Genomic DNA, 55,037 nt, shown 5'->3' with positions numbered 1-55,037 from the left:
ACAGCCCGAGGCCGGGTCGAACTTCACCCTGACGACCCACGTCGAGAACGTCGCCGCGGGCGATGGCAGCGTGTTCGTCGAGAGCGTCGAGGTCCGCGAGACCCGGGGCGGCGAGAAGGTCGTCGCCGACGAGCCCGACAGGCGGCTCTGGTCGGGCGGGCACCTCCGGAACAACCAGTCGATGGAGCTCGACCGGGCCGGCGACCACACCCTCTACGTCCACGTGACGTTCAGGAACGAGGACGGCAACGACTACCAGGTGGTCCACCCGGTCGACGTCACGGTGTACGACCCCCACCCGCTGCTGTCGGTCGCGACCGAGCCGACCGTCTCGGGCGGCCAGACGACGCTGAACGTCTCGCTGACCAACGGCATCGACGAGCGCATCCGGAACGTCGAGCTCCGGCTGACCAGCGACGAGGTGACGGTCGAGGACAACCGCCGGAGCCTCGCCCGGCTCGCCGCGACGACGACCGAGACGTTCGCCTTCGACGTGACCGGCGACACCGGCGGGACCGCCAACCTGACCGCCGCCCTGGAGTACACGACCGCCAACGGGACCCACCGGTCGGTCAGCCGGCGCCTGACGCCGACGTTCACCGAGCTGTCGAACCCCGGCGCCGTCAACCTCACTGGCGTCTCGGTCACCCGGCGGGGCCGGACGCTCCAGGTGACCGGGAGCGCGAGCAACGTCGGCACGACCGACGTGCTGAGCGCGGTCGTCGGCGTCGGGTCGAACGCCGACGTCGGCCCGGGCCAGTCGACCGCCGAGTACTTCGTCGGCGAGATCCCCGCCAGCGACTTCAGCTCGTTCAAGGTCCGGGCCCGGTTGACCGCGAACGCCTCGACGGTGACGATCCCGCTGCGGGTCACCTACATCGTCGACGGCGTGCGGCGGGTCCGGACGGTCCCGATCGAGTACGACGTGCCCGAGACCGCCCCGGAGCAGCCCGCGAACTCGAGCTCCGGCCCGCCGCTGGCGCTGCTCGGCGTCGGCCTGGTCGCGGTGGTCGCGCTCGCGGCCGGCTGGAGGTGGGTCCGCGGTGACTGACGACGGTTCCGTGACCGCCCGAACGGGCGCGGACGACGGGGCCGCTCCAGACGGCGACGCCGCCGACGACGGGGCCGCCCCCGAGCCCGAGTCCGATAACGGACCCGCCCCCGACGCCGAGGCGGGCGACGGGGACGGCGAGGCCGTCATCCGGGCGCGCAACCTGGTCAAGGAGTACGACTCGGGCGAGGGCGTGCTCCGGGCGCTGAAGGGCATCGACCTCGCGGTCCGGGCCGGCGAGTTCGTCGCCGTCGTCGGTCCCAGCGGGAGCGGCAAGTCGACGCTGCTCAACCAGCTCGGGCTGCTCGACACCCCGACCGAGGGCACCGTCACGGTCGAGGGCACGGCCATCGGCGGGCTCTCGGTCGCCGAGCGGACCCGGCTCCGCAAGCGAACGGTCGGGTTCGTGTTCCAGGACTTCTTCCTCATCCCGACGCTGTCGGCGGTCGAGAACGTCAAGGTGCCCCGGCTGCTGGACGGCGATCGGGCCGAGACCCACCGCCGGGCCACCGAACTGCTCGAGCGGGTCGGGCTGGGCGACCGGGTCGGCCACCTGCCCGGCGAGCTGTCGGGCGGCCAGAAGCAGCGGGTGGCGGTCGCGCGGTCGCTGATCAACGACCCCGGCCTCCTGCTGGCCGACGAGCCGACCGGGAACCTCGACCGGGACACCGGCTCGCAGGTGCTCGCGGAGTTCGGCCGCATCACCGACGAGGGCGTGGCGGTCGTCGCGGTCACCCACGACGAACAGGTCACCGAGTTCGCCGACCGGACGGTCGAGCTCGTCGACGGGGAGCTGACATGACCGACGGGACGCACGCATGATGGACTGGCTGTTCGAGCGGTTCCCGCTGGCGATGCTGGCCCGCCGGAACCTCTCGCGGGCCAGGACCCGGTCGGCGCTCGCGATGCTGGGCGTCGTCATCGGCGTGGTCGCCATCTCGTCGCTGGGCGTGTTCGGCGTCGCCTTCAAGCTCTCGTTCCTCCAGGGCGCGTCGTTCGGCAAGACCGTGCTCGTCGTGCCCGGCGAGGACGCCGGCGGGCTGCTCTCGCCGAACCAGGTCTCGAAGGTGAAGGCCAACGTCGAGGGCGACGACGCCGTGTACGGGCTGAAACAGCGCGAGGAGGAGTTCGAGCACCTCCGGACGTCCGGTACCGTCTCGGTCTACGGGATGGAAGAGCCCACGCGGTTCGTCTCGGCGGCGCGGGGGTCGATACCCGACCCCTGGCGCGAGCAGGTGGTGGTCGGCCACGACACCGCCGAGGACTACGACGTCGGCCCCGGCGACAGCATCCGGCTCGGCAACCGGTCCTACCGGGTCGCGGCGGTGCTGGCGGACCAGCCCCGCGCCGGGGCGCTCCGCAGCCTCGACACCGGGATCCTCGTGCCCATCAGCACGTTCGACGGCGAGGGGTACACCCAGGTCCACGTCCGGACCGACTCGCCCAACGAGGCCAACGAGACCGCGATGCTGCTGCGCGAGCGCCTGGGCTTCGGCCGCGAGGAGCGGTATCGCATCATCGACTTCAGGGAGACCATCCGGCAGTTCAACCGGCAGATGTCGACCATCAACCTGTTCCTGCTGGGCGTGGGCGGCATCTCGCTGCTGGTGGCGGGCATCTCCATCCTGAACGTCCAGCTGATGAGCGTCATCGAGCGCCGCGAGGAGATCGGCGTGCTCCGGGCGGTCGGCTACGGCCGGTTCGACATCCTCCGGCTGATGCTCGGGGAGTCGACCCTGCTCGGGGTGGTCGGCGCCGTCATCGGCGCGGGCCTGAGCGTCGGGCTCGGCCTGCTCATCAACCAGCAACTGCTGGGCGACCCGTTCGCGTTCACCGCCGCCGGCATCCGGTACATCGGGATCGGGTTCGCCTTCGGCGTCGGCGCGGCGGTGCTCAGCGGCATCTACCCCGCGTGGAAGGCCGCCAACGAGCGCCCGGTCGAGGCGCTCCGGGACTGAGTCGGCCGCCGCGGCGGGACCGAGCGTCCGGCCGGGCGCCCGTTCCCGGCCGTTCGACGAGGAGGCGGGCGCAACGAGGAGGCGAGCGTGGACTCCGCCCGCGCTCGCCGGACCGGACGACCGACCCGACACTGAATCAGTTTCTGTGTACGCCATGCGTGGAAACCGTGGATAAACTATTTACGACTATTTCCCATGCGTTCTCGTATGACGGCCGGACCACCCATCGACGAACTCCACTACGACGACGCACCGAGCGTGGACGCGGTGCCGGGACCGAACTCGACGCGGCTGCTGGAGAAGCAGCGGGAGATCGACAGCAGCGCGGTCGCCTACCCCGAGGACATCCCCGTCGCCTTCGAGGAGGGCAAGGGCGCGACCGTGCGGGACGTCGACGGCAACACCTTCATCGACATGTTCGCGGGCATCGGCGTGCTGAACGTGGGCCACACCAACCCCTACGTGCTGGAGGCGGTCCACGAGCAGGCCGACAAGCTGGTCCACACCGTCGACTTCCCGACGGAGGCCCGCCTGGAGCTCATCGAGAAGCTCGACGAGATCGCGCCCGGGGCGCTCGCCGGGAACAACAAGGTCGTCTTCGGCGGCCCGACCGGGAGCGACGCCATCGAGGCGGCGATCAAGCTCGCGAAGTACAACTCCGGCGGCGACGGCCTCATCGCGTTCCGGGGCGCGTACCACGGCGCGACCAGCGGCGCGATGAGCCTCACCGGCAACAAGGGGTTCAAGGACAGCTACACGCCGCTGCTCGGCGACGTGGTCCACGCGCCGTACCCCGACCCGTTCGAGCAAGGGAAGGACCCCCGGGCCGCGGTCGACCGCGCGCTCGAGGAGGTCCAGGCCATCCTGGAGGACCCCTACGGCGGGCTGGCCAACCCCGCGGGCATCTTCGTCGAGCCCATCCAGGGCGAGGGCGGGGTCGTCGTGCCGCCGGAGGGGTTCCTGCGGGGGCTACGCGATCTGGCCGACGACAACGACGTGACGCTGGTCTTCGACGAGATCCAGAGCGGGCTGGGTCGCACCGGCCAGTGGTGGGCCAGCGAGTGGTACGACGTGACCCCCGACGCGATGACCTCGGCCAAGGCGCTGGGCGGGGTCGGCTTCCCGCTGTCGGCGACGATGTACCGCGAGGAGCTCGACACCTGGGGGTCGGGCGACCACGCCGGCACCTACCGCGGCCACGTCGTCGCGATGCGGGCCGGCACCCGCGCCATCGAGTACGTCCAGGAGCGCGACCTGCTGGCCCACGGCCGGGGAGTCGGCGAGTACATCCAGGACCGCCTCCGGGAGGTCGCCGCCGACACCGGCCGCATCGGCGAGGTCCGCGGTAAGGGGCTGTTCGTCGGCGCGCCGTTCGTCGACGCCGACGGGAACCCCGACGACGAGGCCGCAGACGCGGTCCAGCGGGGGTGCTACGAGCGCGGGGTCCTCGTCTGGAAGGCCGGCCGCCACGGCAACGTGCTCCGGCTGCTCCCGCCGCTCGTCATCACCGAGGAGCTGGCCGAGACGGCGATGGACGTGATCACGGACGTGATCCGCGACGTCGTCGCCGAACCGAAGCAGCGCGCCTGACACCGACACCCGGACTCCACAGCCACAGATGAGCCACACCGAGCGGATCGTCACCGACGAGGCACCGCGCAGCGACAACCCCTACTCGCAGGGCGTCCGGGCCGGCGACACCCTCCACGTCTCGGGGTACGGCCCGGTCGACCCCGGGACGGGCGAGGAGGTCGAGGGCGACGTGCGGGAACAGACCGAACGGGTGCTGGAGAACGTCGCCGCGGTCGTCGACGCGGCCGGCGGCGACGGCCTCGACGACGTGGTCAAGGTGACCGTCTACCTCACCGACCTCGACGACTACGACCGGGTCAACGAGGCCTACGGCGCGATGTTCCCCGGCGACCCGCCCGCGAGGGTCTGCGTCGAGGTGTCGCGGCTCCCCGGCGACGTGGCGGTCGAGATGGACGCCGTGGCGTACCTGGGCTGACCGACCCGGTCGCTCACTCGTTTTCCGTTCCGGCGTACGAGATGGGGCTCGCGTCGGCGGGGGTGTGAGGGCCTCGGGCGGGCCCCGGCGGGTCCCAGAGTTATGGGACGGGGGTCCGTAGGCGAGGTATGCGACTCGACGGCAAGACGGTGCTCGTCACGGGCGCCGCCTCCGGCATCGGCGAGGCGACCGCGAAACGCTGCGGCGAGTACGGCGCGCGGGTGATCGCGACGGACGTCGACGCGCCCGGCGCCGAGGACGTCGCGGAGACCATCCGCGAAGCGGACGGCGACGCGGAGGCCCACGAACTCGACGTGACCGAGCCCGACCAGGTCGCGAGCGTCATCGAGGCCGCCCACGAGGAGTACGGGCTGGACGGGCTGTTCAACAACGCCGGCGTGGGCCACCCGGGCGAGTTCATCGAGGACGTCGACGAGGGCGTCCGGGACTTCGTGATGGACGTCAACGTCAACGGCGTGTGGAACTGCTGTCACGCCGCGCTCCCGCTGCTGAAGGAGCAGGGTCACGGCTCCATCGTCAACATGTCCTCGATCGCGGGCAAGCTCGGGCTGCCCCGCCAGTCGGTGTACTCGCTGACGAAGGGCGCGGTGCTGAACTTCACCCGCGCGGCCGCCCAGGAGGCCGGGCCCCGCGGCGTCCGGGTGAACGCGGTCTGTCCCGGGTTCGTGGACACGCCGCTGACCGACCGGTACTTCGCGGGCCGGGACGACCCCGAGCGAGCCCGCGAGCGGATGGAAGAGCAGTACCCGCTCAAGCGGCTGGGCGAGCCCGAGGAGGTCGCGGACTGCGTCGCCTTCCTGCTGTCCGACCACGCGTCGTGGGTGACCGGCCACGGGCTGGTCGTCGACGGCGGCTACGAGAGCGGGTAGGCGGGCCAGCCCGTCGCGTCCGGCGGCTGGCGGAGCCGGAAGCGTCGGGCGGACGGTCTGCCGCCCGGTCGTTCCGTGGTCGCGCTCGGCTATCGGAGGGTCAGTCGTTGAGCTCCTCGACGCGCTGGTCGCGCTGCTCGGCCGCGGCGTACACCTCCTCGATGTACTCGGACATCTGCTCCTTCATGTCCGAGCGCAGCGAGGTGGCCGAGAAGTCGTCGGACTCCGAGAGCAGCCGGGCGAACGCCCGCAGCTCCTCGTCGGTGATCTCCTCGAAGTCGCCGAACTCCAGCTTGTCGATGACCTCGTCGACGTCGATCTGGCCCACCGGGTCGACGTTGAAGTCGACGGTCACCATCCGGTAGTCCGACCCCGCAAGCTCCTGCTCGGCCTTGTTGACGCCCTGGGCGAGCATGTGCTTGAACGGGGTGTAGTAGCCCATCGTCCCGAGGTGGAGGAACGCCAGCATGTCGGTGATGCCCCGGGTGTAGGCGTCGCGGGCGTCGGCGTCGGGGTCGAACACCGTCTCGCGGTCGCGGTCCTCGAGGTGCTCGAACAGGATGGTGAAGTCCAGGATGGCGTTGCGGACGCGCCGGCGGATGCGGTTGCGCTTCTGCTTCTTGGAGTGCTCGGTGTAGTCGGTCTTCCGACCGAGCAGGAACTCCCGGTCGCTGGGCGTGAGGATGCCCCGGCCGCGGTCGGCCGAGTAGGCCAGGCTCTCCTCGGCGTCGGGCTCGTCGGAGTGCTCTCCCATACACGGAATTCGTATACGTTTCGGATTAAGGATTACGGTAGACCGTCGATCGCCAGCGTAGCGGAGTCGGCCTCCGCAGCAGAGAGGCGGAAGCGCCGACGACGCGGCGAATCCCTCGGGTCACGGCCACCGCTCGTTCACAGTTAGCGTTTACAGTTGTTCGGACGTCGCACCGGGACGGGGTCGGCGAGCCGGTTCGACCGGCCGGTCGCTCGCCCGGCCGCCGGACTCGTTCCCTCCGTCACCGTTACCGAATTACCGTTTCAGTTGTCAACAGATAGCGTATTCAGTTCGAGATTGTAAACGTATTCTGTATCCGTCGACCCCAGTAATCGTAACGTTTATCACGATAATTAACGACAGCCGTGGTGTACGGCACCGCGCAACAGGGCACGAGTGTGACCATTCCATGAAACGCAGTAACCACGGCCAGAATCCGCGTGCGGGGACTCGATTACGAACGACGGAGCGTCCCGACGGTCCGTCCGCGCGGCGTTCCGACGACGGCGCCGCGAGGCGACAGGAGGGTGACCTGCGGCGGCGAGGTGGTGGCGCGTGAGCCAGTCCGACGACCTCGGCGCCGTGGACCGGTTCCGCGAGGAGCTCGACCCCGTCGTCTTCCTGTTCGGCGCGGGGCTGACGGTCGGCATCATCGCGCTGTACTTCATCAGCCCGGGACTGGTCCAGGAGGGCATCAGCGTCGGCAACTCGGTGATGAACCAGTACCTCAACTGGGCGCTGCTGGTCATCGTCTTCCTTGTCGTCGTCTTCCTGCTGTACCTCATCGTCGGCCCGTGGGGCAGCTTGAAGCTGGGCGACGAGTCGCCGGAGTACAGCTTCCTGTCGTTCTTCGCGATGCTGTACTCGGCCGGGTTCGCGGCCGGCGTCGTCTTCTGGGGGCCGACCGAGGCGCTGTACTACTACGACAACCCGTCGCCGCTGTTCGACGTCTCGGCCCGGTCGGCCGAGGCGATGACCATCGCGGTCCAGCAGACGCTGTTCCACTGGGCGCTCCCCCAGCTCGCGGTGTTCACCATCATGGGGATCGCCATCGGCTACTTCGCGTACAACTACGACGACGTCCCGCTCCGGGTCTCCTCGGCGCTCGCGCCGATCCTGGGCCGGGACAACCTCGACGGCGTCGCCGCGAAGGTCGTCGACGTCGTTGCCGTCTTCGCGACCATCGGCGGCGTGGCGACCTCGCTGGGATTCATCGGGAGCCAGTTCATCACCGGCCTCGACTACCAGTGGGGCATCAACCTCGGGGACACCGGCATCATCCTCGTCGTGACGGCGATGACCCTGCTGTTCACGGTGTCGATGGTGCTGGGCGTCAACCGGGGCATCCGCCGGCTCTCGAACTTCAACATGATCATGTTCGTCGCCCTCATGCTGGTGACGTTCGTGGTCGGCCCGTCGGTGTTCCTGATGCTGCTGGGGACCCAGGCGGTCGGCGGGATGATCACCGACTTCGTCTCGATGAGCCTGTTCACCGGCGCGGGCAACCCGTCCGCCACCGAGTGGATGAACAGCTGGACGGTGTTCTACTGGGCGTGGGCGCTGTCGTGGTCGCCGTTCGCGGGGCTGTTCATCGCCCGCATCTCGAAGGGCCGGACCGTCCGGGAGGTCGCGTTCACCGGCATCGTCGCGACCTCGGCGGCCACCATCCCGTGGTTCACCGTCGTCGGCGGGTCGGCGGTCTGGGCCCAGCACAACGGCGTCGCCGAGATCCTCGGCCCGGTCGGCGAGCACGGGGCGTCGGTCGCCGGCTTCGCGCTGTTCGACGCGTTCCCGTTCGGGTCGGTGCTGATGATCGCGTTCATGCTCCTGGTGACCACGTTCTTCATCACGTCGGCCGACTCCTCGACGCTCGCGGTGTCGATGATGACCACCGGCGGGAAGGCCCGGCCCTCGACCATCAACCGGGTGTTCTGGGGCGTGGTGCTCGGGATGACCGCCGCGATCCTGATGACGCTCGGCGGGGTCAGCGCGCTCCAGTCGGCCGCCATCATCACGGGCGCGCCGTTCGCGTTCGTCTGCCTGTTCGCGATGCTCGGGCTCATCCGGGAGTTCAGTTCGGACTACGGGCGGGTGCTGTTGCAGGACGAGACGACGCTGGTCGGGTCGACCGACCCCGACGAGACGGCGGCCTCGCCCAAGCAACCGGCGACCGACGACGACTGAGGCGGGAGGTCGCGACGAGACGCCGGCAGGACGCCCCGGCCGAGCCCCGGCGAGATTCGTCGTCCGCGCGGCCGACCTCGGCGGTCGACCGCCCGCCCCATAACAAGTTTTAATTGACGGTGCATACATTTTCTGTGTATGGATAGGGACACCGCGGAGCCCGACGCCGACGCGCTTCCCGGCCCCAACGCCGAGCAGTGGCTTGCGTTCCACCGCGAGCACGCCGCGCCGAGCGAGCACTCCCACGACTTCGTCTGGGACCTCTCGGCCGAGGCCGACGGCCCGTTCGTCACCGACGTCGACGGGAACGTCCTGCTGGACTTCACCTGCCACATCGGGGCCGCGCCGCTCGGCTACGACAACGAGAAGGTGCTGGGGAAGCTCCGGGAGTTCGACCTGCGCGAGCCGATGAAGATCGCGGGCCAGGACGTCTACTACGGGGCCGGCCCGGACCCCGAGTCGAGCGAGTTCCCCGGGTCGAGCCACCTGATGGAGAAGCTGACCGAGGTGTCGAGCCGCTACGGGATGGACACGGTGTTCCTCTCGAACTCCGGGGCCGAGGCGGTCGAGAACGCCATGAAGGTGACCTACGACCGGAACCCGACCGCCAAGTACGGGTTCGCGTTCGACGGGAGCTTCCACGGCCGGACGCTGGGCGCGCTCTCGGTCACGCGGTCGAACGAGGTGTACACCCGCCACTACCCGGAGGTCGCCGGCGTCCGGACCGTGCCGTTCTGCGACGACCGCGACCACGACCCCGCCGACGGGCCCTGCGACTGCGGGTTCTTCACGGGCCGGGGCTCGCAGCTCCGCGACGCGCTCCAGCCCGAGGGCGGCCACCTCAACCCCGACGAGATCGGCTTCCTGGTGCTGGAGCCGATCCAGGGCGTGGGCGGCTACCGCTTCCCGAACGAGGCGTTCGCGGCCGAGGTCGGCGCGGTCTGCGAGGAGTACGACATCCCGCTGGTCGTCGACGAGATCCAGTCGGGCGTGGGCCGGACCGGCGAGATGTGGGCCAGCGACCACTACGACTTCGAGCCCGACGTCATCGCCAGCGCGAAGGCGCTCCGGGTCGGCGCGACCGTCTCGCGGTCGGACGTCTTCCCCTCGGAGGCCAACCGGCTGGGCTCGACGTTCGGCGGCGGCGACCTCCTCGGGTCGATGATGGGCGCCTTCACGCTGGAGGCCATCGAGGAGCACGACCTGCTGGCCAACGCCACCGAGCGCGGCCGGCAGGCGAAGGAACTGCTCCGGGACGCCGCGGCCGACGCCGTGGTCGACGTCCGGGGCAAGGGGCTGATGCTGGCCGTGGAGTTCGACACCGGCGAGCGCCGCGACGCGGTGGTCGAGCAGGCGCTGAAGCGCGGGCTGCTCACCCTGGGCTGCGGCGCGAAGACGATCCGGCTGCTCCCGCCGCTCGACGTCACCGAGCGCGAGATCGAACTCGGCGTCGGCATCTTCAACGAGGCGGTCGAGGCGGCCGGGAAGCCGGCGTCGGTCGCGTAGTCACCCACCGCTCCGTTCTGTCGCGCCGGACGACGCTACTCCGACAAGTCGTCGCTCACAGGTCGTCGTCCGCGACCGCCACGCCGTCACGGCTATCGAGCGCGGTCAGCACCTCGCGGAGGTGGTCCGGCCCGGTTCCCGTCACCTCGACGGTGACGGGGGTGCGGTTCGGGTCGTCGGCCGCGGTCGGTCGCGCCCGCTCCAGTCCGGCCAGGTCGGCGCCCCGGTCCGCGACGGTCGCCGCGACCGCGTCGAGGCCGGCCGGCCAGTCGGCGACCGCGAGCCTGGCCTCGACGCGCCGACCCAGCGCCGAGAGGCCGGTCCGGACCAGGTCGGCGTGGTCGGCGAGGTCGACGTTCCCGCCCGAGACGACGAGGGCGACGTGTTCGTCCGTCACGTCGAGGTCGTCCGAGAGGATCGCGGCGAGCGGGACCGCGCCGGCCGCCTCGGCCACCGTCTTGGCGCGCTCGGCGAGCAGCGCGACCGCCGCGCTCGCCTCGCGGTCGCTGACCGAGACGACATCGTCCACGCGCTCGCGGGCGACGCCGAACGTCTTCGGGAGCATCCGGGTGTCGGCGATGCCCTCCGCGACGGTGTCGACGCCCGGGAGATCGCGGATCTCGCCGGCGTCGAGCGACGGCTTCGCGTGGGCCGCGCCCTCGGGCTGGACGCCGACGACGCGGACGTCCGGGTCGCGGTCCTTCAGGACCGTCGCGATGCCCGCGACGAGCCCACCGCCGCCGACGGCGACGACCGCGGTGTCCACCTCGGGGTACTGCTCGACCAGTTCGAGGCCGACGGTGCCCTGGCCGGCGATGACGTCGGCGTCGTCGAACGGGTGGACGAAGGTCGGCCCCGCCTCGTCGGCGAGCTCGAGCGCGCGCCGGTACGAGTCCTCGTAGATGTCGCCCTCGACCAGGACCTCGGCGCCGTACCCGCGGGTCGCCTCGATCTTGGCGGCGGGCGTCACCTCGGGCACCACGACGGTCGTCTCGACGTCCAGGAGCCGTCCGGCGAGCGCGACGCCCTGGGCGTGGTTGCCGGCGCTCGCGGTGACGACGCCCCGGTCGCGCTCGGCGGGAGACAGCTTGGCCATCCTGTTGTACGCGCCGCGGAGCTTGAACGACCCCGTGCGCTGGACGTTCTCCAGCTTGAGCCCGACGGAGGCGGCCCCGCTCCGCTCGGCGAACGTGGTCGAGCGGTCGAGCGGCGTCCGGTGGACGACGTCGGCCAGTCGCTCCCGGGCGGCCGCGACGTCCGCGACCGTGACCACCTCGTCGGCGCTCGGAATCTCGGCAGTTCCGGAGGTCATGGTCCGGTCAGTCGCGAGTCCGCGCCGGTCCGTCGGCGGCGACCGCGAGTATCGAGTCGGTCAGCACCGCGACCCCGTGGTCGAGGCTGCGCTCGTCGACGTCGAACCGCGGCGTGTGGTGGCTGGTCGGGTGGTCGGTCCCGACGATGAGATAGGAGGCCAGGCCGCCCTCCTCCTGGACGCGCTCCATCAGGAAGGTGGCGTCCTCGCTCGCGCCGAAGTCCGCGGTGGGGACCACCGTCTCGACGCCCTCGACCCGCTCCGCGACGGCGGCGACCACGTCGACGAGTTCGGGATCGCTGTCGGCGCGGGGCGACTCGCTGACGACGTCGAACTCCAGGTCGCAGCCGTGCATCTCGGCCGACTGCTCGAACACCCGCCGGAGCCGGCCCTTGGCGTACTCCATCAGCGCGGTGGTCTCCCCGCGGGCCTCCGCGGCCACGTCGGCCCGCTCGGCGATGACGTTGCTCGACGTGCCGGCCTCGGCCTTCCCGACGTTGACCCGGGTCATCCCGTCCTCGTGGCGCGCAATTCCGTAGGCGTTCTGGATGGCGGTCCCGAGCGCCTGCATCGCGTTGTCGCCGTCTTGCGGGGCCTTGCCGGCGTGGGCCGAGGTGCCCCGGATGGTGGCGTCGACGTGGCACATCGCCAGCGGGCGCTCGATGCCCGCGACCACCTCGCCGGTCGGGTGGTCGAGGCCGACGTGGACCGCGAACAGGTAGTCGAGGTCGTCGGCGAACCGGCTCTCGGCCATGGGGTGGCCGCCGCCGGACACCTCCTCGGCGGGCTGGAAGAAGACGACCAGCCGGCCCGCGAAGTCGCTGTCCTTGACCGCCTCGATGGTCGCCAGCCCCCACGTCATGTGGGCGTCGTGGCCGCAGGCGTGCATCGTCTCGCCGGTCTCCGAACGGAACCCCTCGGCCGCCGGGACGTGGTCGTCGCCGGTCGCCTCCTCGACGAACAGGCCGTCGATGTCCACGCGGAGGCCGATCGCGGGGGCAGTAGCGGGGTCGTCGGCGTCGCCCCCACCGTCACTGCGGTCGATGACGGCCACGACCCCGGTGTTCCCGCCGGCCATCTTCTCGAGCAGGTCGGGGTCGGCGCCCCGGTCGCGGGCGCGGTCGAGCCACTCGTCGAGCTCGTCGTCCTCGGGGACCGCCATCCGATCGTCGGGGTCGTACGCCTCGGGGCCGACCGCCAGCTCGTCCACTCCGATTCGTTCGAGCTCCTCGACGAGTCGGTGAGTCGTGTGGAACTCGCGCCACGCGGGCTCGGGGTAGCGGTGGAACTCGCGTCGGGTCTCGGCAAGTCGGTCGCGCACCGGTCGTGCCATGCGTGGCCCTGACACGCGCCAGCCACTTAGTTGTAAACGCTTTCCGTTAATAGCGACTACGAAAAGGATTAAGTCGGGCGGCGGCGACGAGTCGGACGACTCCGCGTCTCCGGGCCGAGGGCGTCCGCCGACCGCGCGGCGGACGGTCCGGCGGCACCGGGACGCGGGACCAACACCATGAGCGACCGACCAGACGTCGTCGTCCGCCGCGAGGGGACGGAAGGGCTGTCGATGGCATCGTACGCCGAGGAGCTGCGCGACCGGCTGCCGGACCGCCGGGTCGCGCACGCCCGGACCCCGGCCGAGGAGCGCGACCTCGTCGCCGACGCCCGGGTCGTCACCGGCATCACGGTCGAGGAGGAGCTGCTCGACGAGGCCGAGCGCCTGGAGCTGTTCGCGTGCACGTTCGCCGGCACCGACCACGTGCCGATGGACGCCCTCGCCGAGCGCGGCGTGGCCGTGACCAACGCCGGGGGCATCCACGCGCCCGGCATCGCCGAGCAGGCCATCGGGAACGTGCTGGCGTTCGCCCGGCGGCTCCACGAGGGGTGGCGCCGCAAGCGGAACCGCGAGTGGCGCCACTTCCAGTCGGGCGAGCTGACCGGCAGCACCGTCACGGTGGTCGGACTCGGCTCCATCGGGCAGGCCGTGGTCCAGCGCCTCCGGGGGTTCGAGGTCGAGACCATCGGGGTGCGCTACACCCCCGAGAAGGGCGGGCCGACCGACGAGGTGGTCGGCTTCGACGAGGACGCCATCCACGAGGCGTTCGCCCGGAGCCAGTACGTCATCGTCGCCTGCCCGCTGACCGACGCGACCCGCGGGCTGGTCGGCGAGGAGGAGTTCAAGACGCTGCCGCCCGAGGCCGTGGTGGTCAACACCGCCCGCGGCCCCATCGTGGACACCGACGCGCTGGTGGCGGCCCTGCGCTCGAACAAGATCCGGGGCGCGGCGCTCGACGTGACCGACCCCGAGCCCCTGCCCGAGGACCACCCGCTCTGGAACCTCGAGAACTGCCTCATCACGCCCCACACCGGCGGCCACACGCCGAAGCACTGGGAGCGGCTGGCCGACATCGTCGCCGAGAACGTCCGGCGGCTAGAATCGGGCGAGGAGCTGGAGAACCAGGTGCTCGCGCCGGGAGAGGACTGAAGAAGTCGAGGGTTCGGGCGGCCCCGACGGTCTCTACCTAGTGTTTCCTACGCCGTGAACAGTTCGCGCGGGAACTCCGCCAGGGTCTCGGCGCCCGAGGAGGTGACCTTGAACGTCTCGCTCAGCTCGACGCCGAAGTCGTCGAACCACAGCCCCGGGATCATGTGGAAGGTCATGTTCTCCTCGAGCACCGTCTCGTCGCCGGGCCGGAGGCTGGCGGTGTGCTCGCCCCAGTCCGGCGGGTAGCCCAGCCCCATCGAGTAGCCGATGCGGTCCTCCTTCTCGACGTCGTACTTCGCGATGGTCTCGCGCCACGCCCGCTCGACCTCTTCGGCCGTGACGCCCGGTTCGGCCGCGTCGAGCGCGGCCTCCAGCCCCTCGACCACGATGTCGGCGGTCTCCTGGATCTCACCGGGCGGGTCGCCCACGAAGGTGGTGCGGGCCAGCGGCGAGTGGTAGCGGTGCCGACAGCCCGACAGCTCGATGATGACCGGGTCGCCGTCCTCGAACGGGCGGTCGGTCCACGTGAGGTGGGGCGTCCCGGTGTGGTCGCCCGAGGGCATCAGCGGGACGATGGAGGGGTAGTCGCCGCCGTACTCGTCGGTCCCGTCGATGAGCGCCGAGTAGATGGCCTCGGCGGCCTCGTACTCGGGGACGCCCTCGCCGATGGCGTCGAGGCCCGCCCGCATCGCGTTCTCGGAGATGCGGGCGGCCTGCTCCATGTACTCCAGTTCCCGGTCGGACTTCTTCACCCGGACCCAGTTGACCAGCAGGGTGTGGTCCTCGAAGGTCGCCTCGGGGAGGTTCTCCCGGAGCCGGGTGTAGGACTTCGCGGTGAAGTAGTAGGCGTCCATCTCCAGCCCGATGCGGCCGTCGTCGACGCCCAGCTCCTCCAGCACGCCCGCGAGGTAGTCCATCGGGTGGAGGTCGTAGGGTGAGTGGACGTGGTCGTCGGAGTACGCCCGGATGCTGTCCTCGCCGAGGAACGTCGTGGCCCGGGCCCCGTTGGCGTCCATCTGGCGACCCACCCACACCGGCTCGTCGCGGTCGGGCGTGACGACCACGGCCTGGTGGACGTAGAACGACCAGCCGTCGTAGCCGGTGAGGTAGTTCATGTTCGCCGGGTCGGCGACCACGAGCGCGTCGAGCTCCTCCTCGCGCAGCCGCTCTTTCGTCCGGTCGATCCGCCGCTGGTACTCGCTGTCGTCGAAGATTTCCTGTGGCATGGCACCGACGCTCACGAGGAGTTCGACGGGGTGCCGGTTAACTTTTTTGTGTACCTTGGAAACGAATTGTGTGTACGTCCCCGGCCGGCGAGGCACCGAGCGGGCGCGACGGAATGCAGAGCACCGACGACGGCGCGATGTAGTCGACGGAAATTGGTCCGTCGACTCCTACGAACAACGATTAGCACACGATAGCTGCCGTTATGGTGGAGCAGACCAGTTAGTAGGTCGAGAGGTGAACGATGAACTCGACGCGACGACCCGACCGGACCGACGGATCGGACGACGACCTCGACGGACCGCCCGGTTCGGACCCCGCGGGCGACAGACCGATGTCGCTCGCGGAGATCCGCGACTCGTATGCCGAGTACGCCGACTGGATGGAGCGGTTCGACTGGTTCGACCGACTGCTCACCGGCCGCGCTCGCCGCCGGCAGTTCGGCGACGCCGCGGGCCGGGTGCTCGACGTCGCCTGCGGCACCGGGACGAACTTCCGGTACCTGCCGAGGACGGTCGAACTGGTCGGGGTCGACATCAGTCCCGAGATGCTGGCGAAGGCCGAGGCCCGGCTCGACCGCCTCGGGCGCGACGGGACGCTCCGGCGGATGGACGCCCAGCACTTGGCGTTCGACGACGACAGCTTCGACACCGTCGTCTCGGCGCTCTCGACCTGCACGTTCCCGGACCCGGTCGCCGCGCTCCGGGAGATGGAGCGGGTCTGCCGGCCCGACGGCCGGATACTGCTGGTCGAGCACGGCCGGAGCTCGGTCGGGCCCATCGCGCGCTTCCAGGACTGGCGGGCCGACGCCCACTACCGGCAGGCCGGCTGCCGGTGGAACCAGGAGCCGCTGGCGGTCGCCGAGCGCGCCGGACTGACGATCACCGAGGCCCGGACCGGGCCGCTCGGGATACTCACCGCGATCGAGGCCGACCCGTCGTGAGGGGCGGGAGCTTCGACAGTCGTCCGCCGACGCGGTCGAGGCCGCGCTGGCGGACAGCGGCCCAAGCGGGTGAGTAGCGCCCGCCGCGCGAAAGCGACGGACCCAAACCGCCGGGACGGCTACCGGAGTCCAATGGAACTCCGGTTTCTGGGCGGCGTCCGCGAGGTCGGGCGGAGCGCCATCCTCGTCAACGACCGCCTGCTGCTGGACTACGGGATGCTGACCGGCAACCCCCCGAAGTTCCCGGTCGATTCGCCCGACCCCGAGGCGGTGGTCGTCAGCCACGGCCACCTCGACCACGTCGGGGCGATTCCGTCGCTGCTGTCGGGCGACCGCCGGCCGCCCGTCCACTGGACGCCGCCGACCCGCGAACTCGCGCTCACCCTGGCCCGCGACACGCTCAAGCTCCACGGCGGGACCTACGACTGCCCGTTCACCGAGACCGAGGTCCGGCGGGTCACGCAGGTCTCGGAGACCCACGGCTACCGCGAGACGTTCGAGGCCGCGGGCCACGAGGTGACGTTCTACAACGCGGGCCACATCCCCGGCAGCGCCCACGTGCTGGTCGACGACGGCGAGACGCGGCTGCTCTACACCGCCGACTTCCACACGGATGATCAACGCCTCGTGGAGGGGTCGACCGCGCGGCCGGACGCCGACGTGGTGATCTGCGAGAGCACCTACTCGGACGTCGAGCACGAGCCTCGCGAGGACATCGAGCGGGCGTTCGCCGAGAGCGTCAGGACCACCCTCTGGGAGGGCGGGACGGTCGTCGTCCCGGCGTTCGCCATCGGCCGGACCCAGGAGATGCTGCTGGTCTGCGAGGCCCACGACGTCGACTGCTACGTCGACGGGATGGGAAAGGAGGTGACCCGGATGCTCCGGCGCCACCCCGAGTTCGTCCGGGACGCCGACGCGCTGAAGCGCGCGACGTCGAACGCTCGGTTCGTCACCGGGCGGGACGGCCAGCGGAGGCGCATCGCCGAGAAGAACACGGTGATCGTGACGACCAGCGGGATGCTCTCGGGCGGCCCGGCGATGACCTACGTGCCCGCCGTCCGGTCGAACCCGACCAACAAGGTCGCGCTCACGGGCTATCAGGTCGAGGGGACGCCGGGCCGCGAACTCCTCGACTCCGGCCGGGCGGAGCTCGACGGCCGAGTGATGCCAGTCAGCGCCCAAGTCGAGTGGTACGATTTCTCGGCTCACGCCGACCGCGAGGGACTCTTGGCGTTCATCGGGGAGTACGAGGACGACCAGATCCTCGTGAACCACGGCGACCGGTGCGCGGACTTCGCCGGAGAGCTCCGGGAGAAGGGGTACGAGGCGAGCGCCCCGGAGCACGACGAGACGGTCGTCGTGTAGGCACCGTGGCAGGGACGGACACGGAACGGACAGCATCCTGATTCGCCCGTCGAACCCTCACCGGAGATTCACGGAAGTAGTCACGATTCCTGGGTGACAAGACTTATCTCCCGAGCGTCTGGGGTTCGACGTACGGTCCCCATGTCAGTCATCGAATTAGACGGCCTCACAAAGCGCTTCGGCGACGTGACCGCCGTCGACGACCTCTCGTTCGCGGTCGAGGAGGGCGAGGTGTTCGGCTTCCTCGGCCCGAACGGCGCGGGCAAGTCGACGACCATCAACGCCATGCTCGACTTCACGAAACCCACCGGCGGGACGGTCCGGGTGTTCGGCCGCGACTCGCGGCGCGACTCGGTCGCGATCCGGCGGCGCTCGGGGCTCCTGCTGGAAGGGTACGGCGCGTACCCCCGGCTCACCGGCCGCGAGCACGTCGAGCACGCCATCGAGACCAAGGACGCCGACGACGACCCCGACGCGCTCCTCCACCGCGTCGGCCTCGAAGACGCGGCCGGCCGGCGGGCCGGCGGCTACTCGAAGGGGATGCGCCAGCGGATGGCGCTGGCGGTCGCGCTGGTCGGCGAGCCAGACCTGCTCGTGCTCGACGAACCCTCCACGGGGCTCGACCCCAACGGCGCCCGCACGCTCCGGGAGGTCGTCCTCGCGGAGGCCGAGCGCGGCGCCACCGTCTTCTTCTCGAGCCACATCCTCGAACAGGTCGACGCCGTGGCCGACCGCATCGCCATCCTGCTCGACGGGTCGCTCACGGCGGTCGGCGGGGTCGAGGAGCTCCGCCGCGAGCTGGGCGCCGGAACGACGCTGTCGGTCTGGGTGTCGCGCGTCCCCGACGCGCTGCTCGCGGACCTCCGGGCGCTCGACGGCGTCCGGGAGGTCGAGCCGCGGCACGGCCGCATCGAGGTGGCGTGCGACGGCGACGGCGCGACGAAGCTCCGCGCGCTCAACGCGGTGGCTGACGCGGGCGTCTTCGAGGACTTCGCGGTCGAGGAGGCGTCGCTGTCGGACGTCTTCTCGGAGTACACGGAGGGTCGGGCGTGAGCTACCGCGACGTCTGCCGGCGCGACCTCACGAGCGTCTACCGGTCGCGGACCGGGACGGCGGTGACCGCCATCGTCGCGCTCTCGACGGTGGTCGCGGTGGGGCTGTTCGCGCTGGCGGCCGACGTGGCCGCGCTGGCCGGCGTGGGCGCGCTGCTGACCGTCGCCGCGTTACTCGCGCTGGTCTTGCTCGGCAGCCCCAAGCAGATCGCCGGCGTGCTGGTCGGGTTCACGGCGCTGGCCGTGGCGCTGACGCTCGCGCTCTCCGAGCCCGCCCGCGGGGTCCGGCCGTCGATGTCGTTCGCGGTCGTCACCATCGGGAGCGCGCTCTCGTTCCTGCTCCCGCTGGTCGCGCTGGTCGGGAGCTACGCCGCGCTGGTCGGCGAGCGCGAGACCGGCAGCGTCCGGTTCCTGCTGGGCCTGCCCAACTCCCGGGACGACGCGTTCCTGGGCAAGTACCTCTCGCGGGCCGCGGTCGTGGTCGTCCCGCTGGTGGTCTGCCTGGCGCTGACGGGCGTCGTCGTCGCGCTCACCTTCGACGGCGGCTCGTTCCTCGGGATCGTCGGGCTCGCGGCCGTCTCGGTGCCCTACGCGCTGCTGTTCGTCGGCATCGGGCTGACCGCCTCGGCGTACGCCGACAACTCCAACCGGGCGGTGGCGGCGGTCATCGCGGCGTTCGCGGTGCTGCGCGCGGGGTGGCCGGCGTTCCAGTTCGTGCTGATGCAGGGCGTCGAGGACCCGTTCCCCCGGCCTGAGTGGTACTTCTGGATCGGCCGGCTCAACCCGATCAACGCCTACGTGAAGCTCACGACGCTGTTCGCGAACGTCGAGGGCAGCCACCCGCTCATCACGACCCCGTACGAGCCGCTGGCGTCCGCGGCGGTCGGCCACCCGTTCGCCGCGGTCGTGCTGCTGGGCTGGACGGCGCTCGCGCCGGTCGCCGGCGTGCTGTACTTCCGGGACCGGGACCTGCTCTGACGCGAGTCAGACCCTCCTCTCCGACTCGGAAGAGCGGACGTGTGAACCGAAAAGGGTCGTCCGGGTCGCGGTAGGCCGCGCGTATCCGATTGCGCAACTGTTCTCCCGTCAGTTCCGTCCCGAGGGCCCGGCATCCCGGCCAAACTGGTGGTGCCCGGAGTCCTCCCGACAGCCGTCGAAATCAGTACAGGGCATCGCGCTCGCGACGGAACCGCCCTTAGGTGGCAGCTAAGCGAGGCCGCAGCCTCCGGCTAATTCAGCGACGGCGTCTGGATCGGCGGGAGGGTCGCCGGCCCCACGGGCCGCCGGGTCGGTTAGGCGCCGAGTAGTCTTGGGGGACGAGCCCCGAGGGAGGACCCATGCTGGCTGCGCGCCACGAGGGCCGGGCGGAGCGTCCGCCGGCCCGGGGAAGGTCGGGGGACGGATTCGGGATGGAGATCGAGTCGCGGGCGGGACCGCCGGAGGTGGTCGCGTGAGTCGAGCGACCGCGGACGACCCCGACGCGGGCCCGGAGTACGAGGTGCGCCCCTACGAACCGGGCGACCGCGAGGCGTTCTGCGCGCTGTTCGAGCGCGTGCTCGGCGGCCGGGCCAGCGAGGCGTGGTTCGACTGGAAGTACCGGTCGAACCCGTACGTCGACCGGGTCCCGATACTCGTGGCCGAGACCGGCGGCGAGGTGGTCGGGGCCCGGGCGTTCCTCCCGCTCGCGCTCCGGGTCGAGGGCGAGGAGTACCTCGCCTTCCAGCCGTGCGACACCGTGGTCGCGCCCGACCACCGGCGCCGGGGGCTGTTCACCCGGATGACCGAGACCGCGCTCGACCGCTACGCCGACGCGGTCGACTGCTACTTCAACTTCCCGAACCGGTACTCGCTGCCCGGCAACCGGAAGCTCGGGTGGGCGGTCGTCGGCGAGCGGTCGACCCACTACCGGGTCCAGAACCCGGCGGCGTGGCTGTCCGACGCCGTCCCGGCCGCGGTTCCGGACCGGCTCGGCGACGCGGCGGCGACCGCCGGCCGCCGCGCGGCGGAGTCGTACTTCGCGGCCCGGAAGCGCCTCGCGTCGTCGCCATCGCCGCTGTCGGCGGCCCTGGGGACCGCGGGGGCCGCGGAGGCCGAGGCCGAATCGGGCGAGGAGATCGCCGTCCGGTGGCACGGCCGCGTCCCGCCCGAACTGCTCGCGTCGCTGGCCGACGCCGGGACGCCGCGCCGGATCCACGTCGCCCGCGACGAGCGGTTCTACCGCTGGCGGTTCGACAACCCGACCTGGACGTACGAGACGGTCGTGGCGTCGGCCGACGGCCCGGCCGCCGCCCTGGTCGTCGGCTCGCGGACCCGGCCGGACGGGACGCGCGTCGTCCAGCTCGCCGACGTCGTGCCACCGGCGGGGAGCCCCGAGCGCGACCGCGCGCTGGCGGCGCTGCTGCCCGCGGTGCTCGACGAGCACGCCGACGCCGACGTGGTACTCGCCGCGGGCGACGGCCTGCCCGAGTCGCTGCTGGCGGCCCACGGCTTCCGCAGCGACCGCCGGCCGCCGCTGTCGTGGGTCGCCACGCCGACGGTGCAGGTCGCCCGACCGGCAGGCGACGGGGGCGACTGGACGCTGGCGGGGCGGTCGCTCGCCGACCCGGCGGACTGGCAGCTCGCGCTCTGCGCGCGCGACAGCCACTGAGGACGTGTCGGCTCGCAGCCGGCGCTCGTCCCGTCAGAACCCTCAATAGGCCCCGAGGCGTAGCCCAGCCGACCGGATGACCCGCACGCTCGAACTCCCGAACGGCGAGACCGTCACCTCCGACGACGTGTTCCTCTACAACGGCTACCCCTACCGCGTCGCGTTCCCGGGCGGCGACGAGGCGCCCCGGAACGAGGACGCCGAGTACGAGTTCTGGCTCTCGCCGCTCCACTGGGGCGGCGGCGAGATGGACATCCCGTTCCGCGACCGGGAGGCGCTGGTCGAGCAGTGGGGCCCCGAGTCCCGGGGGACCCTGACCGCCCAGGAGTGGGAGGACTGGCTGACCGAGGCCCGCCACGACGACCGGTTCGGCGGCGACGAGCTCGACGCGCTGGCCCGCGAGCTCCCGACCGCGGGCGGCGGCGGTGGCGGCCTCGTGGCGCGGATCCGCCGGGCGCTCGGACGGTGACCTGAGAGGGCCGGGCCGCTGACTCGGGGGAACCGACCGCTGACTCGGGCGATCCCCACCGCTACTCGTCGAACAGCTCCTGGACCCGGGCCGCGACCGCCGAGCGGAACGCCTGGACGTCCACCGACGCCGACTCGCCGAACAGCAGGTGGTGCTCCTCGCGGGCGACCGCCTCGAAGGCGCGCTCGAAGACGGCGTCGAACGTCGCCCGCTGGCCCCGGTCGTCGAGGTCGGCAGCGACGCGCTCGACGCGCTCGGGGGTGACGAACCGCTCGGCCAGTTCCTCGGCGCGCTCCTCGGCATCCTCGGCGGACGGGTCGACCGGCGCGGATTCGTCCAGGTCGGCGACCTCGGGGTTCGGAATCACCGCGCGCCCGCCGGTCTTGTTCCGGACCACGACGCCCGCGGCGGGGCCGTCGTACCACGCCGACTCCGGGACGTCGTAGTCCCCGGGGTCGAAGTCGGCGGCCCGGACCTCCTTCGCGACGGCGTTGACCGGGTCGAGCCCGACCCGGTCGAAGACCTGCTCGACCGCGTCGGGCGGGAGGAACCGGTCGGCGTCCGCGTCCCAGACGTCGAACCCGAGGACCGCGGGGACGCGGTCCCAGTCGTAGTCGATGCGCCGACGGACGGTCGCCTCGCCGAAGAAGACGACCGACGCGGGGTCGTCGCGGGCGGCCCGGAGCGCCTCGCGGTCGAACGACGCCCGGACGCGCCGGACCGCGTGGCGGTAGGACGCGGGCATGTCGTCGGTGTCGTCGAACGTCCGGGTCCGGTCGCCGAACTCCAGCAGCCCCGACTCCCGGAGGCGAAAGCGGAGGTGGGCGCCGTCGACACGCTCCTGGAGCCAGAGGTGGCCCGACTCGAACAGGTCCGGCGGCGCGTCGGCGGCGCGGGGAACCTCGGGGTACCGCTTCATGGCCGGGGAGTTGTCGGCGATGGGAGGTAAGGGTTTGGCAGCGAGCGACAGACCGGGGCACCGTCACCTACGGACCGACCGGCAGCCACGTCAGCGTCCAGAGCGCGACCATCCCGACCACGATGGTCCAGAGCATGCTCTCGGTCCGCCAGGCGACGACCGCCGCGACCAGCCCCGCGAGCAGCCGCTCGTTGCCGGCGCCGAGCGCGAGCGCCCCGTCGAGGTAGACCAGCCGCGGCGCGACCAGCGCGGTCAGGACCGCGGCGGGCACGTACTGGAGCGCGAGTTCGACCCGGGGCGGGACGCGCTCGAGCCGGCCGAACAGCGCGATGAACGACAGCCGGATGGCGAACGTGCCGGCGCTGGCCGCCAGGACGACCAGCCAGAGCGACGCGTCGCCGAGCACCGTCTGGGTCACCGCAGGCTCACCTCCGCGAGCACGCCGGCGAGGATACCCCCGACCGCGGCGGCGAGGATGCCGACGTTGAACGGCAGGCCGAACCCCGCGACCGCGAGGACGCCGGCCGCCGCCGCGGCGACGTAGGACGGCCCGCCGTCGAGCGCCGGGAACAGCAGCCCCATGAACAGCAGCGGGATGGCGAAGTCGAGCTGCCAGCTCGCCGGGACCCGCGCGCCGAAGACGACGCCGACCAGGCTCGCGCCGACCCACGTCGCCCACAGCGGGAGCGCGGTCCCGAGGTAGTACCACCGGCCGTCGCCGGTCGGGTCGACGTCCGCGCGCCCCTCGAACCGGCCGACCGAGAGCGCGTAGGTCACGTCGAGCAGGAAGAACGCGACCACCAGCTTCCACCGGGTCGAGAGGTCCCGGAAGTGCGCGCCGAGCGACGCGCTGTACATCAGGTACCGGAGGTTCACGACCAGCGCGGTCGCGACGACCACCGCGACCGGCGCGCGCTGGTCGACGAGTTCGACCGCGGCGACCTGCGCGGCGCCGGCGAACAGCATCCCCGCGAACGCGGCGGCCTGGGCCGGGTCGAACCCCGCGCCGACCGTGGCGACGCCCGCGATGACCCCGAACGGGACGTTGGCGGGCAGCGCGGGCAGCACGTCCCGGACGCCGGCGCGGAACGCCGCGCGCGGCTCGCCGGACCCGGTCGCGGAGCCGGACATGCCCGTGGCTACGAGCGAGCGCCGATAAAGAAGTTGAGAAACCGGCCAACCGTTACGGGTGGTCCGGTTCGGTTGTCACGGGGGCGCCTGCGCAGTCGTTCCGGCGCCGGCCCGCTCAGTCGTCCTCGGGCTCGTCGTCGTCGGGCGCGCCGACCGGTTGGGCGTCAGTGGGCGGGTCGAACGCGAAGGTGCCGGGCGCGAACTCGGGGTTCACGGTCAGGTTCGTCAGCGTCGTCGTCCGTACCTTGTGTTCGAGGTAGACCGCGTCGTCGCCGTTGTCGTCGCGGATGCCGCCGGTGTCGTTCCGGGGGTCGCTGTACTCCGAGTACGCGGTGTCGAACCGCCGGACCGGCTTGTGTGCGACGTGCTTGAGCAGGATGCCGGTCTCGGTGTCGAACCAGTAGGTCTGCCGGGCGAAGTACGCCGTGGCGGTCGACTGGGGCCCGTTCGGGTGCTCCTTGGCGTCGAAGCTGACCACGTAGGCCTCGCGGCCGTTCACCGTCTCGGTGCCCTCGTAGGTCGCGTCGTTCTCGCGCAGCAGCGCCTCGGGGTCGCCCGCCCACCGGACCTCGTCCAGCGAGTAGTGCCGGCCGAAGTGGTCCTCGCCGTCGCGCTCGGTGTAGCGGTAGCGCTCGCCGGTCACGTTGTAGGTGACGTAGTGCTCGGCGGTCGCGACCTCGACCCGGCGGCGCTCGCCCTCGGAGAACGAGACGGTCCGGGAGCGCGATCGGGCGGTGTCGTTGCCGTACTGCACCGCCACGGTCTCGCTGCGGTTGCGCGAGATCGCGCTGCCGTTCGTCAGGGTGATCGTCGTCCCGTACGAGACGTTCGCGCGGTAGCCCTCGACGGACTGCCGGCGCTCCGCGACCCGGTCGAGGACCTCCCGGGCGGTGAGGTCGCCGGACGCGGTGTCATCGCCCGACGCGGTATCGTCGCCGGCGGTCGTGTCGCTCGTCGGCGCACTCGACCGGGGCGCGTCGGTCGTCGGACTGCCCGTCGTGTCCGTGGCGGACGGCGAGTCGCCGCCGGGGAGGCCGCCCACGCACCCGGCCGCGACCAGCAGGCACGCGAGGGCCGCGCTCGCGATGACCGACCGCGACGTCCGGTCAGACATCGGGGTCACCCCCGAGTCGGTCGCGCTGCCCCCGGTGTCCGGGGGTCGCTTCGCGTCGTCGATACTCGCTGCTCCGTGCTGGAGGGGACCAACGGGGCATACCTCGAACTTCGTTACAACTTGCTATTAGGTTTACCGTATGAATTCAGGGATGAAGAGAGGGAAACTACCGACGGACGGGCTCAGGCGTGGCGCTCGATGGCCCGCTCGAGGTCGTCGCGGACCGTCGCGACGTCGGCGTCCCGGACCGTCAGGCTGGTCTTCGACTCGTCGGTCTCGGCCATCTCGCTCAGGAGGCCGCCCCGGCGGTCGATCTCGACGAACAGGGTGAGCTCGTCGGCGCTCTCGCGGGCGACCAGTTCGACCTCGTCGAGGTCGCCGCGGAAGGGGCCCGACTGGGGTCGGAACTCGAACTCCTGGACGAACCGGTGGCCCGAGCCGTACCGGCCGTAGGGGTCGGCCTCGCACTCGGCCGACCGGAACGAGAAGCCCAGCTCCTCCATCGCGTCGAAGACGGCCTGGAGCCGCGGGGTCGGCTGCACGTCGAGGTAGTCCTTGTCCTCGGGATCGACCGCCCAGTCGATGTCGAGCTCGGTCTCGACCCAGACGTCGATGTTCCCGAGCGTGGCGGGCGTCCCGTAAGGGATCTCGATCTGGACCGACCGGGTCTCCTCCTGGTCGGGCTCGACGGTCAGCCCCTCGGTCAGGGTGAACCGATCGACGTCGGTCTCCCGGTACCCCTCCTCGGTGGCGTACCGGGTCTCGAGCTCGAAGCGGATGGCGCCGACCTCCTGCTCGGCCGACCCGCCGCTGACGTGGACTTCCGCGTCGACTGTTTCGCCGGGCGTTACGGTCGTGGAGGACAGGACGGTATCGACGGTGGCGCTGCCGATACCGACGCTCGCGAGGACTTTCTTCATGGTCCGGCTGACACGTCTCGCGGGACCGTTGAGTACTTTTGGGTCTGCCGACATCTCTGTCCGAGCGATCGGCCGACTGGATTCTCGAAGTAAGCAGTTCGGCGCGTGCCGGCGCGACCTCGTGTCGCGCCAGGCGTGCGAGGTCTTCGGGAACGAAGCGACCGAAGGCTCGTCGGAGCTCGTCTCCGACGGTGGACGAGCGAACGCAGTGAGCGAGGAGGCTGGGGAGGAGTGAGATCCGCGGCCGCAGTGCGGAGCCGTGCGGTACATTTGTGACGGCAGTAGCTAGCTTCTCACCGTCGTTCCACTTCATCCGACAAGGATAGACATTCGATTTGGCAGTACAGGGACCGGTTTAAACACGTAGTCGCGCATCTTCAGATACAAATACCGCGCCCGGACACACTCCCGGTAATGAGCTACGACCCCGACCCGTTCACCGTCGCCGTCAAGGACAGCGCGCGGGACGAGAACCGGGCGGTCCGGCGGCTCGTCCGGGCCGAGGGCGACCGCCTCGACTTCGACTCGGAGGCCGCGGCCCACCGGCGCGCCCGGGAGCTGTCGGCCGACGGCGACGCCGCGGTCAAGGTCCAGCGGGCCGCCCCGCAGGACCCCGACGACGTCGACGGCTACCTCGTCGGGTGGCCCGACCGCCGGACCCGGACCCCCGAGGGGACGCCGACCGAGGGGCTGACGTTCGACACCGAGGCCAACCAGTACGGCGCGCTCGGGGAGGCGCTGGTCTGCACGCCCGCGGTCAATCCGCCGCTGCTCACCCACTTCGCGCGGGTCGACGCGGACCTGCCCACGGAGGGAGTCGACGACGACCGCCTCCGGGTCGAGCTCGACACCGACCCCGAGCCGGTGGTCGTCCGGTCGGACCGGCGGTGGGAGCCCGACTGCCGGGCGGTGGTCCGGCTGGGCCCGGACCGGCCCGTCCTCACCGAGTACTGGTGCGAGGTCAAGGCCGGCGACGGCTCGTTCGAGCGCAGCCAGCGCGCGGCGATGCGGGCGAAGGCCCGCGAGGCGACCGTGCTCAAGATCCGAGTCGACCTCGACGACCTGCCGGAGAGCTACACCGCGTGGGTCCGGCGGGTCGAGCCCGAGGACGGCGACGGCGAGGAGCTGACCTACCGGGTCAACAGCGAGCTCGGCGACTTCGCGTAGTCGGGCGACCATCGGGAACGGCGATGCGACCGCGGAGGGGCGATGCTCGCGGTCACGTCCCGTCGAGGACCTCGACCGCGACCTCGTTCCGGCGCATGAACGGCGGGGTCCAGGGGTCGTCGTACCGGAGGACCTCCGGCCGACCGCGGGCGTCGAGGTCCCGTGCGTCGAGCGCGTCGCGCAGCTCCCGGAGGTTGCGCTCGATCCGGTCGTCGGTCGCGTACCACGAGAACGCCCGGACCGCGAGCGTCCGCGGCGGTTCGACCACGAGCCGGACCCGCGGGTCGGTGGGCGTCGGGGCGGTGCCGGGCGAGTACTCCGCCGGGAGGTAGAACGCCATGGTGACGCTGCCGCCGCCCGCGCCGGCCCCCGAGTCGGTGCGGACCGGGGCGGTCATCGACACGCGTTCGCCCCCGGACAGCGCGGTCCGGACCGGCGCTGTCATCGACACCGCGGAACCCCCGCTCCGGGCGTCGGTGGTCACGGGCGCGGTCATCGAGAGCTCCTCGTCGGTCGCGTTCTCGCCCGAGATGTACCGGAAGAGCCGCCCGAAGGCGGTGCGCTCGTCGTCGGCGGTCGTCTCCACCAGGACCGTCCGGGGGTAGCGCCGGAGTTCGACGCCGTCGAACGCCTCGACGGTCTCGTATGGGACGCGCTCGGTCGTGCGGTCGACGTAGAGCCCCCAGCCGACCCACGCCGCGAGGAGCCCGCCGACGCCGGCGAGCAGTCCGAGGCGACCTCGTCGCCTCGGAGACGCGAGCGGCGACGCCGCGAGCAGCCGGTTGGTTCCCTCTCGCATGGGTCGGGTACGGCGTCCGGAGTGAAAAGTTCGGGCCTCGGGGTCGCGCCGGACGGTGCGGACTCGACGGTAGCCGAATCCGGCCCGCCGGCCCCGGACGGCCGGCAAGTCTGGGGGAGCGGGCGCGGCGTTCGACTGCGTGCCGGACGCCGCACTTCGACGTATTTTTAGGCAACGTCCCCTTTCTGACCCGTATGGCAGACTTTCAGGTCGTCGTCGCGGACCCCGACTCCGGGACGACCTACCAGCGCGACGTTGACGGACAGGACGCCAACCGGTTCCTCGGCATGTCCATCGGCGAGGAGGTCGACGGCGGCGCGGTCGGCCTCGACGGCTACACGGTCGAGATCACCGGCGGCTCCGACGACGCCGGCCGCCCGATGCGCGGCGACGTCGCCGGGCCGAACCTCAAGGAGGTCCTGCTCGAGGGCGGCGTCGGCTACGAGCCGGCCCGGGACGGCGAGCGCAAGCGCGTGACCGTCCGCGGCGGCGAGGTCAGCGACGCGACGGCCCAGCTCAACGTCAAGATCACCGAGCGCGGCGACCAGTCGGTCGAGGAGCTGCTCGGCGAGGGCGGCGACGGCGAGGACGAGGAGTAGCGCGGGACCCCGTCCCGCGGAGAAGGAGCGCGAGGCCACGGCCCGCGGAACGGCGCGGGACGACCGCAGGCGTTTTCTCTCTCAGACGAGTACCACCGGACAGCTCTCGCCATGGCCGACCGCATCTCCAGCGACCACCCCTCGCTGACGACAGTCCGCGCGACGCTCGTCCGGAGCGGCGGGCTCGACCGCCCGAAGGTCGAGATTCCCACCGAGGACGTCGACGCCGACGCCTTCCCGGACGGCGAGCTCGTCCGGGTCGTCGCCGACGACACCGAGTACCGCGCCCGCATCGAGTCGCCGCTGACCGGCGAGGGCCGAGAGCTCCGGGGACTGTACGAGTCGCCGTCGCTCGCGCGCAACCCCGAGGACGGCGAGAACCACCTCTCGGCGTGGGTCGAGGGGACCGGCATCGAGTTCGGCCAGTCGGTGCTGGTCGACGTCATCGAGCCGGGGTTCAAGTACGGGCTGCGCGAGCCCGGTCGGCGGGTCTTCTACGAGGCCACCGAGTCGCCCGACGAGGGCCTGGCCGACATCGCCCGCCAGCTCGACGAGTAGGCGGGCCGACGACGCCGCCTCGCGGCTCCAATCGGGGGCTCGGGGCCGGGACCGAGTACCAAGACTTTTTGCCCGGAACGTCGCGTTCGTACGCATGAGCGAGGACGCCGAGGAGCGCGACGAGCCGGTCGCCGACGAGACGACCCCCGAAGACGTCGACGAAGCGGAGCTCGAGGAGCTGGCCGAGGAGGACCCGGCCGCGGCGTTCGAGCGGGCGAGCCAGATCCCCGGCACCCACCTCCGGGCCGCGGAGTTCTGGGAGGACATCCTCGGGGACATGGAGGCGACCGCCGCCGAGTACGAGGCCGAGGGGTGGGAGACGCTCCAGCTCCACCCCGGCGACGTGACCGCGCTCGCGCCGACGGAGAGCGACGACCGGTTCGGGCTCGACGTGCTGGTCCCCGACGACGAGTTCGCCGAGCTCGAGGCGCTGGTCGAGGGCGAGGTGAGCTTCGACTCCTACGAGGCGTTCCGGGCGACCGCCGACGCGCTGGTGCTGCTGGTGGTCGCGATGGAGGACCCCGACGCCGAGGTGGCGGTGCTCTACCCCGCCTACTACGACGCCCAGGACGCCCAGGAGATGCTCCAGGCGGCCGAGCGCGTCGGGGGGATGCGGACCTACGTCCGGACGCTGAGCGAGGAGCAGGTCGAGTTCACCCACGGGGAGCCGGCGAACTTCGCGCCCGAGGCCCACGAGGGCGACGCCGACGAGTAGGTGCGGACGGGGACGCCCCGGCGGGAGACGGCGGTCGGCGCCATCGGACCGGACCGCCGTCGGCCGACGGACCGAAAGGGGCGGCCGCCGAACCCCCGCCGGGATGTCAGGAGCGGACGTCGACTCGCCGACGGAGATCACCGACACCATCGAGCGGCCCGACCGCGGGCGGGTCCGCCGGGCGCTGTTCGACCTCAAGCGGTGGTTCCTCATCGACGCCAACCGCTGGTTCGTCGTCGGCCTGCTGGCCGCGGCGACGTTCGTCCTCACCGTCGCGGTCGGGACGTTCGGGCCGGTGCCGGTCCAGCGGTTCCTCTCGGAGGGGGTCTCGCCAGCCGCGGCGCTGGTCGAGCTGCTCAAGACCATCGTCTCGGTCGTCACCATCGTGCTCTCGATCAACCAGCTCGTGCTCTCGCCGGAGCTCGGCCCCGTCAGCGACCAGCGCGGCCGGTTCGACGACACGATGGAGCTCCGCCGCGAGAGCGAGGGGCTTCTGGACGACACCGTGAGCCCGCTCTCGCCGGGCCAGTACCTCGACGACCTGGTGTCGGCGCTCCGCGACCGGGCGACCGACCTCCCCGATGTCGTGGACGGCGGGCCGGACCTGGAGGCCGACGTCGAGGAGTTCGCCCGCAAGCTGGTCGAGGACGCCGACAACGTGAACGAGGAGCTGACCGACGCCAAGTTCGGGGAGTTCGAGGCGGTCGCGGCCGTGATGGACTTGGACACCTCCGGGAAGATACGCCACCTGCGCCGGATCCGCAAGGAGTACGCCGACCAGCTCGACGACGAGGAGCGGGAGCGCCTGGTCGAGATGGTCAACGCCCTCGAGCTGTTCGTCACCGCGCGGGGGTACCTCAAGACGACGTACATCCGCACGGAGTTCATCAACTTCTCGCGGGCGCTGCTCTACGCCGGGCTGCCGTGTCTCCTGCTGGCGTTCTGGGCGAGCCAGACGTACGACCCGAACGTCCTCCCCGGGACGACGCTCGGCGTCGAGAACCGGCTCTGGTTCGTCAGCGGCGCCGCGACCGTCGCGCTCGTCCCGTTCGTGATACTCGTCTCGTACATCTCGCGGCTGGCGACGATCTCGCAGTCGACGCTGTTCATCGGGCCGTTCGTCGCCGGGAGCGAGCAGCACGAAGAGGAGTAGGCGGGTCGCTCCGTCGGTCCGCGTCGGACCTCAGTCGTCGCTCTCTACCGTGTCGGCCTCGGCGGCCTCGAGCTCGTGGCCGCAGTTCGGGCAGGCCAGCTCGTCGTGGCGGAGCTCCTCGCTGGCCGACTGGACCTCCCGCATCACCTCGGAGATGCGGTCCTCGGCCTCCAGCTCCTCCTCGACCGAGAGGTCGACGCCCTCGACTTCGAGCAGAAACTTGGCGACCTCGGTCACCTCGTACATCATGTCGTCGAGCTCCTCTGCGGTGAAGAACCCCGACATCGCGCCGTAGAGGAAGGTGGCGCCGGCCTGCCGGACCTTGTTCTCGAAGGAACTGCGGGCCTGGTTGACCGCCTGCGGGGTGTAGGTGTCGGTCATGAACGGGACCAGCTCGGGCAGGTTCTCGCCGATCTTGGTCATCTCGACCCCGGTCTCGGTCCGGAAGTCGGCGCAGAGCCGGGCGATGGCCCACTCGCGGGCGGTGATGTACGTCCGGTCGCGGAGGAACTCGTTGACCCGGTCGTACTGGGCGCCGTCCATCTTCTTGAACCGGGCGTACTTCCGGACGTCCTCGGGCACGTCGGGGTCCGGGGCGTCGGCGTTCGGGGAGTCGTCGGCCGGCGAGTCGGCGCTCTCGTCGGTTTCGTCAGCCCGTGCCGGCGTCTCGTCGGTCTGCTCGTCCGCCGGCGTCTCGTCCGTCTCCTCGTCCGCCGGTCGAGTCCCGTCTATCTCCTCGTCCTGCGCCGGGGGCTCCTCGTCCGACTCGACCGACTCGACTGCCGGCGCGCCGTCGGCTCTCGTCTCGTCTACGGGCTGTTCGTCGGTCTCGGCCTCCGACGCGGTGTCAGTGTCGGCCTGCGCTGTGTCGCTGTCGATTCCGGCGTCGGAGTGGCGGACCTCGCTGTCGGTTTCCTGGCTGCGAGGCGTTTCACCGTCGGCGTCCTTGTTGTCGTTCTCGGGCGGACGCGGTTGGTCGTCTGCCATGGGTCGGGCTTACGAGTGGAGGTGGAAAAGCGTGTCGTCTGGCGGCGGTTCTCACGCGCTGGCGGTCCTCGCAACTGTTTTGGGGACGGGCGCGGTTGGGCGAGACATGAACGTGCTGCTCGGCATCGGCGGGAGCGACGACTCGCTGCGAGCCCTCGAGGAGACCATCGAACGCGCGCAGGCCGCCGGCGACGACCTCACCATCGCCGTCCTCCGGAACCCCGAGAGCGACCGCGAGCCCGACGAGATCGAGTCGCGAGTGGTCGAGGCGCTCGAGTCGGCGGAGTTCGCGGCCGAGGTCCGGCACCTCTCGGGCGACCCGGGGAGCCAGCTCGTCGACCTCGCCGAGCGCGAGGGGTTCGACCAGATCGTGCTCGGCGGCGGCCAGCGCAGCCCCATGGGCAAGATCAAGCTGGGCCACATCGCGGAGTTCGTACTGCTGAACTCCGCCGTCAGCGTCAAGCTGGTACGATGAGCCCGGACGAGCGGAGCTACCCGGACGAGCCGGCGGCGGAGTCGTTCCCGGAGCCGCCGCTGTCGTTCACCGACAAGGAGGGTCGCGAGATCGAGATCCGGCCCTACGAGGCGGGCGACTTCGACGCCGTGGTGGCGATGTACGCCGACTTCGACCCCGCCGACCGCGCCCAGGGCATCCCGCCGGCCACCGAGGACCGGGTCCGCGACTGGCTCGAGACCCTGCTCGAGGGCCTGAACGTGGTGGCGTGGCACGACGACCGGGCGGTCGGCCACGCCACGCTGGTCCCCGACGAGGAGGCGTACGAGCTCGCCATCTTCGTCCACCAGGAGTTCCAGCGTGCCGGCATCGGCTCGCGGCTCATCCGGGCGCTGCTGGGCCACGGCCGGGCCGAGGGCGCCGAGAAGGTCTGGCTGACCGTCGAGCGCTGGAACCACGCCGCGGTCAGCCTCTACGAGTCGGTCGGCTTCGAGACCCACGGGAGCGAGAGCTTCGAGATCGAGATGGTCCTCCGGCTCTGAAGCGGGTCGAGGTTTAAATCGGAAGGCGAGTAACTCCGCCTCGATGTCGCTGCACGACGAGGACGAACGCCGGCAGACGACGTACGAGGAGGCGAGGGCGGTCCTGGAGGCCCAACAGTAGACGATTTCGGACATCGACGAGAAGGCGGTCCGAACGGTGCGGATCGCTGTCCTGTTGATCGGTGTGTTGCTATCGGCGTGGCGAATCGAAACCGGACTGTTCGATTCCGCGCTCGCCCTCTCGGCAGGTGCCGCGCTCGTCGGGTCACTCGTCGCCGGGACGTTCACGTACAGCGAGTCGGACATCTACCTCGGGCCGAGCAAGGAGTACATCGAGCAGCTCGCGGACGACGAGTTCGAGGAAGTGGACTGGGAGGAGGTCCTCCTGTACAGTCTCGGCGTCTGGATCGCCGAGAACGGCGAGGAGATCCGACTCAACGGCCACTTGCTGCTGGCGACGCAGGTACTTCTGGTCGTGGGTGTCGTCTGCACCGGATTGGCCGTAGTTTTATAGTCGAAAACGACGAACGAATCCACGATGACCGAGCGACCGGAGACGCCGGCCGAGAAGGGCCAGCGGAGTCACAGAGGGCCGGCGTGGCTGACAAAGTTGCTCCTCCGACGGAACCGATACGAGGACGACGAAGAGTCGCGGTAGAACAGCCTACACCGACAGCACGGGCTGGCTCGCGTACAGCAGCACGTACTCGGCGGCCTTCTCCAGCACCTCGCCGGGCTCCCCGCTCAGGGGTTCCCGCGGGATGACGATGAAGTCGGCGTCGAGGTCCTCCGCGGTGTCGAGCACCGCGCTGCCGGGGTGCTGGGTCTTCCGGGTGGTCGAGAACCCGTAGGCGTTCGACGACGAGACGGTCACGTCGTAGTCGGCCGCCGTGTCCCGGACCTCCCCGAGGAACGTCTCGGTCTCGGAGACGACGTCCTCCTCGTCGACCGCGCCGCTCTCGATGCCCCGGACCAGCTCCTCGCCGAGCACGTACATCGCGTGGACCGACGCGCCGTACTTCTCGGCGACGGCGAGGGCGTACTCGACGGCCTCGGCCGACTCGTCGCTCCCGTCGACGGGGACGAGGACGCATTCGACTTCGAGCGGCGGTTCGGTCATGTGGGGACCTGCGAGGCCACCCGGCAAAAATCCTCGGCTCGCGGGCCGGACAGATTGTGCGCCGTCCGAGTACCACGGGGTGAGAGCAACGCTCCGGACGGGGACTGCGGGGTCAGTACGGAACCGATGGAAACGGTGGCGAGGAGCGGGCTACTACTTGATCCCATGACCTGCGTCACCGGGCGTGCCCCCGTGGACTGTCGGGCCGAGTGTGAGCCCCGGATCGCCGGACGCTCGCACGTGGTCGGACAGGCCCGGAGGCCGTCGTGCGGACGCCAGACCAGCGAATACGATTCCCCGATTCCAAACGTTCAAACCCGGTGACGACCAACCTCGGCCCAGTGACGGAACGCGATTCGTGGCGGGAAATCTTCGGTCACGCCGAGCCGTACGACGAGCAGGTCGACGGCATCGAGACCGCCGTCGACACCGCCGAGGACGGCGGCTTCGCGGTCGTGGAGGGCGCCTGCGGCACCGGCAAGACGATGCTGGCGCTGACCGCCGGCATCCACCTGGTCCGGGACCCCGACAGCGACTACGAGCGGGTGGTGGTGCTCACCAGCGTCAAGCAGCAGCTCCGGCAGTTCGAGCAGGACCTCCGGACCATCAACGCCGGCCTCCCCGACGACTGGGACCCCGTCACGGGGCTCACCCTCGTCGGGAAGGCCGACGTCTGCCCGTACAACCGCGAGAACGCCGGCGGCATCGACGACGGCAACGTCTACGAGCGGTGCGAGTCGCTCCGGGAGGACACCCGGGCGATCACCGGCGAGGGCGGCTCGACCATGGCCCAGAATCTCGTCTCGCGCGCCCGGAGCCAGCAGACCGGGCTGGCCGACAGCGGGCGCCAGGGCCGGGCGGCCGCGTCCTATCTCGAGACGGCGGGCGAGCCCTCGCCCTATCCGCCCGAGATGCCCGAGTACGACGACGTCGAGTACTGCCCGTTCTACGCCCAGTTCCTCGAGGAGCTCCCCGAGGACGGCGACCCCGTCGAGGCGGTGCCGTTCGACTTCGACGGGATGGGGCTGATCGACCCCGAGGAGCTGGTCTCGCTGTCGGTCCAGCACGGCACCTGCCCCCACTCGATGATGGGCGCGATCCTGGCCCACGCCGAGGTCGTCGTCGGCAACTACTACCACGCCTTCGACCCCGTGACCACCGGCGGGTTCACCGGCGCGCTGCTCGACGACTCGACGTTCGTGGTCTGCGACGAGGCCCACATGCTCGAACCCCGGGTCCGGGACCTGGTGAGCGACGCGGTGGGCGACGCGACCCTCCGGGACGCCGAGTCGGAGCTGACCCGGGTGATCCAGCCCGTCAAGTTCGACGACCGGGAGACGCACACGACCGCCGACGCCGACCTGATCAGGGGCGAGCTCTCGGACAGCGACGTCAGCCTCTCGGAACTGGAGGAGGTCCGGGACTTCGTCCGGGAGCTCCGCGAGGAGCTCGACCGCCGGGTGACGGCCCACCTCGAGCGCGAGCACCGCGGCTGGAAGTCCCAGTTGCACGACCTCCCGGACGACGAGATCCCGCTGCGGGACCCGACCGAACCTCAGCCCGACGAGATCTCGGAGTGGGCCGAGTCGGCGGGCCACCACGACGGCGTCTGGGTCCGCGCGGAGGCCGCGGGCGCGGTCGCGGCCCGCATCCTCAACGAGGCCGAGGACGAGGAGAAGGAGCGGGCCGCCCCGGCGGCGGGCCGGGTGCTCGGCGAGTGGTACCGCAACGACCACGAGCGCTACTTCCGGGAGATCGAACTCGAGCGCACCTGGAACGAGAAAGAGCCCGACACCTCGTGGCGCCGGGCGTACAACGCCAGGCTCGCCATCCAGAACTGCGTGCCCAGCGACGCCATCGGCGAGCGCCTCGCGGAGTTCGGCGGCGGCGTGCTGATGAGCGCGACCCTCGAACCGCTCGACGTGTTCGAGGAGGTGACCGGGCTCGGGCACCTCCGCGAGGAGGAGGGCCGGCCGGTCGTCCGGCGGACCTACGGGCTGAACTTCCCCGAGGCGAACCGCGAGAGCTTCGCGGTCGACGCCCCGAAGTTCACATACGACAACCGGGGCGCACCGGGGGAGGAGACCCAGGCCCGGCAGGTGTACGCCGACGCGCTCCGCGACGTCGCCCGGTCGCCGGGCAACGTGCTGGTCGGGATGCCCAACTACGCCGAGGCCGAGTGGGCAGCCGAGACCCTGCGCGGGAATCCGAAGGTCGAGAAACCGGTCCTCCTCGACGAGAGCAGCGCCGACGACGCGACCGAGGACCTCAAGGCCGAGTTCTTCGGCGGCGACGAGAAGGTGCTGGTGACCAGCCTCCGGGGCACCCTCACCGAGGGCGTCGACTACGAGGGCGACCGCCTCCACGCCGCGGTGGTCTGCGGGGTCCCCATCATCAACACCGCGAGCCCCCGGACGAAGGCGGTCCGGACGGCCTACGACCGCGCGTTCGGCGACGGCTTCGAGTACGCGCTGACGGTGCCCGCGGTCCGGAAGGCCCGGCAGGCGCTCGGGAGGGTGATTCGAGGGCCGGAGGAGGTCGGAGTCAGGGTCCTGGTCGACTCGCGGTACGCCCGCGACTCGTGGGACAGCGTCCGGGAGTACCTCCCCGAGACCGAGCGCGAGGAGTTCCAGCCCGTGAGCCCGGACATGCTCTCGCTCGGCCTGGAGCGGTTCTGGCGCGGGCGGGAGTAACCGACCGCGGCTCGCGTTCGCCGGGCGCTCGACGCCCACCAGTTTCACTTTCACTCCGCCCTTGGCTCGCCTTTAACCGGCTGAGACCCCAAGACTCGGGCGTCGACCGACCCACGGGAGGCACCCGACCATGAACACACACGCCACCCCCACCGCGAACGACGCCCGCGACCGCATCGAGACGTACGCCCGGACGAATAGCGACGGCGAGGCCGAGCTCGTCCTCTACGCCCCCGGCGCCGCCCAGGCGTGGATCAGGGCCGACCGAGCGCACACCGTCGACCTGGAGGCCCGTCGATGAGCGCGGGCCGCGCCGCTTCCGGCGACGGCGACCAGGCCGCCGCGGAGGACGCCGAACAGTACTACCTGGTCAGTCCCTCCGCGACGACGAAGAAGCGCCACCGGCCCGACGAGACCGGCGACGAGCCGGCGTGCCGGGCGTTCCTCAAGCGCGACGACGCGACCTGGCGGAAGCTCTCGCCGCGCCAGACGGTCTTCTACGACGACTGCTCGAACTGCTTCCCCGGCGAGGCCGCCGAGTCCTGAACCGCGGTCGCGCTGTTCCGTTTCCCCGCGACAGCCGGTGCGTCACCGCTCCTCGACGACCGCCCGCTCCCGGCCGCCCGCCGAGACGACGTGGGCGTCCGCGGGGTCGAAACCGACCGCGAGCCGGTCGGCGGACGGCCGCTCGGGCGTCCGGATCGTCACCTCCCGGCCGCCCCAGTCGAGGTGGACCCGGAACGCCTCGCCGAGGAACTCGACGGTCTCGACGGCGGCCTCGAAGCCGTTCTCGGCCGCTGTCGCGTCAGCCGTCAGCTTCTCCGGGCGGACGCAGAAGACGACCTCGCTGCCCGCCGGCGCGTCGAGGCCCGCGAGCCGGAACGACGCGTCGCCGACCCGGACCGTCGCGCCGGCACCGTCGCTCCCGCGGCTCGCCGAACCGTCCGCGCTCCCCGCCACCTCGCCGGCGAACACGTTGTTCTCGCCGAGGAACTCCGCGACGAACCGGGTGTCGGGCCGGCGGTAGACGGCCTCGGGCGCGCCGACCTGCTCGATCCGGCCGTCGTTCATGACGGCCACCCGGTCCGAGACCGCCAGCGCCTCCTCCTGGTCGTGGGTGACGTAGACGGTCGTGATGCCCAGCTCCGACTGGATGGCCCTGACCTGGGTCCGGAGCTCCTGGCGGAGCCGGGCGTCGAGCGCGCTCATCGGCTCGTCGAGCAGCAGGACGTCCGGGCCGGGGGCGAGCGCCCGGGCCAGGGCGACCCGCTGGCGCTGGCCCCCCGACAGCTCGTCGGGGTCGCGGTCCTCGAACCCCGGCAGGTCGACCATGTCGAGCAGTTCGGCCACGCGGGCGGCCTTCGACTGACCGCCGGGCGTCTCGCGGAACCGCAGCCCGTAGGCGACGTTCTCGCCGACGGTCATGTTCGAGAACAGCGCGTAGTTCTGGAAGACGATGCCCACGTCGCGGTCCTCCGGCGGGACGCCGGCCATCTCGCGGTCGCCGAACCGGACCGAGCCCGCGTCGGGCGACTCGAAGCCGGCGATCGCCCGGAGCGTGGTCGTCTTCCCGCAGCCCGAGGGGCCGACCAGCGTGAAGAACTCGCCGTCGGCGACGTCGAGGCTGACGTCGCGGAGGGCGTCGACGCCGCCGAAGGACTTGGAGACGCCGCGGAGCGAGAGGTCGGTCACGCTTCCCATCGACCCCCTAATCGGTCCACGACCACGAAGCTGAGGCTGGTGACCGCCAGCAGCACCGTCCCCATCGCGGTGGCGGGCCCGAGCGTGCGGTTGCCGATGTAGCGCTCGACGGCGACCGGCATCGTGTAGCTACTGCTCCCGGTGGCCAAAATCACCGTCGAATCGAACTCGCCGATGCTGATGGCGAACGCGAACGCGGCGCCGGCGGCGACCCCCGACGCCACCAGCGGGAGCTCGACGTCGAGCAGCGCCCGGACCCGGGTCGCGCCGAGCGCCCGGGCCGACTCCACCACCGAGCGGTCGACGCCGCCGAGCAGCGGCGCGACGTTCCGGACGACGAAGGGGTAGGCCGCGACCGCGTGGGCCGCGACGATGGCGACCGGACCCGTGATCTGGACCCGGTGGCCGAGCAGGTCGACGCCGAACACCAGCCCCCGGAGCATCCCGAGGCCGACGACGACGCCGCTGACCGCGAACGGGGCCATCGCCGCCGCATCGGCGAGCCTGGCCCACCGGCCGCCCCGGGCCGTCAGCACCGAGACCGTCACGCCCATCGGGAGCGCCACGAGGAGCGTAGCGACCCCGAACAGCAGCGAGTTGCGGACCGCGACCCCCGGCTTCGTCTGGAACGAGGCGCCCTCGACCTGGCGCTCGACGAGGAACCGGTAGTACTGGAGGGTGAACCCGTTGGGACCCGTCACGCTCTCGACGACCATCGTGACGATGGGGCCGAGGAAGACCACGGCGACGACCAGCGCGTAGACGAACACGCCGAGGCGTTCGAGCAGGGCGCGCGGCGAGTGGTCGTCGGGCAGCAGTCGCTTGCGCGGCGGCGGGTTCGCGGCCCGAGCGCCGCCCGACTGGCGGGCCTCGTACCGGAGGTAGGCGTAGGTCAGCGCGAGCGAGAGTACAGTCTCGGCCACCGCCAGCGTCGCGGCCTCGGCGTACTCGAGCTCCTGGACCAGCGAGTAGACCCACACCTCGACGGTCGCGAGCTCGAACCCGCCGAGCGCGAGCACGATGGGGAACGACATGAAGGTGAAGATGAAGGTGAGCAGCGCGCCGGTCAGAATCGCGGGCAGGAGCTGGGGCGCCAGCACGTCCCGGAACGCCCGCCGGGGGTCGGCGCCCAGCGACCGGGCGGTCTCGACCATCCGGGCGTCGACGCTCTCCCAGGCCGCCGTCGTCACGCGAGCCACGAGGGGCGCGTTGTAGAAGGCGTGGGCGACCACGATGGCCTCCAGCGTGAACAGCAGGTTGATCCGACCGAGGCCGAGGGCGGCCAGCAGGTCGTTCAGCGGGCCGTTCGTCCCGAAGAAGGCGACGAAGCCGATGGCGACCATGATCGACGGGAGGACGAACGGGAGGATGGTCAGCGACCGAAGGGTTCGCCGGCCGGGGAACTCGTAGCGCGAGAGGACGTAGGCCCCCGGCAGGCCGAGCGCGACGCTGGCGAGCGTCGAGAGCAGCGCCTGGTAGGCGGTGAACCCCACGAGGCCCAGCAGCGACTCGGCGGCGACCGCCCCGACCTGCCCGAACTCCCCGGCGAAGACGGGGGCGAGCGCGCCGAAGTAGAACGGGTCGGTCAGCACGCCGGCGACGACCTCGAGGGTCCAGGCGCCGCCGACCCGGACCGCGTCGGCGAACACCGTGAGCACGGGGTAGTAGAAGACCACGAGCAGGACGACCGCGGTCGCGGCGCCGAGGACCGCGAGCGCGTGGCGTTCGAGCCACCGGGTCGGCCCGGCCCGGTCAGCGGCGGTCCGCGCGCCCTGTCGTCGCGCGCGGTCGCCGCCCGCCCCGTCTCGGGTCACGGCTGGACTACCGGCCGCCGGCGATCTGGCGGGCCCAGGAGTCGACCCACTGGTCGAGGTTGCCCTGGAGCTCCTCGTAGGTGAACGTGACCGGGTTCTTCGGCTCCTTGGCGTACTTCCGGAACTCCTCGCCGAGCGGCGCCCAGTCGGTCGCCGGGAACTGGACGTTGAGCTGGGCGATCTGCTTCTGGGCCTGCTTGCTCAGCATGAAGTCCATGAACGCCTCGGCGAGGTCGGACTGGTCGGTGTTCGCGAACTTCGCCATCCCCTCGGGGTTGGCGTACCCCTGGTCGTTCAGGAACCCGACCTGGTGTTTCGTGAGGTCCTTGTTCTGGCGGTGAGCGTACACCTGGTCGGTCGAGTACGAGACCACCATCGGGGCCTCGCCGTTCTCGTAGGCGGTGTAGGCGTCGCTCCACGAGCCCAGTATCTTGACGCCGTTGTTCTTGAGCTTCGTCCAGTAGTCGAGGTACTGGTCCTCGCCGACGGTGTTGACGGTCCACAGCAGGAACGCCCGACCCGTGGCGGCCGTCTTGGCGTTCTGGACGATGAGGTCGCCCTTGTACTGCTCCTTCAGCAGGTCCTGGAAGGTCGTCGGGGGCGTCTCCAGCTTGCTCTCGTCGTAGACGAGGCTGATGTAGCCGGTGTCGTAGGGGATCGCGCGCTGCTGCGGGTCGAACTTCAGCCCCTCCTTGACGTGGCCGTAGTGCGAGAGGGCGTCGGCGGTCGGCTCGAACAGTCGGGTGTCGCCGAGCTTGTCGTCGATGCGGATGAGGTGGTCGACGTTGAGCCCGACGTACACGTCGGCCTCGATGTCCACGCCCTGGGCGGCCCGCTGGATGTAGTAGTTGACCTCGTTCTCGGGCGTCTCCCACTTCAGCGTGACGTCGGGGTGGCGCTTCTCGAACTCCTTCTTGAGCCACCCGCCGGGCGACGTGCTCGGGGCGTCGACGAACGAGCTGTACGTCGCGACCGTCAGCGTCCCGCTGAGCTCCGACTGACTCGCGGTCTCGGCGGTGGTCTCCTCGGTCGTCGTCGCGTCGGTCGTCGTCGACTCGGTGGTGGTCGTCTCCCGTCCGCCGTCGCCGGCGCCCGTGCAGCCGGCGAGCCCGACGAGCGTCGCGGTCGCGCCGTGCTTCAGAACGGTTCGTCGTCTCATTACCCGGTGGTTGCAGTCGGTGATACTTAACTGGCGTCATCTGTCCCCGACCGGAGGGGTCGGCGACGCGGCGGCCCCGGCGGTTCGGCGGCGGAGCCGAAACGTTTTCGTCCGGGGGTCCGATGTGGCGGGTATGTCCGCGAGACGACAGTGGGTGCTGGCGGGGGTGCTGGGACTGCTGGGACTGCTCGCGGCCGCGGTGCTGTTCGACGTGCTCGGGACGGTGTTCTTCGCGGTCACGGTGGCCTACGTGCTCGTGCCGCTCCACGAGCGGTTCGTCCGGCGCGGGATGCACTCGTGGTGGGCCAGCGCCGCCGCGACGACCGTCGCGTTCGTCGGCCTGCTGCTGTTCTTCCTGTCGTTCGGCTTCCTCATCTATCGGCGGCGGGCCGCGCTGGTCCGGTTTCTCCTCGAACTCCCCGAGAGCGTCAGTATCGAGCTGCTGGGCACGGTCTACACCGTCGACGCCGGCGTCGTGGTCGAACTCGCCCGGGAGTACCTGGGGGTCTTGGCGCTCCGGGTGGCCCAGATCGCGCCCGTGCTGGCCATCAAGGCGACGCTGTTCGTGCTGCTGGTGTTCGCGCTGCTCATCCGGCGCGGGGAGGCCCGGCGGGCGCTGCTCGCGCCGATCCCGCCGGCCTACCGCGACGTGGCGGCCGCGTTCCACGAGCGCACGCGCGAGACGCTGTTCGCCATCTACGTCCTCCAGGCCGCCACCGCCGCGGCCACCTTCCTGGTCGCGCTCCCGGTCTTCTACGTCCTCGACTACCCGTTCACCGTCACGCTCGCGCTCGTGGCGGGGTTCCTCCAGTTCCTGCCCATCGTCGGTCCGTCGTTCCTGGTCGTGCTGCTGGCGGCCTACCGGCTGACCGCCGGCGAGACGGTCGCGGCGGCGCTCGTGCTGGGGCTCGGCCTGGTTCTCATCGGGTGGCTCCCCGACGCGGTCATCCGGACGCGGCTGGCCCGCGAGACCGCCCACCTGCCGGGGAGCCTCTACTTCATCGGGTTCACCGGCGGCCTGCTCAGCCTGGGCCCCATCGGCTTCATCGCGGGCCCGCTGGTCGTCGCGCTGCTCGCGGAGGCGACCGAACTGCTCGCTGCCGAGGTCAACGGGTACGACCACAGCCGGGCGTAGGCAGCCTCCGCAGACACTAGGTAATCTCCGCAGACTCTGTCGACCCGCTGCGCACGTGGTCGGGCGACGACCGCCTCAGCGCGGGCCGAGCGGTCGCTCCGGATACGGCGTCCCGGCCGGTGAAAAAACGGGTGATCGACGGGCGTCGGCTCAGTACTGAGACTGGCCGTACGGCTGCGACTGCGTCTGCGGCTGGGACTGCATCGGCTGCTGGCCCTGCGTCTGCGGCTGGATCTGCGACTGGCCCTGCTGACCGAACTGGGACTGCTGGCCCTGGACGCCGACGGACTGACCGCCCTGCTGGCCCTGCGACCGACCGCCGGCCTGCCGGGTCTGTCCGGGCGAGCTCGCCAGCAGCTCCTCGGCGGAGTGGAGCGCGCGGGTCAGGTCGCTGATGACCGCCTCGACGAACGGCTCCTGCTGCTGGTACTGCTGGAGCTCCTGGATGGCCTCGGTGGCGATCCGCCGGAACGTGTCGATCTCGTGCTGGACGAACTTGGAGCCGCTGAGGATGAGCTCCTCGTTGAGCTCGGCGATCTCGCTGACGTCCTCCAGCGTGGTCTCGATGCCGGTGCCCTGGAGCGTGACGTGGGCCCGCTCGGACGCCCACTTGGTCTGCTTGCGGAGCCAGCTGAGGTCCTCGAGCGTCGTCCGGTACTCGCTCGGAAGCGCCTCGTCGAAGTGTGCGGGCTGGTACTGCTGGGACTGTTGGCCCTGCTGGCCGATGCCCCGGGACTGCTGAACGCCTCGACTCGTGGGTTGGTACTGTTGAGACATCTCGTCCACCTCCAGGTACCGGACGCGACCCCGGCATTCATAGTCCTCGTGGCCACCTAACACGAACCCGGACAACTCCCTGATTCTACGTGTACGAAAGGATAAATGACGTCGTTCCGACGCGAAAGCGGCAGACCGTCCGGCGATACGCCGGACGGCCCGCGTGCGACAGGGAACCGACTTCTCGGCGTCGGAATCCCTCAGTCGATAGGGGATGTCGGCGCGGGTCGGCGTTCAGGACCCGGTCTCGATGGGGCCGCCGACCGCCTCCCACTCGGTCAGGCTCCCCTCGTAGAACCCGACGTCCTCGTAGCCCAGCGACGAGAGCACGACGTAGGTGTGGCTGATGCGCCGGGCCGTGTTGCAGTAGAGCACCACCCGGCGGTCGGGCGTGACGCCGTGGTCGGCCAGGATCGCCTCCAGTTCCTCGCGGGGCTTGAGCCCCCGGGTCTCCTCGTCGACGAGCTCGCGCCAGTCCAGGTTGACCGCGCCGGGGAGGTGGCCCTCCTCGTACTCCCAGTCGTCGCGGGTGTCGACGACGACGGCGTCGGGGTCCTCGAGCGCGGCCTCGACGTCCTCGCGGTCGACCAGCGGCGAGTCGGTCGGCTCTCGCGCTCGCGGTTCGTCACCGCTCGCGCCCTCCGCGGTGCCGGGCACCGCGCGGACTTCGTACGTGGTCGGCTCGACGTCCGGCGCCTCGCTACTCGTCTCGTGCTCGCGCATCCACGAGCTGTAGTCGCCGTCGAGCAGGTGGAGGTCCTCGTGGCCGTACAGCTCGGCGGTCACGAGGAAGCGCGCGGCGAACACCCCGTGGGTGTCGTCGTAGGCGACGAGGGTGTCGTCGGCCGCGATACCCGCCTCGCCCAGCAGGTCGGCCCACGCCTCGGCGCCCGGCAGCATCCCCTGGTCCCCGTCTTCGCTCCGGAATTTGTCGAACGGGATGTTGACAGCGCCCGGGACGTGACCGATGCCGTCGTACTCCCACGCCTCGCGCACGTCGACGACCGTCACCTCGCCGAGGCGCTCGGCGAGCCAGTCGGCGCCGACCACGACGTCCTGGTTCATGTCGGGCGGGTAGGCGCGCCGGGGCTAAATGGCCCCGGGTTCGGGCGGCTACTCGCCCGGTCTCACAGCTACCGGAAATAACTGCCGAGTCCCGGGGGAACCGCCCGCTCCCCGCCGCGGACCGCCCGTATCAGTTCGGAGATACGTCCCGTCGACCGCCGGGGAAGGGGCAACACTTTCCGGGACGGCCGACAGGAGGCGTTACCTACCGAAAGTAAAGAGGATATAACGAGAGCGCGTGTAGGTCCACACGGTTATGAGCGACACAGAGTACGCGAACGACGTCCTCGTCTCCGCCGACTGGGCCGAGGACCACCTCGACGAGTTCCAGAGCGACGACCCCGAGTACCGACTCGTGGAGGTCGACGTCGACACCGAGGCCTACGAGGAGGCTCACGCGCCCGGCGCCATCGGCTTCAACTGGGAGACCCAGCTCCAGGACCAGACCCAGCGCGACATCCTCGAGAAGGACGACTTCGAGGAGCTGCTGGGCAGCCACGGCATCACCGAGGACTCCACCGTCGTCCTCTACGGCGACAACTCCAACTGGTTCGCGGCCTACGCCTACTGGCAGTTCAAGTACTACGGCCACGACGACGTGCGCCTGCTCGACGGCGGCCGCGAGTACTGGCTCGAGAACGACTACCCGACCACCGACGAGGTGCCGGAGTTCTCCGAGCAGTCCTACGAGGCGGGCGGCCCGCGCGAGTCCATCCGGGCCTACCGCGACGACGTCGAGAAGGCCATCGACCGCGGCGTCCCGCTCGTGGACGTCCGGTCGCCCGAGGAGTTCAGCGGCGAGGTGCTCGCCCCGCCGGGCCTCCAGGAGACCGCCCAGCGCGGCGGCCACATCCCGGGCGCGAAGAACATCTCGTGGGCGGCCGTCACGAACGAGGACGGCACGTTCAAGACCCGCGAGGAGCTCGAGGAGCTCTACGCCGAGGAGGGCATCGACGGCGAGGGCACCACGGTCGCGTACTGCCGCATCGGCGAGCGCTCGTCGGTCGCCTGGTTCGCGCTCCACGAGCTGCTGGGCTACGAGGACACCGTCAACTACGACGGCTCGTGGACCGAGTGGGGCAACCTCGTCGACGCGCCGATCGAGAAGGGCGAGGCCGAGTAAGCGAAGCGCACGAGGTCTCGTAGCGGCGTTTCACCTCCGCTCTTTTACAGGACTCCCCATCGCCTGAGCGTCACGCCCGCCTTCGCCAGCCGCCAGGTCGCGGTGTCGCGCAGGCGGTCGGGCAGGAACCGCGACAGGGCGATGGTCCGCGCGACCGGGCCGACCGGGTACCGGGGTTTCGGGTCCGGGACGGTCGCCGCCCGGAGAATCGCCTCGGCGACGCGCTCCGGCGGCACCGCCAGCGGCCCGCCGTCGAGCGCCGGCCCGCGCTCGAAGAGGTCGTACACCTCCGCGTGGGCCGGTGCGGCCTCGACGCCGGCGGATCGGTCCATCGCCCTCTCCTCGAAGCCGGTCCGGACCCACGCCGGTTCGACCGCGATCACGTCGACGTCCGACCCCGCTTCGAGCCGGAGCGCGTCGGTCAGCCCCTCCAGCGCGAACTTGGCGCTGCCGTAGGTGCCGAGTCCGGGGAACGCGGCCCGGCCCAGCACGCTGGTCACGTTGACGATTCGGCCGCCCCCGGCCTCGCGCATGTGCGGCAGGACGGCGCGGGCGAGCCTGTGGGGGCCGTGGACCAGCACGTCGAACTGCTCGCGGACGAGGTCCGACGGGACGTCCTCGACCGCCCCGACGACGCCGAAGCCTGCGTTGTTGACGAGGCAGTCGAGTCGGCCCGTCTCGTCGACGGCGCGCGCCACGACGGCCTCGCACCGCTCGGTGTCTGTCACGTCGAGTTCGGCGGTCGCGCACTCGTCGGCCAGCGGGGCCAGCGCGTCGGGCCGGAGGTCGGTCGCGTACACGGTCCATCCGGCGCGGGCGAACGACCGGGCGGTCGCGCGCCCGATGCCCGACCCGCAGCCGGTTATCAGGACGGTTCGGTCCTCGCAAATCCCGGTCACGGTCGCTATCGCGTCGGGCGGGGACAAAGGTCCCGGGTGTTCGGAGCGACCGCGGGGGCCAACAGTTTCACCCTCGCGGTCGTACCGCCGGGTATGAGTTCGGACGACCGCGGACGCGACGAGGGGCGCACGGAGCGCCGGCTCTCGACCGGTCAGATTGTCGACCTGCCCCTGGCCTGCGAGTTCACCGCGGCCGGCGGGCTGTTCCCGGCGTCGGCCCGGCGGCTGGCGGCGCGGCTCCCCGAGCGCCTCTCGCCGGTCCGCGTCGCGCCGGGGACGGGGGCGGTCGCGCTCGTGAGCATCGAGTACCACTACGTCGGCGGGTTGGAGCCGTACGACGAGTTCGCGGTCGCGGTCCCCGTCGTCGCGGACGCGCGGACCGAGCTGCCGGGCGCGCAGTTGCTCGGCGCCGACGTCGGCGGGTACGTCGACTGGCTGCCGGTCACGACCGAGGCGTCGGTCGCGCTCGGCACCGAGATCTGGGGCTACCCGAAGGAACTCGCGACCATCGACGTCGAGGACCGCGGCGGCGTCCGGCGCACGACGGTCTCGGTCGGCGGCGGGCGGGTCCTGACGCTCGGTGTCGGCCGGGCGTCGGGGCGCGACCGCGGACTGACGGCGCGCAGCTACACCGTGAAGGACAGCCGGCTGCTGGCGAGCCGCGCGGCCCTCGCCGGCGAGTTCGCGGTCCGACCGCTGAGCCGGCGGGTCTCGCTCTCGCTCGGGGACCACGACCGGGCCGACGCGCTCCGGGAGCTGGGCGTCCGCGGCCGGTCGCTGGGCCGGCTGTACGCGCCGCGGGCGCGGGCCAGGCTCGGTCCCGGGCGGCCCGCGGGGGAGTAGCGCGACGGGGCGCTGGCGTTCGACAGCCGCCGGTGACCCACCGACTCCGCACGTGTTCGGGGCAACGCCGAAGCCATCGGCGCCCCACGTTCCACTCGGGCGAGACGCCCGGTTTCTGCCTTCCGACGCCTTCGACCACTCGCGCGGGGGCGGCCGATGGCTCCGCGGTCGGCCCTCGCGTTTTCGCCGCCGTCGCTACTTACAAGCGGCTTCCTTTCGTACCTCCCCGCATGAACGCCGACGAGTTCCTCGACGCCGTCCGGGACGACAACGAGACCGCGCTCTCGCGGCTCGGCTCCTCGAAGTCGCTGTACGCCGCGACCGAGGGCGAGATGGACCCCCAGCGGGTGTTCGCGTCCGCGGCCGACGCCGAGCACGCGGCCTACGAGACGTTCCGCGGCTGGGCCGACGACGAGGAGGCCGCCCAGCCGGTCCGCGACGCCTTCGAGGAGTTCGCCGAACAGGAGCGCGACCACTACGACCAGGTCGTGGCGAAGCTCGACGACGACCACGAGCCCGGCGACGTGCCGGCCATCCACGAGTACCTGCGGGACCTGGAGGGCGACGTCGCCCGCGTGGGCGGGTTCCTCGGCCGGACGCTGGCCAGCGAGAAGTCCAAGGAGCAGATGGTCGGCTTCTTCGTCGGCCAGGCCGACCCGCAGACCGCCCAGCTGTTCCGCGATTTGGGCGACGACCTCGACGGGCAGATCGAGCGCGGGCGGGAGCTGCTGGACGAGGTCTGCGAGAGCGACGACGACTGGGACGCCGCGCTGGAGGCCGCCAGCGGTGCGATCCAGGCGGCCTACGACGAGTACACCGAGACGCTGGAGGGGATGGGCGTGAATCCGAAGCCCGTTTGCTGACACCGAAGAGAGCGTTTCTTCGAGGAGGTACACTACTCCCAAACAGTCTCGACGCCGGCATCGCCGATGACACCGTCCGTGGTAACGATAGCGTCCGTCGCTCGGGCGCGGTGACTGGCGACGACGAACGCGTCGTGGATGCCGAACTCGCCGATAATCTGGGCGTACGCGGTCAGTTCGTCATCGCCGACGGGGGTCGCCGAGACGGGACCGTTCACGACGAGGGCCTGACGAGCGTCCTCCGGCGTGCCGGTGAGCGTGACGCCCCGAACGTCCTTGTCGCGCGAAACCGAATAGAGGACTTCGGCCAGTGCGGTACCGGGCGTCGAGATGACCGTCTCGCCGGCCTCTGCTTCGGCAAACACTCGGTCGGCTGAATCCGGGAGCGCGTCGACGAGGTATACCAAGAGCGCAACTGCGTCGGCCGTGTAGGTCGGCACGTCAGTTCTCCTCGTAGTTACGGTCTCGGCGGTCGCGGAGTCGCTGACCGAGTTCCTCGGCGACCTCGTCGCGCTTCTCGTCGGGAGTGTCGTCGGGAAGTAACATCCCGCGACCGGCGGTGCGCGTCCGCTTTCTCACGACGATTCCCTCCTCGGTGTCCATCCAGACGACCTCGTCGCCCGGTTCGAGGTCGTACTTCTCGCGCAGCTCCTTCGGAATGGTCGCCTGACCCTTCTCGGTGACGCGCGTCGTCTCGCTCATAGAAGGTAATACCGGCTGTAATACCTTAGTCCTACGGGTGGTCGATGGGCGAGTGGGGCGCGACCTGACGGCGTGACGGGCCGACAGGAGGAGGGGACGGTGAGGCCGCGACGAGAGGGTAAAGTAGCTCCAATGCCTACCTCGCGGCACAATGAGCGACGCCGACTCCGGGCCGCTTTCGCCCGACAGACCCGAGGCCGAGAGCGACTTCCGGGTCGATGCCCCCTTCGACCCCGCCGGCGACCAGCCCGAGGCCATCGAAAAGCTCGCCGAGGGGTTCCGGTCGGGCATGGACAAGCAGACCCTGCTCGGGGTGACCGGCTCCGGGAAGACCAACACCGTCTCGTGGGTGATCGAGGAGATCGAGATGCCCACGCTGGTCATCGCCCACAACAAGACGCTGGCCGCCCAGCTGTACGAGGAGTTCCGGAACCTCTTCCCCGACAACGCCGTCGAGTACTTCGTCTCCTACTACGACTACTACCAGCCCGAGGCGTACGTCGAGCAGACCGACAAGTACATCGAGAAGGACGCCTCGATCAACGACGAGATCGACCGGCTGCGCCACTCCGCGACCCGGTCGCTACTGACCCGCGACGACGTCATCGTGGTCGCCTCCGTCTCCGCGATCTACGGGCTCGGCGACCCGCGCAACTACGAGGAGATGAGCCTGCGGCTGGAGGTCGGCGACGAGATCGGCCGCGACGAACTGCTGGCGCGGCTGGTCGACCTGAACTACGAGCGCAACGACGTCGACTTCACCCAGGGCACCTTCCGGGTCCGGGGCGACACCGTCGAGATCTTCCCGATGTACGGCCGGTACGCCGTGCGGGTCGAGCTGTGGGGCGACGAGATCGACCGCATGATGAAGGTCGACCCCCTCGAGGGCGAGGTCAAGTCCCAGGAGTCGGCCGTGCTGGTCCACCCCGGCGAGCACTACTCCATCCCCGAGGAGACGATGGAGGAGGCCATCGCCGAGATCGAGTCGGACCTCGAGGACCGCATCCGGTACTTCGAGCGGAACAACGACCTGGTGGCGGCCCAGCGCATCGAGGAGCGGACCACGTTCGACCTCGAGATGATGCGGGAGGCGGGCTACTGCTCGGGCATCGAGAACTACTCGGTGTACCTCTCGGACCGCGAGTCGGGCGACGCGCCCTACACCCTGCTCGACTACTTCCCCGACGACTTCCTGACGGTCATCGACGAGTCCCACCAGACCGTCCCCCAGATCAAGGGCCAGCTCGAGGGCGACAAGTCCCGGAAGGACTCGCTGGTGAAGAACGGGTTCCGGCTCCCCACGGCGTACGACAACCGACCGCTCTCGTTCGAGGAGTTCGAGGAGAAGACCGACCGGACCCTCTACGTCTCGGCGACCCCCGGCGACTACGAGCGCGAGCACAGCGACCAGATCGTCGAGCAGATCGTCCGGCCCACCCACCTCGTCGACCCGAAGGTGGAGGTCACGGACGCCGAGGGCCAGATCGACGACCTGATGGACCGCATCGAGCGCCGGACCGGCAACGACGAGCGCGTGCTGGTGACGACGCTCACCAAGCGCATGGCCGAGGACCTGACCGAGTACCTCGAGGAGGCCGGCGTCGCGGTCGAGTACATGCACGACGAGACCGACACCCTCGAGCGCCACGAGCTCGTCCGGGGGCTGCGTCTGGGCGAGTTCGACGTGCTCGTGGGCATCAACCTCCTGCGGGAAGGGCTGGACATCCCGGAGGTGTCGCTGGTCGCCATCCTCGACGCCGACCAGCAGGGGTTCCTGCGGTCGGAGACGTCGCTGGTCCAGACGATGGGCCGGGCGGCCCGGAACGTCAACGGCGAGGTGGTGCTGTACGCCGACGAGACCACCGACGCGATGGCGGCCGCCATCGACGAGACCCAGCGCCGCCGCCGCATCCAGCAGGAGTACAACGAGGAGCACGGCTTCGAGCCGACCACCATCGACAAGGAGGTCTCGGAGGCCAACCTGCCGGGCAGCAAGACCGACACCTCCGGCGTCTCGTCGGGCGAGCCCGGGACCGACGAGGAGGCCGAGCGCCGCATCGAGGAGCTCGAGGACCGCATGAACGAGGCCGCCAACAACCTGGAGTTCGAGCTGGCCGCCGACATCCGCGACCGCATCCGGGAGCTCCGCGAGGAGTTCGAGGTGGACGTCGACGTCGAGGGCGGCGTGCCCGAGCCGACCGAGGGGTTCTGACCGGCGGTCGGTAGTCGACAGGACGCGGACCGTCGTTCTCGTACAGGGTCGGGGCACCGGTAGATCCCGACTCGTAGACCCCGACGGTGTGATCGCTGCCGCGTCACGACGAAGCAGCAACACTGTGCAGAAGAGCTATTTCCCGCCGTCTGTTCGATACCGCATGCGAGTCGTTCTCGACTACGGTGGGGTCCTGGTCGACCAGAAGGCCGAGCGGGAGTACGCCCACCTGCTCGGAGTGTCTCCGGGTCGGGAACCGTACCCGGGCTGGTTGGCCTACTACCTCTTTCGAGCGGGGTTTCTGAACAGCGAAGAGCAGTACGTCGAACTGCTATCGACGCTGACGGGGGCGACCGAAGAGCAGTGCCTCGAGTACGTCGACCGGACCTGGCTCGACCCTCACTTCCCGGAGGAATACGGAGAGATACTCCATGAGTTAGCGTCCCGACACTCCCTGGTGCTGTTTAGCAACATGGCGAAGCCGTGGGTCGAAACGGTACTTCGGCGGCACGGGGTACGGGAGGCGTTCGATTCGCTGTTCGTTTCGAGTGAACTGGAACGACCGAAGCCGCATCCGAGAGGGTACCACCTCTGCACGGAAGGCGTAGACGGTGACATCGTCATGGTCAGCGACGAGTTCAACGAGGACCTGCTTATGGCCCGATGCTTCGGGATGACGACGATATGGGTCGAGAACGACGAGGAGGACCCGTATCAGGAACCGGACTACACCATCGACAGCCTCGCGTCCCTCGGTTCTGTGCTTGAGGAGATACAACGGAACCAGTGAGCGCGCGTACTTCGAGGGACTGCGCTCGACCCGAAGGCCAGTACCCTTTTCCAGTTTCCGGTGGTTGCAGCGACAAGCGGGAGAGCGGCCCGAGCGCCGAGAGAGGCGGTTGACGGAACGAAGCGCAACGTCCCCAGGGACAGAATCGAACCGCGGTGACCGCCGAGGGGACACCATGACCGGGGAACGCGACACCGAGGACGACCGGACGGACCGCGACGCGCGATCGACCGGAGACGGAGTCCGGCGGCGCGACGTGGTGAAGGCCGTCAGCGGCGCCATCGTCGCCGGTACTGGCCTCTCGGACGCCGCGGCGGCCCGGACCACCTTCTGCGGGCGAGACGACTGCATCGACGTCGAGAAACCGCCGAAGGACGCCTACACGCTGGCCGACGACCGGGCGCGCGTCGAGTTCGACACCGACTACCTCGACGCGAAGATGGACGAGGGCTACGACACGCTGGGGATCAAGTCGGGGTCGTGTACGGACCGCGACGACGGGAACAGAGACTGCGATTACGTCGGACTGACGGGCTGCACCTACTCCTACCGCGTGCCGGCGACGTGCAACGACATCAGCCACCCGGAGCTGCTGAAGTGCGAGGGCGACGCCTACGCCTTCGAGCAGGGCGATACCTGCACGCCGGTCGAACCGCTGAGCGACGGGAACGTCGCGGACCTGTTCGGATACACCCCCGAGGAACCCCGCGAGACGGACCTCCCGGCGCCGCTCGAGGCCGCCCAGACGAGCCGGCTGTTCCTCTACGAGGGACCGGAGGGCCTCAGCCTCGTCGTCGTCCACGGCGGCACAGACGCCGAGGAGGGCGGCGCGGCGACCTTCCGCGTGAGCGGACTCCCGCCGGACGGCGAGTTCGTCGCCCTGGCCGACCGGTACGAGGGGAGCGAGGACGAGTTCAGCATCCGCGAGCGGGAGGCCGTCCTGAACTGGTCGTGGGGGACCACCAACGACGGGGGCGTCTTCCGGGGGCTCGGGGAGGCGTTCTGCGTCGAGATCAAGCCGGCGTGGAACGAGGAGGCGAAGCTCGAACCGTACGGGTCGGGAACGGTAGAGGGGTGGCAGTTCCTGTCCGGCAGCCTGGACGACCCCGAAGTGATCGACCTCGACATGGACGAGCCGATAGCTATTCGGTCCGGCGGGTGCGGGGAAGAGGCTCCGACCGGGCAGGACTCGGAAGAGGAAGACGAGAAAGAGGAAGACGAGAAGGACGACCAATCGGGGTACACGGTCTGCCACGAACCGCCGGGCAACCCGGACAACCGCCGCACCATCCGCGTGGGGAGCGAGTCGGCGCTGGAGGCCCACCTCGGCCACGGCGATTCGCGGGGACCGTGCCCCGAGGACGGATAGGGGACGACCTCGCGCGACGGCGGACACCCGGCCGAGTCCGGTTGCAGTGCGAACCGTTTCCACGCTTAAGGGCCGATAGGTCGAAACGTCTCGCATGTACGACCGGATCCTCTTCCCGACCGACGGGAGCCGGGCCGCCGAGTCGGCCGCGCCCCACGCCTTCAGCCACGCCGAGCGCTACGACGCGGCCCTCCACGTGCTCCACGTCGTCGACGAGTCGGAGAGCGCGGCCATCGTCGGCCGCGCCGAGGACCCGCGGGCGGCGCTCGACGAGCGCACCGAGGAGTCGATGTCGGCCATCGTCGATGAGGCCGAAGAGCGGGACCTCCGGGTCACGGCCGAGGTCAGGGTGGGGACGCCCCACCGCACCATCCTCTCGTACGCCGACGAGCGCGACGTCGACCTCGTCGTCATGAGCACGCGCGGTCGGTCCGGGGTCGGCCGGGTCGTCATGGGCAGCGTCACCGAGCGGGTCGTCCGGATGGGCGACACGCCGGTGGTGGCGGTCCAGCGTGAGTAGGCCGCCGAGATGCGAGCGGACGGCCGGCGGAAAACGTAAACCACGACTGTCCGGGGCGACGAGGACGACGTAGATGACCGACCGAATCGCGACGGGCCGGCTCGGCGCCGCGGTCCGGTGGGCCGACGAGCGCGACTTCCACCACCACCTGCTGGTGGCCGCGATCCTCGGCGTCGCCGTCGGCGTCGTCGCGACGGCGTTCCGGGTGACGTGGCTCTTCCTCAAGCACCACCTCTGGTCCGCATTGCCCCAGCTCTACTGGCGGATCGTCGTCAGCACCGCCGCGGGGCTGCTCATCGGCGCGATCCTCTACCGGACGTTCTACCCGGGCGCGCTCGCCGCGCTCGTCCGGCAGTTCCACCGCGAGGGCCGGGTCCCGTTCGAGGAGAACGTCCCGGTCGTGCCGGTCGGGCTCGCGGGCCTGATCGCCGGCCAGAACGCGGGGCCGGAGGGCGTGATGAGCGTCGTCGGCGGGTCGTTCGGGTCGAAGCTGGCGGAGCTGTTCGCGTTCGAGGACTCCCGGAAGCTGCTGACGCTCGCGGGGATGGGCGCCGGCTTCGGCGCCATCCTCGGGGCGCCCATCGGCGGGGCGCTGTTGTGGCTCGAACTCCCCCACGAGCGCGGGCTGGAGTACTACGAGGCCATCGTCCCGACGTTCGTGGCCAGCTTCGCGGGCTACCTCACCGAGGTCCTGCTGGGCGGGATGGCGCTGTTCCCGGCGTGGCGCGCGAGCACCCTGGTCCCGGTCGAGCCCTGGCAGCTCGCCGCGGCGGTCGGCGTCGGCGCCGTCTGCGTCCCGTTCGGGTTCGTGTACACCAGAACGTTCGCGTTCGTGGGCCGGCTGTTCAACCGGTGGTCGCCGGCGGTGTACGTCCGGACGACCGTCGCCGGCCTCGGCATCGGGCTGCTGGGCTACCTGCTCCCGCTGACGTACTTCTACGGCGGGTCGAAGATGAACGTCCTGCTCTCCGAGACGTTCTCGCCGACGGTCCTGCTGCTCACGCTCGCCGGGACGATGGTCGCGGCGGCGCTCACCATCCACGGCAACTGGCTCGGCGGGCTCATCATCCCCCACATGTTCATGGGGGCGCTGGTGGGCCAGGCCGCTTCGCTGGTCGTGCCCCGGCTTCCGCCGACGTTCGGGATGCTGGCCGGCATGGCGGCGTTCAACTCGGTCGTGACGGCGACGCCGCTCTCGTCGGCGCTCATCGCCATCGCGCTCACCGACGGGGCGAGCATCACGCCCGTCTTCCTGGCGAGCCTGGCGGCGTTCGTCGGGAGCCCCGGGCTCCAGTTCCTCGAGGAGGCGGCGCCCCGGAGCGAGTCGCCGAACTTCCACGTCGGCGACG

The 55,037-nt window shown here is 70.8% G+C and carries 55 protein-coding genes (2 of these 55 cut by a window edge); 35 read left to right on the top strand and 20 right to left on the bottom strand.

Going from position 1 to position 55,037, the window contains the following annotated elements; all coding sequences use genetic code 11:
• The 6 genes from ACQUQF_RS19655 to ACQUQF_RS19630 form a co-directional block, all read left to right on the top strand.
• Positions 1-1,051, top strand: partial view of a hypothetical protein gene (locus ACQUQF_RS19655; protein WP_435180837.1) — the 3' portion only. 233 nt of this gene lie to the left of the window's left edge; only the last 1,051 of its 1,284 coding nucleotides appear in the window; its start codon lies beyond the left edge, outside the window; it ends in the stop codon at positions 1,049-1,051.
• A gap of 148 nt (positions 1,052-1,199) precedes the next feature.
• Positions 1,200-1,853: an ABC transporter ATP-binding protein gene (locus ACQUQF_RS19650; RefSeq protein WP_435180950.1), complete on the top strand. Its 654-nt coding sequence runs from the start codon at positions 1,200-1,202 to the stop codon at positions 1,851-1,853.
• A gap of 16 nt (positions 1,854-1,869) precedes the next feature.
• A complete protein-coding gene (locus ACQUQF_RS19645) occupies positions 1,870-3,009 on the top strand; it encodes an ABC transporter permease (RefSeq protein WP_435180836.1) in 1,140 nt (379 codons plus the stop codon).
• Between the two features lie 207 nt (positions 3,010-3,216).
• Positions 3,217-4,599, top strand: coding sequence for an aspartate aminotransferase family protein (locus tag ACQUQF_RS19640; protein ID WP_435180835.1), 1,383 nt, complete (start codon positions 3,217-3,219; stop codon positions 4,597-4,599).
• A gap of 28 nt (positions 4,600-4,627) precedes the next feature.
• Positions 4,628-5,017: a Rid family detoxifying hydrolase gene (locus ACQUQF_RS19635; RefSeq protein WP_435180834.1), complete on the top strand. Its 390-nt coding sequence runs from the start codon at positions 4,628-4,630 to the stop codon at positions 5,015-5,017.
• 128 nt (positions 5,018-5,145) lie between these two features.
• Positions 5,146-5,907, top strand: a complete 762-nt coding sequence (locus tag ACQUQF_RS19630) for an SDR family NAD(P)-dependent oxidoreductase (protein ID WP_435180833.1) — start codon at positions 5,146-5,148, stop codon at positions 5,905-5,907.
• Positions 5,908-6,007: 100 nt separating this feature from the next.
• Here ACQUQF_RS19630 and ACQUQF_RS19625 read toward each other — a convergent pair whose 3' ends face one another.
• A complete protein-coding gene (locus ACQUQF_RS19625) occupies positions 6,008-6,661 on the bottom strand; it encodes a hypothetical protein (protein WP_435180832.1) in 654 nt (217 codons plus the stop codon).
• Between the two features lie 555 nt (positions 6,662-7,216).
• On the opposite strand from ACQUQF_RS19625, the gene ACQUQF_RS19620 reads away from it, so the two are divergent.
• Complete coding sequence (locus ACQUQF_RS19620) at positions 7,217-8,845, top strand: BCCT family transporter (protein ID WP_435180831.1); 1,629 nt, start codon at positions 7,217-7,219, stop codon at positions 8,843-8,845.
• 138 nt (positions 8,846-8,983) lie between these two features.
• Entirely contained in the window at positions 8,984-10,351 is a 1,368-nt protein-coding gene (locus ACQUQF_RS19615; protein WP_435180830.1) for an aminotransferase class III-fold pyridoxal phosphate-dependent enzyme, read from the top strand.
• A 55-nt stretch (positions 10,352-10,406) separates the two neighbouring features.
• On the opposite strand, the gene ilvA is transcribed toward ACQUQF_RS19615, so the two are convergent.
• Both ilvA and ACQUQF_RS19605 read right to left on the bottom strand, forming a co-directional pair.
• On the bottom strand, positions 10,407-11,663 hold the full coding sequence (ilvA, locus tag ACQUQF_RS19610; protein ID WP_435180829.1) for a threonine ammonia-lyase: 1,257 nt from the start codon (positions 11,661-11,663) through the stop codon (positions 10,407-10,409).
• Between the two features lie 7 nt (positions 11,664-11,670).
• The gene (locus ACQUQF_RS19605; RefSeq protein ID WP_435180828.1) at positions 11,671-12,996 is read right to left on the bottom strand and encodes an amidohydrolase; all 1,326 of its coding nucleotides are present in this window, start codon (positions 12,994-12,996) and stop codon (positions 11,671-11,673) included.
• 177 nt (positions 12,997-13,173) lie between these two features.
• Here ACQUQF_RS19605 and ACQUQF_RS19600 point away from each other — a divergent pair, with 177 nt between their 5' ends.
• Positions 13,174-14,145, top strand: coding sequence for a D-2-hydroxyacid dehydrogenase (locus ACQUQF_RS19600; protein ID WP_435180827.1), 972 nt, complete (start codon positions 13,174-13,176; stop codon positions 14,143-14,145).
• 47 nt (positions 14,146-14,192) lie between these two features.
• Here the strand turns inward: ACQUQF_RS19600 and ACQUQF_RS19595 are convergent, their stop codons facing one another.
• On the bottom strand, positions 14,193-15,371 hold the full coding sequence (locus tag ACQUQF_RS19595; RefSeq protein WP_435180826.1) for a M24 family metallopeptidase: 1,179 nt from the start codon (positions 15,369-15,371) through the stop codon (positions 14,193-14,195).
• Positions 15,372-15,613: 242 nt separating this feature from the next.
• Here ACQUQF_RS19595 and ACQUQF_RS19590 point away from each other — a divergent pair, with 242 nt between their 5' ends.
• The 6 genes from ACQUQF_RS19590 (at position 15,614) to ACQUQF_RS19565 (ending at position 21,845) form a co-directional block, all read left to right on the top strand.
• Positions 15,614-16,312: a class I SAM-dependent methyltransferase gene (locus tag ACQUQF_RS19590; RefSeq protein ID WP_435180825.1), complete on the top strand. Its 699-nt coding sequence runs from the start codon at positions 15,614-15,616 to the stop codon at positions 16,310-16,312.
• Positions 16,313-16,444: 132 nt separating this feature from the next.
• Positions 16,445-17,677: an MBL fold metallo-hydrolase gene (locus tag ACQUQF_RS19585; RefSeq protein ID WP_435180824.1), complete on the top strand. Its 1,233-nt coding sequence runs from the start codon at positions 16,445-16,447 to the stop codon at positions 17,675-17,677.
• A 141-nt stretch (positions 17,678-17,818) separates the two neighbouring features.
• Positions 17,819-18,730, top strand: coding sequence for an ATP-binding cassette domain-containing protein (locus ACQUQF_RS19580; protein WP_435180823.1), 912 nt, complete (start codon positions 17,819-17,821; stop codon positions 18,728-18,730).
• A complete protein-coding gene (locus ACQUQF_RS19575) occupies positions 18,727-19,707 on the top strand; it encodes an ABC transporter permease subunit (RefSeq protein ID WP_435180822.1) in 981 nt (326 codons plus the stop codon). The genes ACQUQF_RS19580 and ACQUQF_RS19575 overlap by 4 nt, the downstream gene beginning before the upstream one ends.
• 472 nt (positions 19,708-20,179) lie before the next feature.
• A complete protein-coding gene (locus ACQUQF_RS19570) occupies positions 20,180-21,376 on the top strand; it encodes a GNAT family N-acetyltransferase (RefSeq protein ID WP_435180821.1) in 1,197 nt (398 codons plus the stop codon).
• Positions 21,377-21,452: 76 nt separating this feature from the next.
• Positions 21,453-21,845, top strand: a complete 393-nt coding sequence (locus ACQUQF_RS19565; RefSeq protein ID WP_435180820.1) for a hypothetical protein — start codon at positions 21,453-21,455, stop codon at positions 21,843-21,845.
• Positions 21,846-21,906: 61 nt separating this feature from the next.
• On the opposite strand, the gene ACQUQF_RS19560 is transcribed toward ACQUQF_RS19565, so the two are convergent.
• The 5 genes from ACQUQF_RS19560 to ACQUQF_RS19540 all read right to left on the bottom strand — a co-directional run bounded on the left by ACQUQF_RS19560 (position 21,907) and on the right by ACQUQF_RS19540 (position 25,929).
• On the bottom strand, positions 21,907-22,764 hold the full coding sequence (locus ACQUQF_RS19560; RefSeq protein WP_435180819.1) for an RNA ligase family protein: 858 nt from the start codon (positions 22,762-22,764) through the stop codon (positions 21,907-21,909).
• Between the two features lie 67 nt (positions 22,765-22,831).
• Entirely contained in the window at positions 22,832-23,182 is a 351-nt protein-coding gene (locus ACQUQF_RS19555; RefSeq protein WP_435180818.1) for an AzlD domain-containing protein, read from the bottom strand.
• Positions 23,179-23,895, bottom strand: coding sequence for an AzlC family ABC transporter permease (locus tag ACQUQF_RS19550; protein WP_435180817.1), 717 nt, complete (start codon positions 23,893-23,895; stop codon positions 23,179-23,181). Before ACQUQF_RS19550 ends, ACQUQF_RS19555 begins: the two co-directional genes overlap by 4 nt.
• A 115-nt stretch (positions 23,896-24,010) precedes the next feature.
• A complete protein-coding gene (locus ACQUQF_RS19545; protein ID WP_435180816.1) occupies positions 24,011-25,009 on the bottom strand; it encodes a hypothetical protein in 999 nt (332 codons plus the stop codon).
• A 182-nt stretch (positions 25,010-25,191) separates the two neighbouring features.
• Positions 25,192-25,929, bottom strand: a complete 738-nt coding sequence (locus ACQUQF_RS19540; RefSeq protein ID WP_435180815.1) for a sporulation protein — start codon at positions 25,927-25,929, stop codon at positions 25,192-25,194.
• Positions 25,930-26,343: 414 nt separating this feature from the next.
• Here ACQUQF_RS19540 and ACQUQF_RS19535 point away from each other — a divergent pair, with 414 nt between their 5' ends.
• Positions 26,344-27,096: a hypothetical protein gene (locus ACQUQF_RS19535; RefSeq protein ID WP_435180814.1), complete on the top strand. Its 753-nt coding sequence runs from the start codon at positions 26,344-26,346 to the stop codon at positions 27,094-27,096.
• A 52-nt stretch (positions 27,097-27,148) separates the two neighbouring features.
• Here ACQUQF_RS19535 and ACQUQF_RS19530 read toward each other — a convergent pair whose 3' ends face one another.
• Positions 27,149-27,895, bottom strand: a complete 747-nt coding sequence (locus tag ACQUQF_RS19530) for an SOUL family heme-binding protein (RefSeq protein ID WP_435180813.1) — start codon at positions 27,893-27,895, stop codon at positions 27,149-27,151.
• 194 nt (positions 27,896-28,089) lie between these two features.
• On the opposite strand from ACQUQF_RS19530, the gene ACQUQF_RS19525 reads away from it, so the two are divergent.
• The 4 genes from ACQUQF_RS19525 (at position 28,090) to ACQUQF_RS19510 (ending at position 30,920) form a co-directional block, all read left to right on the top strand.
• Positions 28,090-28,494: a 30S ribosomal protein S6e gene (locus ACQUQF_RS19525; protein ID WP_435180812.1), complete on the top strand. Its 405-nt coding sequence runs from the start codon at positions 28,090-28,092 to the stop codon at positions 28,492-28,494.
• 111 nt (positions 28,495-28,605) lie between these two features.
• Complete coding sequence (locus ACQUQF_RS19520; RefSeq protein ID WP_435180811.1) at positions 28,606-29,052, top strand: DUF7112 family protein; 447 nt, start codon at positions 28,606-28,608, stop codon at positions 29,050-29,052.
• A 94-nt stretch (positions 29,053-29,146) separates the two neighbouring features.
• The gene (locus ACQUQF_RS19515; RefSeq protein ID WP_435180810.1) at positions 29,147-29,767 is read left to right on the top strand and encodes a DUF7529 family protein; all 621 of its coding nucleotides are present in this window, start codon (positions 29,147-29,149) and stop codon (positions 29,765-29,767) included.
• A 103-nt stretch (positions 29,768-29,870) separates the two neighbouring features.
• Positions 29,871-30,920 carry a hypothetical protein gene (locus ACQUQF_RS19510; RefSeq protein ID WP_435180809.1) on the top strand — a complete coding sequence of 350 codons (1,050 nt, stop codon included), beginning with the start codon at positions 29,871-29,873 and terminating at the stop codon, positions 30,918-30,920.
• Positions 30,921-30,950: 30 nt separating this feature from the next.
• On the opposite strand, the gene ACQUQF_RS19505 is transcribed toward ACQUQF_RS19510, so the two are convergent.
• Positions 30,951-31,907, bottom strand: coding sequence for a DUF5806 family protein (locus ACQUQF_RS19505; protein WP_435180808.1), 957 nt, complete (start codon positions 31,905-31,907; stop codon positions 30,951-30,953).
• A 106-nt stretch (positions 31,908-32,013) separates the two neighbouring features.
• On the opposite strand from ACQUQF_RS19505, the gene ACQUQF_RS19500 reads away from it, so the two are divergent.
• The 3 genes from ACQUQF_RS19500 to ACQUQF_RS19490 all read left to right on the top strand — a co-directional run bounded on the left by ACQUQF_RS19500 (position 32,014) and on the right by ACQUQF_RS19490 (position 33,417).
• Positions 32,014-32,382: a universal stress protein gene (locus ACQUQF_RS19500; protein WP_435180807.1), complete on the top strand. Its 369-nt coding sequence runs from the start codon at positions 32,014-32,016 to the stop codon at positions 32,380-32,382.
• Positions 32,379-32,903 (top strand): GNAT family N-acetyltransferase, encoded by a 525-nt coding sequence (locus tag ACQUQF_RS19495; RefSeq protein ID WP_435180806.1) that lies wholly within the window; start codon positions 32,379-32,381, stop codon positions 32,901-32,903. The genes ACQUQF_RS19500 and ACQUQF_RS19495 overlap by 4 nt, the downstream gene beginning before the upstream one ends.
• Positions 32,904-33,060: 157 nt before the next feature.
• The gene (locus ACQUQF_RS19490; protein ID WP_435180805.1) at positions 33,061-33,417 is read left to right on the top strand and encodes a hypothetical protein; all 357 of its coding nucleotides are present in this window, start codon (positions 33,061-33,063) and stop codon (positions 33,415-33,417) included.
• A 150-nt stretch (positions 33,418-33,567) separates the two neighbouring features.
• Here the strand turns inward: ACQUQF_RS19490 and ACQUQF_RS19485 are convergent, their stop codons facing one another.
• The gene (locus tag ACQUQF_RS19485; RefSeq protein WP_435180804.1) at positions 33,568-34,023 is read right to left on the bottom strand and encodes a universal stress protein; all 456 of its coding nucleotides are present in this window, start codon (positions 34,021-34,023) and stop codon (positions 33,568-33,570) included.
• A 341-nt stretch (positions 34,024-34,364) separates the two neighbouring features.
• Between ACQUQF_RS19485 and ACQUQF_RS19480 the strand changes: the two genes are divergently transcribed.
• The 3 genes from ACQUQF_RS19480 (at position 34,365) to ACQUQF_RS19470 (ending at position 37,262) form a co-directional block, all read left to right on the top strand.
• Positions 34,365-36,716 carry an ATP-dependent DNA helicase gene (locus ACQUQF_RS19480; protein WP_435180803.1) on the top strand — a complete coding sequence of 784 codons (2,352 nt, stop codon included), beginning with the start codon at positions 34,365-34,367 and terminating at the stop codon, positions 36,714-36,716.
• Between the two features lie 130 nt (positions 36,717-36,846).
• The gene (locus tag ACQUQF_RS19475) at positions 36,847-37,017 is read left to right on the top strand and encodes a hypothetical protein (RefSeq protein ID WP_435180802.1); all 171 of its coding nucleotides are present in this window, start codon (positions 36,847-36,849) and stop codon (positions 37,015-37,017) included.
• The gene (locus ACQUQF_RS19470) at positions 37,014-37,262 is read left to right on the top strand and encodes a hypothetical protein (RefSeq protein WP_435180801.1); all 249 of its coding nucleotides are present in this window, start codon (positions 37,014-37,016) and stop codon (positions 37,260-37,262) included. Before ACQUQF_RS19475 ends, ACQUQF_RS19470 begins: the two co-directional genes overlap by 4 nt.
• Positions 37,263-37,304: 42 nt before the next feature.
• On the opposite strand, the gene ACQUQF_RS19465 is transcribed toward ACQUQF_RS19470, so the two are convergent.
• The 3 genes from ACQUQF_RS19465 to ACQUQF_RS19455 are packed head-to-tail and all read right to left on the bottom strand — an operon-like array spanning position 37,305 to position 41,390.
• Positions 37,305-38,417 (bottom strand): ABC transporter ATP-binding protein, encoded by a 1,113-nt coding sequence (locus tag ACQUQF_RS19465; RefSeq protein WP_435180800.1) that lies wholly within the window; start codon positions 38,415-38,417, stop codon positions 37,305-37,307.
• On the bottom strand, positions 38,405-40,231 hold the full coding sequence (locus tag ACQUQF_RS19460) for an ABC transporter permease (protein ID WP_435180799.1): 1,827 nt from the start codon (positions 40,229-40,231) through the stop codon (positions 38,405-38,407). Before ACQUQF_RS19460 ends, ACQUQF_RS19465 begins: the two co-directional genes overlap by 13 nt.
• Before the next feature lie 7 nt (positions 40,232-40,238).
• The gene (locus tag ACQUQF_RS19455; protein WP_435180798.1) at positions 40,239-41,390 is read right to left on the bottom strand and encodes a thiamine ABC transporter substrate-binding protein; all 1,152 of its coding nucleotides are present in this window, start codon (positions 41,388-41,390) and stop codon (positions 40,239-40,241) included.
• A 133-nt stretch (positions 41,391-41,523) separates the two neighbouring features.
• On the opposite strand from ACQUQF_RS19455, the gene ACQUQF_RS19450 reads away from it, so the two are divergent.
• Entirely contained in the window at positions 41,524-42,525 is a 1,002-nt protein-coding gene (locus ACQUQF_RS19450) for an AI-2E family transporter (protein WP_435180797.1), read from the top strand.
• A gap of 150 nt (positions 42,526-42,675) precedes the next feature.
• Here ACQUQF_RS19450 and ACQUQF_RS19445 read toward each other — a convergent pair whose 3' ends face one another.
• Both ACQUQF_RS19445 and ACQUQF_RS19440 read right to left on the bottom strand, forming a co-directional pair.
• Complete coding sequence (locus ACQUQF_RS19445; RefSeq protein WP_435180796.1) at positions 42,676-43,302, bottom strand: hypothetical protein; 627 nt, start codon at positions 43,300-43,302, stop codon at positions 42,676-42,678.
• 234 nt (positions 43,303-43,536) lie between these two features.
• Positions 43,537-44,367 (bottom strand): sulfurtransferase, encoded by an 831-nt coding sequence (locus ACQUQF_RS19440; RefSeq protein ID WP_435180795.1) that lies wholly within the window; start codon positions 44,365-44,367, stop codon positions 43,537-43,539.
• Positions 44,368-44,623: 256 nt separating this feature from the next.
• On the opposite strand from ACQUQF_RS19440, the gene ACQUQF_RS19435 reads away from it, so the two are divergent.
• Entirely contained in the window at positions 44,624-45,490 is an 867-nt protein-coding gene (locus ACQUQF_RS19435; RefSeq protein ID WP_435180794.1) for a sulfurtransferase, read from the top strand.
• Positions 45,491-45,534: 44 nt separating this feature from the next.
• Here ACQUQF_RS19435 and ACQUQF_RS19430 read toward each other — a convergent pair whose 3' ends face one another.
• Positions 45,535-46,389, bottom strand: coding sequence for an SDR family oxidoreductase (locus ACQUQF_RS19430; protein ID WP_435180793.1), 855 nt, complete (start codon positions 46,387-46,389; stop codon positions 45,535-45,537).
• Between the two features lie 93 nt (positions 46,390-46,482).
• On the opposite strand from ACQUQF_RS19430, the gene ACQUQF_RS19425 reads away from it, so the two are divergent.
• Both ACQUQF_RS19425 and ACQUQF_RS19420 read left to right on the top strand, forming a co-directional pair.
• Entirely contained in the window at positions 46,483-47,232 is a 750-nt protein-coding gene (locus ACQUQF_RS19425; protein ID WP_435180792.1) for an acetoacetate decarboxylase family protein, read from the top strand.
• Positions 47,233-47,462: 230 nt separating this feature from the next.
• Positions 47,463-48,095 carry a rubrerythrin family protein gene (locus ACQUQF_RS19420; protein WP_435180791.1) on the top strand — a complete coding sequence of 211 codons (633 nt, stop codon included), beginning with the start codon at positions 47,463-47,465 and terminating at the stop codon, positions 48,093-48,095.
• Positions 48,096-48,127: 32 nt separating this feature from the next.
• Here ACQUQF_RS19420 and ACQUQF_RS19415 read toward each other — a convergent pair whose 3' ends face one another.
• On the bottom strand, positions 48,128-48,535 hold the full coding sequence (locus tag ACQUQF_RS19415) for a hypothetical protein (protein WP_435180790.1): 408 nt from the start codon (positions 48,533-48,535) through the stop codon (positions 48,128-48,130).
• A 1-nt stretch (position 48,536) separates the two neighbouring features.
• Positions 48,537-48,797 (bottom strand): AbrB/MazE/SpoVT family DNA-binding domain-containing protein, encoded by a 261-nt coding sequence (locus ACQUQF_RS19410; protein ID WP_435180789.1) that lies wholly within the window; start codon positions 48,795-48,797, stop codon positions 48,537-48,539.
• Between the two features lie 151 nt (positions 48,798-48,948).
• Between ACQUQF_RS19410 and uvrB the strand changes: the two genes are divergently transcribed.
• From uvrB to ACQUQF_RS19385, 5 genes are all read left to right on the top strand, one after another.
• Positions 48,949-51,009, top strand: coding sequence for an excinuclease ABC subunit UvrB (gene uvrB / locus ACQUQF_RS19405; protein ID WP_435180788.1), 2,061 nt, complete (start codon positions 48,949-48,951; stop codon positions 51,007-51,009).
• Positions 51,010-51,172: 163 nt separating this feature from the next.
• Positions 51,173-51,799, top strand: a complete 627-nt coding sequence (locus ACQUQF_RS19400; RefSeq protein WP_435180787.1) for an HAD family hydrolase — start codon at positions 51,173-51,175, stop codon at positions 51,797-51,799.
• 175 nt (positions 51,800-51,974) lie between these two features.
• Entirely contained in the window at positions 51,975-53,168 is a 1,194-nt protein-coding gene (locus tag ACQUQF_RS19395) for a hypothetical protein (protein ID WP_435180786.1), read from the top strand.
• Positions 53,169-53,262: 94 nt separating this feature from the next.
• Positions 53,263-53,688, top strand: a complete 426-nt coding sequence (locus ACQUQF_RS19390; protein WP_435180785.1) for a universal stress protein — start codon at positions 53,263-53,265, stop codon at positions 53,686-53,688.
• A gap of 73 nt (positions 53,689-53,761) precedes the next feature.
• Positions 53,762-55,037: the 5' portion of a chloride channel protein gene (locus tag ACQUQF_RS19385; protein ID WP_435180784.1), read on the top strand. It continues 5 nt past the right edge of the window; the window shows 1,276 of its 1,281 coding nt (coding positions 1-1,276); it begins with the start codon at positions 53,762-53,764; its stop codon lies off the right edge, out of view.

This window comes from Halorussus sp. AFM4 (assembly GCF_051194995.1).
Taxonomy (GTDB): domain Archaea; phylum Halobacteriota; class Halobacteria; order Halobacteriales; family Haladaptataceae; genus Halorussus.
Note: the sequence above shows the minus strand (reverse complement) of the source record. Positions and strands in the feature narration are given on the sequence as shown.

Excerpts from the sequence above, each read along its gene's own strand:
- ACQUQF_RS19645 (WP_435180836.1), top strand. The coding sequence starts at position 1,870 with ATGATGGACTGGCTGTTCGAGCGGTTCCCGCTGGCGATGCTGGCCCGC.
- ACQUQF_RS19640 (WP_435180835.1), top strand. The coding sequence starts at position 3,217 with ATGACGGCCGGACCACCCATCGACGAACTCCACTACGACGACGCACCG.
- ACQUQF_RS19635 (WP_435180834.1), top strand. The coding sequence starts at position 4,628 with ATGAGCCACACCGAGCGGATCGTCACCGACGAGGCACCGCGCAGCGAC.
- ACQUQF_RS19630 (WP_435180833.1), top strand. The coding sequence starts at position 5,146 with ATGCGACTCGACGGCAAGACGGTGCTCGTCACGGGCGCCGCCTCCGGC.
- ACQUQF_RS19625 (WP_435180832.1), bottom strand. The coding sequence starts at position 6,661 with ATGGGAGAGCACTCCGACGAGCCCGACGCCGAGGAGAGCCTGGCCTAC.
- ACQUQF_RS19615 (WP_435180830.1), top strand. The coding sequence starts at position 8,984 with ATGGATAGGGACACCGCGGAGCCCGACGCCGACGCGCTTCCCGGCCCC.
- ilvA (WP_435180829.1), bottom strand. The coding sequence starts at position 11,663 with ATGACCTCCGGAACTGCCGAGATTCCGAGCGCCGACGAGGTGGTCACG.
- ACQUQF_RS19605 (WP_435180828.1), bottom strand. The coding sequence starts at position 12,996 with ATGGCACGACCGGTGCGCGACCGACTTGCCGAGACCCGACGCGAGTTC.
- ACQUQF_RS19600 (WP_435180827.1), top strand. The coding sequence starts at position 13,174 with ATGAGCGACCGACCAGACGTCGTCGTCCGCCGCGAGGGGACGGAAGGG.
- ACQUQF_RS19595 (WP_435180826.1), bottom strand. The coding sequence starts at position 15,371 with ATGCCACAGGAAATCTTCGACGACAGCGAGTACCAGCGGCGGATCGAC.
- ACQUQF_RS19590 (WP_435180825.1), top strand. The coding sequence starts at position 15,614 with ATGAACTCGACGCGACGACCCGACCGGACCGACGGATCGGACGACGAC.
- ACQUQF_RS19585 (WP_435180824.1), top strand. The coding sequence starts at position 16,445 with ATGGAACTCCGGTTTCTGGGCGGCGTCCGCGAGGTCGGGCGGAGCGCC.
- ACQUQF_RS19580 (WP_435180823.1), top strand. The coding sequence starts at position 17,819 with ATGTCAGTCATCGAATTAGACGGCCTCACAAAGCGCTTCGGCGACGTG.
- ACQUQF_RS19565 (WP_435180820.1), top strand. The coding sequence starts at position 21,453 with ATGACCCGCACGCTCGAACTCCCGAACGGCGAGACCGTCACCTCCGAC.
- ACQUQF_RS19560 (WP_435180819.1), bottom strand. The coding sequence starts at position 22,764 with ATGAAGCGGTACCCCGAGGTTCCCCGCGCCGCCGACGCGCCGCCGGAC.
- ACQUQF_RS19550 (WP_435180817.1), bottom strand. The coding sequence starts at position 23,895 with ATGTCCGGCTCCGCGACCGGGTCCGGCGAGCCGCGCGCGGCGTTCCGC.
- ACQUQF_RS19545 (WP_435180816.1), bottom strand. The coding sequence starts at position 25,009 with ATGTCTGACCGGACGTCGCGGTCGGTCATCGCGAGCGCGGCCCTCGCG.
- ACQUQF_RS19540 (WP_435180815.1), bottom strand. The coding sequence starts at position 25,929 with ATGAAGAAAGTCCTCGCGAGCGTCGGTATCGGCAGCGCCACCGTCGAT.
- ACQUQF_RS19535 (WP_435180814.1), top strand. The coding sequence starts at position 26,344 with ATGAGCTACGACCCCGACCCGTTCACCGTCGCCGTCAAGGACAGCGCG.
- ACQUQF_RS19530 (WP_435180813.1), bottom strand. The coding sequence starts at position 27,895 with ATGCGAGAGGGAACCAACCGGCTGCTCGCGGCGTCGCCGCTCGCGTCT.
- ACQUQF_RS19525 (WP_435180812.1), top strand. The coding sequence starts at position 28,090 with ATGGCAGACTTTCAGGTCGTCGTCGCGGACCCCGACTCCGGGACGACC.
- ACQUQF_RS19520 (WP_435180811.1), top strand. The coding sequence starts at position 28,606 with ATGGCCGACCGCATCTCCAGCGACCACCCCTCGCTGACGACAGTCCGC.
- ACQUQF_RS19515 (WP_435180810.1), top strand. The coding sequence starts at position 29,147 with ATGAGCGAGGACGCCGAGGAGCGCGACGAGCCGGTCGCCGACGAGACG.
- ACQUQF_RS19510 (WP_435180809.1), top strand. The coding sequence starts at position 29,871 with ATGTCAGGAGCGGACGTCGACTCGCCGACGGAGATCACCGACACCATC.
- ACQUQF_RS19505 (WP_435180808.1), bottom strand. The coding sequence starts at position 31,907 with ATGGCAGACGACCAACCGCGTCCGCCCGAGAACGACAACAAGGACGCC.
- ACQUQF_RS19500 (WP_435180807.1), top strand. The coding sequence starts at position 32,014 with ATGAACGTGCTGCTCGGCATCGGCGGGAGCGACGACTCGCTGCGAGCC.
- ACQUQF_RS19495 (WP_435180806.1), top strand. The coding sequence starts at position 32,379 with ATGAGCCCGGACGAGCGGAGCTACCCGGACGAGCCGGCGGCGGAGTCG.
- ACQUQF_RS19485 (WP_435180804.1), bottom strand. The coding sequence starts at position 34,023 with ATGACCGAACCGCCGCTCGAAGTCGAATGCGTCCTCGTCCCCGTCGAC.
- ACQUQF_RS19475 (WP_435180802.1), top strand. The coding sequence starts at position 36,847 with ATGAACACACACGCCACCCCCACCGCGAACGACGCCCGCGACCGCATC.
- ACQUQF_RS19470 (WP_435180801.1), top strand. The coding sequence starts at position 37,014 with ATGAGCGCGGGCCGCGCCGCTTCCGGCGACGGCGACCAGGCCGCCGCG.
- ACQUQF_RS19465 (WP_435180800.1), bottom strand. The coding sequence starts at position 38,417 with ATGGGAAGCGTGACCGACCTCTCGCTCCGCGGCGTCTCCAAGTCCTTC.
- ACQUQF_RS19455 (WP_435180798.1), bottom strand. The coding sequence starts at position 41,390 with ATGAGACGACGAACCGTTCTGAAGCACGGCGCGACCGCGACGCTCGTC.
- ACQUQF_RS19450 (WP_435180797.1), top strand. The coding sequence starts at position 41,524 with ATGTCCGCGAGACGACAGTGGGTGCTGGCGGGGGTGCTGGGACTGCTG.
- ACQUQF_RS19445 (WP_435180796.1), bottom strand. The coding sequence starts at position 43,302 with ATGTCTCAACAGTACCAACCCACGAGTCGAGGCGTTCAGCAGTCCCGG.
- ACQUQF_RS19440 (WP_435180795.1), bottom strand. The coding sequence starts at position 44,367 with ATGAACCAGGACGTCGTGGTCGGCGCCGACTGGCTCGCCGAGCGCCTC.
- ACQUQF_RS19435 (WP_435180794.1), top strand. The coding sequence starts at position 44,624 with ATGAGCGACACAGAGTACGCGAACGACGTCCTCGTCTCCGCCGACTGG.
- ACQUQF_RS19425 (WP_435180792.1), top strand. The coding sequence starts at position 46,483 with ATGAGTTCGGACGACCGCGGACGCGACGAGGGGCGCACGGAGCGCCGG.
- ACQUQF_RS19420 (WP_435180791.1), top strand. The coding sequence starts at position 47,463 with ATGAACGCCGACGAGTTCCTCGACGCCGTCCGGGACGACAACGAGACC.
- ACQUQF_RS19410 (WP_435180789.1), bottom strand. The coding sequence starts at position 48,797 with ATGAGCGAGACGACGCGCGTCACCGAGAAGGGTCAGGCGACCATTCCG.
- uvrB (WP_435180788.1), top strand. The coding sequence starts at position 48,949 with ATGAGCGACGCCGACTCCGGGCCGCTTTCGCCCGACAGACCCGAGGCC.
- ACQUQF_RS19400 (WP_435180787.1), top strand. The coding sequence starts at position 51,173 with ATGCGAGTCGTTCTCGACTACGGTGGGGTCCTGGTCGACCAGAAGGCC.
- ACQUQF_RS19395 (WP_435180786.1), top strand. The coding sequence starts at position 51,975 with ATGACCGGGGAACGCGACACCGAGGACGACCGGACGGACCGCGACGCG.
- ACQUQF_RS19390 (WP_435180785.1), top strand. The coding sequence starts at position 53,263 with ATGTACGACCGGATCCTCTTCCCGACCGACGGGAGCCGGGCCGCCGAG.